The organism is Bradyrhizobium sp. USDA3010, assembly GCF_056429065.1.
In genome coordinates this window covers 1-56,321 of record NZ_JBWJZD010000008.1, presented here as the reverse complement: position 1 = coordinate 56,321, position 56,321 = coordinate 1, and the positions used below count along the sequence as shown (strand labels likewise).

The following is a 56,321-nucleotide window of genomic DNA, read 5'->3' as shown; positions in this document are numbered from 1 at the left end:
GATGCTTCGGCGGCGCGTTCTCCACGAGGTAGATCACCGCGCCGCCATATTCGGCGCCGGCGCCGAGGCCCTGGATGACGCGCATCGCGACCAGAAGAATCGGCGCCCAGACGCCGATCTGCGAATAAGTCGGCAGGAAGCCGATTGCGGTGGTGCCGATGCCGATCATCAACAGGGTTGCGACCAGCACCGGCTTGCGGCCATAGCGATCGCCGAGGATGCCGAACAGGAGGCCGCCGAACGGCCGCACCACGAAGCCGACGCCGAAGGTCAGGAACGACAGCAGCGTGCCGACCACCGGATCGCTCTTCGGAAAGAACAGCTCGCCGAACACCAGCGCGGCCGCGGTGCCGTAGAGGAAGAAGTCGTACCATTCGAGCGCGGAGCCGATGCTTGCGGCCAGGATCACACGCAGGCGCGATGTGCGAGCGCCATCTCTTGCCATCTCGGTCATTCGTTTCCCCGTTGTTTTTTTATGGTCGTTTTGGTCGAGCATGATCTCGTGGTTCCGGATCGTGCGCGCGAAAGCAGCAATGCCCGCGGCTTGCCGCGGGCACTGTCGTCAGTCTCAGGCGGCGCGCGTGAAGTAGGACTTCTTCGCCGCCGACTGGGTCTCGTAGATCGATCCCTGTCGTTTGGCCGGCGGCAACGGCATCCGCACCGGCACGTCGCTCAGCCGCGGTGTGACCACCGGCGGACCCGCCAGCAGGCGGCTGTTGAATTCGTCGAAGTCCTTCACGCCCATCAGCGGCCAGGCGTCGCTGGCGGCCACTTCATAGAGCAGCAGGTTGCGCGGCCGGTTCGACGTGTTGGTCGCCGAGCCGTGCAACGCACGCACGTGATGGAACGACATGCTGCCGGCCTTGCCCATGCAAGGCACCGCACGCCTGATGTCGTTCTGGATCTGGTCCGGATCGATCAGGCCTGCGAAGCAGCCGTCCTCGCCGTGATGATCCCACATCGTGCTGCCGGTGTGCGATCCCGGCGTCACCAGCATCGGGCCGTTCTCGATATCGCAGTCGTCGAGCAGCACGCCGATCGCGAGGATGTCGTCATTGGTGTGCGGATAGAACGCCCAGTCCTGATGCCACTCGACCGGCGAGCCGTATTGCGCCGACTTCATGTTGAGTTTTGAGCCGTGTAGGCGAAGCCCGGGGCCGATCAGCTTGGTCAGGATCGAGATCACGGCGGGGCTGCGGACGATCTCGTCGAAGATCGGGTGCACCTTGTGCGGCGCCTTGATGCGGCGGACGCGCGGGGTCTCCGGCGTATGGCCCGGCTCGAGGTCGTAGACGTCGGTATGCTCGCTGACATTGGCCGCGCCGGCCACCAGCTCGGCGAGCACCGTGCGTACCTTGCCGACCGTCTCCTGGTTCAGCACCTCGGGGACCACGATCACCCCGTCGCGCTTGTAGGCTTGGGCCTGTTCGTCCGAAATCACGCCATTTCTCCCATTTTGTTCCATGTTAGCGCTAACATTAGAGGATGCTAGCGCTAACATCATGGCCTGGCAACCCGGAATCGTGCAGGCTCCCGTCCATGAGCTTCGATCTGACCGACTCCGGGACCGGCCCATCGGGCGCCGCGCCCACCCTCTCAGAGGTAGCCAAGCGCGCCGGCGTCTCCTCGATCACGGTGAGCCGGGTGGTGCGGATGCCTGACCTGGTCGCCCCCGAGACCCGGGCGCGGGTCGAGCGGGCAATGCGCGACCTCGGCTATGTCCCGAACCTCGTGGCAGGCGCGCTGGCGAGCGCGCGGACCAATTCGGTCGGCGTCTTGGTGCCGACCATCGCCAACTCGATCTTCGCCGACACGGTGCAGGGCCTGTCCGACAAGCTCGAGCCGCTCGGCTTCTCCGTGATCCTGGCGCAGTCGCGCTATGACGCGGTGCGCGAGGATCGCGTGCTGGCGGCGCTGCTGTCGCGACGGCCGGAGGCGATCATCATGGTCGGCTCGCCGGCGACCGAGGAGGGCAGCCGCCTGCTGCGCAATGCGCGGATTCCGATCGTCGAGACCTGGGATCTGCCGGCCAACCCGATCGATGCGGTCGCGGGCTTCGACAATTACCAGGCCGGTGTCGCTGTCGCGAAGCATCTGGTTGCGCAAGGGCGCAAGCAGCTCGCCTTCATCGGCGGCGATGATCCGCGCGGCACGCGGCGCTGGTTCGGCTTCAGGGACGAGGCGCTGGCAAGCGGTCTATCCGAGCCGCGCCGGCTGATCCTGGACCGCAAAGACTCCGGCAGCGTGGCGGCGCATGCACGCCTGCCCGATGTCGACGCGGTGTTCGCCGCCAACGATGCGCATGCGATCGGCTTCATGTCGGGGCTGCGCAAGGCCGGCCTGCTGCGCGACGGGCCTGCATCGGCGCAGCCGGTCGCCGTGATCGGCCTCGGCGATCTCGAAATGGGCCAGCTGATCTCGCCGACATTGAGCACGATCAGCGTGCATGGCGATGCGATCGGCCGCACCGCGGCGACGCTGGTGCTGGAGCGCGGCGGCGAGCGCCGCATCGATCTCGGTTTCGAGCTGGTGCTGCGCGACAGCGGCTAAAGCGCGATGAGATCAGGTTGAATCGTCATCGCGCTTTAGCTCCTTGTCTGAGCATGATCTTTTCGGAAAACCGCTTCGCACTTTTCCGGATCATGCTTTAGCAATCGCCGCCACCGGGCAGGCGCAGGTCGCTCACGCGTCTCTCCGAATGCTCTCAGTTTGCCGCGACGTCGGTGTCCGCAGCCTCGAGCAAGCCGATGAGGCCACGCAGAATGGCCATCGGCGAAGGCGGGCAGCCTGGAATATGGAGATCGACAGGCACAACCGCCGAGACCCCGCCAACCACCGCATAGCTGCCGGCAAAACATCCGCCATCCCTGGCGCAATCGCCTACGGCGACGACCCATTTGGGATCCGGGGTCGCATGGTAGGTGCGCTCCAGCGCTTCGCGCATGTTCTTGGTGACGGGGCCTGTAACGAGCAGAACATCGGCATGACGCGGTGAGGCGACGAACCGGATTCCAAACCGCTCGACATCGTAATACGCATTGCTGAGCGCGTGAATTTCCAGCTCGCATCCGTTGCACGAGCCCGCATCGACCTCGCGGATCGAGAGGCTGCGGCCGAGGCGTCGTCTTGCGGTGCGGCCGACCAATGCCGCGAGCTCCGCGAGCGCAGCGTCGTCCGGCCGCGGCGCCTGCTCGGTCAATGGCTGGCGAAACAGGCCCTGGAATAAAAGTTTGCGCATCGCCTGCGGTCCTCAGAGGTCCTGCCCCGAATAGGAGCAGTTGAACGACTTGTTGCAGAGTGGGAAGTCCGCCACGATGTTGCCTTCGATCGCTGCCTCGAGCAGGGGCCACTGAAAGCACGACGGATCGCGCAGATGACATCGCTCGATCCGATCTCCGTTGAGGCGTAGCCAGGCCAGAATGTCGCCCCGGAAGCCTTCAACCACCGCCATGCCTTCGGAGGCTTCGCTCGCACCTTGCAGCGACACTCTGACGGGGCCGGCCTCGAGGCCGATGAGGATCTGGTCGGTCAGCGCAAGGCTCTGCTCGACTTCCCGGATCCGGATCCAGACGCGGGCGTTGACGTCGCCATCACTGAGAACGGGGACTTCGAAACGCAGACCATCATAGGGGAGATAGCCGGGCCTGCGTCGGGCGTCATAGTTGCGGCCGCTTGCGCGCCCGACATAGCCACCGGCTGCGAACTGCCGGGCGAGCGCCGGGGTAACGATGCCGGTCGTGACGGTGCGATCCTGCAACGAGGCGGTGTTGTCGTAGAGTTCGACCAGCGCAGGGAACTGCCGGCGGATCTGGTCGAGCGCGGCCCGGATTGCGTCGGGTCCGTCGCCGGCGATGTCGCGCGCGACGCCGCCGGGAACGACAAGGTCGCGCATCAGGCGGTGGCCGAATGCAGCGTCGGCAGCGCGCAGCACGCCCTCGCGCAGCACGGCGCAATGTGCCTGCATCAGCGCAAATGACGCATCGTTGCAGATTGCTCCGATGTCACCGAGGTGATTGGCCAGTCGCTCGAGCTCGGCCATCAGCGCGCGCAGCAGGAGCGCGCGCGGCGGCACGGCAATCTGCTGCGCGGCCTCGACGGCTTGCGCGAATGCCAGTCCATAGGCGACCGTACTGTCGCCGGAGACCCGGCCGGCGAGCCGCGCGGCCTGCTCGACGGTGCTCCCCGCCATCAGCCCTTCGACGCCCTTATGGGTGTAGCCGAGCCGCTGCTCCAGGCGGACCACGGTCTCGCCGCTCGCCGTAAAGCGGAAATGGCCAGGCTCGATGATGCCGGCATGCACGGGGCCGACCGGAATCTGATGCAGACTGTCCCCTTCGGCCGGAAGGAATTGATAAGGCGCCGCATCCGGTGACGCATCGAGACGTTCGCCGAGCGGGAAACGCACTTGCCATCGACCATGATCGAGCCAGGGACGGGGATCCGGCGTGCCCGCGGCCTGAAGCCCGAACAGGTCGTGGACGGTGCGCTCCAATCGAAGCGCCGGAGGATGACAGGCCGCGACCGACGGGAATTGGCGATCGGGACAATCCAGGCTGATCACGCCGATATCGGAGGTGTGGTCGTCGAGGATCGCCATATGCACGCACGATGCTTCGCCCCATAGCCCGAGCAGGCTCAAGCCGCCATCGGCGAGCGCGCTGGCGGCGGAGCGCCAGACATCGTCGTCCACCACTGCGCGCGGCCATGGATGGTGCCGTTCGACCTTGCGGCCCGCCTGGATCAGATCGATCAATTTCGGCATATCCCGTTCTCCCTCGCCCTAGCCCAGCAGGTTGGCGACGTGCTGGAACCAGACGACCAGCGGTCCCGGAAGGTAGATGCCCGCAGTCAGCACCAGCGCGAAATGCGCGAACATCGGCAAATAGGACGCATCCGCCGGAGCGGCATTGCCGCGCGGCTCGCCGAACGCAAGGCTGGTCAGGCGCAGGATCAGCGCGCCGAAGGCGAGCAGCAGGCCGAAGACCAGCGGAATAGCGAGCAGCGGCTGGCGTGCAAAGGTGGAACTGACGATCAGAAATTCGCTCATGAAGATGCCGAGCGGCGGCAGGCCGGCGATCGCGACCACGCCGATCACGAGACTCCAGCCGAGGGCCGGATGGGTTTCAGTCAGGCCGCGAATGTTGGCGATCCGCTGCGTGCCCTTCACCTGCGCGATGTGGCCGACGGCGTAGAAGATCCCCGACTTGGTGAGGCTGTGCATCACCATGTGCAGCAGGCCGGCAAAGTTGGCGAGGGGGCCACCCATCCCGAACGCAAACACGATGATGCCCATGTGCTCGATCGAGGAATAGGCGAACAGCCGTTTGATGTCGCGGCGGCGGTAAAGCATGAAGGCTGCGAACAGCAGCGAGGTCAGCCCCATCGTCACCATCAGCGGGCCCGGCGATATCGCATCCGGATTGGCGGCGAGCAGGATCTTGAACCGGAGCACAGCGTAGAGCGCAACGTTGAGCAAGAGGCCGGAGAGCACGGCGGAGATCGGGGTCGGGCCCTCGGCATGGGCATCCGGAAGCCAGGCGTGCAGCGGCGCCAGGCCGACCTTGGTGCCGTATCCGAGCAGCAGGAAGATGAAGGCGACATTGAGCAATGCCGGATCGAAGGTTGCGGCACGGCTGATCAACACCGTCCACACCATGGCGTCCTGGCCCTCGCCGATGACCGGCCGCGCCGCCATGTACACCAGGATCGTGCCGAACAGCGCGAGCGCGATACCGACGCTGCCGAGGATGAAATACTTCCAGGCGGCCTCCAGCGCCGCGTGGGTCCGGTAGATGCCGACCATCAGGACGGTGGTCAGCGTGGCGACCTCGACTGCGACCCACATCAGGCCGATATTGTTCGACACGAATGCGAGGTTCATGCCGAACATCATGACCTGAAACATGGCATGGTAGAATCGCAGATAGCCCGGCGTCAGCCGCCCCGTCTCGAGTTCGTGGGCGATATAGCTCGCGCTGAACACGCTGGTCGTGAATCCCACGAAGGTGTTGAGCACGATGAAGACGATGTTGAGATCGTCGATCAGCAGGTAGTGGCCGGGCTGCGGGCGCTCGATCACGAGTAGCGAAACTGCGGCCAGCAAGGTGCCGAGACTGGCCAGGATATTGAGCCCCGCGGTCAGCCGGTAGCCGGGCAGCGCCGCAAGCACGGCCGCGGCACAGATCGGTATCAGCAGAACCCAGGCGACGGCATCCGATGCCGCAGTCATCGCCGCTCTCCCCTGAATTCATCGAGCGCACCGACGTCGACGGTGTCGAACCGCTCCCGAATCCGGAACAGGAACACGCCGATGACGATGAATGCGATCAGGATCGAAAACGCGACGCTGATCTCCACGACGAGCGGCATACCCTTGGCGCCGGTCGCGGCCAGCACCAAGCCGTTCTCCAGCGACATGAAGCCGACGACCTGGCTGACGGCGTTGCGCCGCGTCACCATGACAAGCAATCCCAGCAGCACCACCGACAGCGCGAAGGCGAGGTCTTCCCTCGCCAGCGGATCGGCCGCGCCGGTTACCCGGAGCATCAGCACCATGGAGAGGGCGACGAGCCCCATGCCCGCCAGCATGGTCAGGCCGATACCCACCGCGGTCTCGATATCGCGATGAATCCCGAGTTGCTTGACGATCCGGTGCAGAGCCACCGGGATGATGATCGCCTTGAAGACCAGCGCGATCGCCGCCGTCACATAGAGATGCGGTGCGTTCTGGACGAACGCCTGCCAGGCGACCGAAAGCGCGAGCACCACTGCATGAAGCGCGAAGATGTTCAGCAGCGCATAGAGACGGTCCTGGTACAGCATCATGAAGCTGATCAGCACGAGCCCGCCGGCGAGTAGATGGGCGATGTCGAAGGCGAGGTTGGACATCAGAAACCCCGCGACACGAAACGGAGAAGCGTTCCAAGCAGGCCGAGCATGAGCGCAGCGCCAAGGAAGTCGGGAACACGGAAAACCCGCATCTTCGCCGTCGCGGTCTCGAACACGGCGAGGAGGAAGGCTGCGATCGCAAGCTTGACGATGTAGGCGGCGACGCTCACCAGATAGGACAGCGGACCTGCGCCTTCGGTGGTGATCTGCCACGGGAAGAACACGCAGATGATCAGGGAGATGTACAGCAGCAGCTTGAGAAAGGCGCCGAACTCGATCATGGCGAGGTGACGCCCGGAATACTCGAGGATCATCGCCTCGTGCACCATGGTCAGCTCCAGATGCGTCGCCGGGTTGTCGACCGGGATGCGGGCGTTTTCGGCAAGCGCCACCATGATGAGGGCAATCATCGCCATGCCGAGCGAGACGCGCAGTCCCACTTCGGACGACGCCATGAAGGTCGCGACCGTCGACAGCTGGGTGGAGCCGGCAATCAGCGCGACGCAGAACACCATCAACAACATGGCGGGCTCGGCCAATGCAGCGATCATCACCTCGCGGCTGGAGCCGATGCCGCCGAAGCTGGTGCCGACATCCATGCCGGCAAGTGCGAGGAAGAAGCGCGCGCTGCCGAGCAGGGCGACGATCGCGATCAGGTCGGCGCTCCAGTTGAATTCCAAGCCGGTCGCAAATGTCGGGACCAGCGCCGCGGCGACCCAGATGGCCGCGAACGTTATGTAGGGCGTGACACGGAACAGCCAGGACGCGTTTTCGGCGAGGACGACCTCTTTGCGAAGCAGCCGCAGCAGGTCGCGGTAGGGCTGGAAGATCGACGCACCTTTCCGGCGCAACAGGCGGGCCTTGACCTTGCGCACAACGCCGGTCAGGAGCGGCGCGAGCAGCAGCACCAGCGTCATCTGGCCGAACTGAACGAGGATGTCCGAGATCACGACCATATTGCGAGCGCCAGCAGCAATGTGATGAGGGTTGCGAAGACCAGACTGAGGTAGCGGCGGATGGTCAGGAACTGGAGCTGGTTCAGCCGATCGGCGCAAAACCAAACGACGTCAGTCACCGGCGTGTACAGCCGCTCCCAGACCAGATCGTGCATATCGACCCTGAAGCGGGCCGGCCGCAGTTCGCCCGGCGCAGGCATGTCGACATGCTCGCGGGCCTGGAAAACCAACGTGCCGAACACGCGGCGGATCGGCTGGACGAAGCTCGCCCCGGAATACTGCGCCGCCGGTGTCGGATCGGTGAAGCCACAACCCCAGGCCGGTCCGCGCCGGATCGCGCGCGACGCGAAGCGATGGATGAAATACACCGCAAGCGACGCCGCGGCCGTGATGAAAGCAAAGACGAGCAATCCGTTGTAGGAACTGCGGCTCTCCTCGATCGGCACGATCGAGAGCCAGGGGTCGTTCGCCTGAACCGGCATCCGGTGGCCGATCATGGCCATCGTGACCGGCGAGAGCGCGTCGATCACCAGGCCCGGCAGAATGCCGGCGAGGAAGCAGAGCAGGGCGAGGCTGAACATCGCGGCAAGCGAATAGCGATCGACTTCGCCGGCGGCTTGCGCGGCCGGGCTCCGCGCGCGGCCGAGGAACGTGATTCCGAAGGCCTTGACGAAGCATGCGGCGGCGAGCGCTGCCGCCAGCGCCAACAGGGCGCCGACTGCGGGCACCATGATCTTCAGTAGCCATTGCGGAAGATCGGGACTCTGCAGGACGGCCTGAAACATCAGCCATTCGGAGACGAACCCGTTGAACGGCGGAAGCGCCGAGATCGCAACGCAGCCGACGAGAAAGACGAAGCTGGTGAGCGGCATGCGGTGGATCAGGCCGCCCAGCTTCTCCATGTCGCGTTCGCCGGTCGACGTCAGCACGGCGCCGGCGCCGAAGAACAGCAGGCTCTTGAAGAACGAATGGTTGAGCACGTGGAACAGCGCGGCCGTGAAGGCGAGGGCCGCTGCCAGGCCGAGGCCGTTCGCCTGAAATGCCAGCGCCAGGCCGAGGCTTGCGAAGATGACGCCGATGTTCTCGATCGTGCTGTAGGCGAGCAGGCGCTTGAGATCCTTTTCCATCAGCGCATAGAGGATCCCCATCACAGCGGTCGCGCCACCGAGGACCAGCACCACGACACCCGCCGACCAGCTTGGCGGCCCGAGCAGATCGAACACGACCCGGATGAAGCCGTAGATTGCGACCTTGGTCATCACCCCGCTCATCAGCGCCGAGACATGGCTCGGTGCTGCGGGATGGGCCAGCGGCAGCCACACGTGCAACGGAACCAGGCCGGCTTTCGATCCGGCGCCGAGCAGCATCAGCGCGAGCACCAGGGCGGCTTCGGACGGGGTGTGCTGGGCGCTGCGGATGGCCGCAAAGCTGTAGCTGCCGCCAGCTCCCGACAGCAGGCCGAAAGCGAGCAACAAAGCCAGCGTTCCGAAGCTTGCCATGACGAGATAGACGTAGCCCGCGCGTGCATTGTCCGCATCGCGGTGGTGCGCCATCACGAGCGCCCAGGACGCGAGCGACATGAATTCCCAGCACAAGAGGTAGGTGAACGCGTCGTCGGCCAGCACAACGAGGTTCATTCCGGCCAGGAACGCCGGAAAGAACGGAAGGATGCGCTGTGGTGCGGATTCGTGACTGCCATAGCCGAGGCCATATAGACTTGCAGCCGCACCGCCGAGATTGACCACGCCGAGAAAGAATGCGGCAAGCGCGTCGAGGCGGAAATGCGATCCCAGCCACGGCAAGCCGATCGGCAGTATCAGTTCTGTCGCACTGGCGTGGGAGATGAGCGAGAACAGGGCTCCGGCCAATGCGACCAGCGAAATCGCAAAGGTCGCGCCGTAGATGATGGCTGTCGATCGGCGCGATCGGCTCGTTGCGATCGCGAGAGCGGTCGTTCCCAGCAGTGCGGCAACACACCAGACCTGCTGAGTGACCGCCTGGATCATGTCTGCACCTTCGGCGAGCCGGATCCGGCCTTCAGTCGCACGCCGCGGCCGCCGCCGCTGCTGACGGCTCCCTCGTTGATGACTTCGACGCCGGCGGTGCCGAGCGCATCGATCAGTTTCATGAGCGAGTCGACATTGCCGCGAATGGTGCCCTCGCTCGCCTCCATGCGCTGGATGGTCGGCACCGAAAGTCCGGACAGCTCGGCGAGCTGCCTTTGGTCGATGCCAAGCAAGGCTCTGGCAGCCCGTAGCTGCGCCGCGGTGATCATCGATCGAAGCCGTCGATTGAGGGGCGAGTCTATTTGAATATCATTTATATACATCAAGTAATGATGCGACAAGTCCAATAAATGATGTTCCATACATCAATTCTAGCGTAGCCCATCAATTCGGGCGCGCATCCGCGCCGACGACCATGCGCTGATGCGCTTCAGTTGGCGATCTTCCGGTAGATGTCCGCGGCGCGGCGCAGCAGGCGGCTCTTGCGCTTGCGCTCATGCACGCGCTGATGCTTCGCCTTGCGCTCGTCGGCGCGCCGCGCGAGGGCATCGGCACTCTCGATCAGCGCGCGACGGACCTCGTCATCGTTCAATTCGCCGAGCAGTTGCTGTCCCTTGCGCAGATGCTTGAGGACCGTCCGCCATGACGCGTATTCGTCGGGGGGCAATCCGCCTTCCGAGAACTCGATGGCGTAGCGCAGCCGCTTGCTGGCGAGACGGACGCGGTGGCGCTTGTTCTTGCCCATGCCCTGCAGCCCGCGGCTCTTCTGGCACAGCTTGCCATGCCAGCGAGCCAGCCGGCGCGCATGAAACACCGACACCGGCACCGCTCGCCGTTGCGCGGCACGGCGGTTCTGCCGCGTGGTCCAGGGGCCGCTGCCGACCCAGTCCCACATGCCGTCGAACCATTGCCAGTAACGGTCGCTTTGCAAGGCTTCCTTGAGCGCTTCGAACGCATCGGTTCGCGCTGTCTGGAGCATGCGCTCTTCCGGCAGCCCTTTGCTGTTGTCGATCGCAACGTCGAGGTCGCGCGTTGCGCTGAGATAAGCGCGCAGCCATTTCAACTCGGATTTCAACCGCGTCCATTCGGAGTCCGCCACCATCGGGCCGTAGAAGGCGATCGCCGCCTTCAGCCGCGTCAGTGCAATGCGGGTCTGATGGAGCGCTGTGGGATCGCCGGAGCTCAGCGCCTCGTGGTTGGTTGCGACTTCCTCGAGGCATTCGGACAGGATCAGGCGAAACGCGGTCTCACAGCGCATGGCTTCGCTGAGATGGCGTAACCGCTTTGGGCGGACGACGCGCTCCCGGTCCGAACTTGCCGCTGACGTCATGACACTCTCGTGACCCCGCCCGAGCCGCAATGCAAACCACGGCCCCCGGATCGAAGATTTCCCGTTTGACCGTTGTCGATCAAGGGTTTTCTGCTGGAGCGCAGTGCAGCGATCCGGCGACGCGATCAAAATGTCGCAATCGAAGCGGTTGAGAGGGCTCATCTTCGCATTTTACGGTCCTTGGACGCCGGTGCATTGAGGCGCCGCAAAAAGGCAAACGGATATCGCCAGATATTTCGCACGCGAAATATCTTGATATTTCGCGTGCGAAATATATAACAGCGGCATGAGAGCGGAACACCGGCTGATCTTTCTTCTGACCGTGGCCTATCGGCGGCTGCAGCGCACCATCGAGCAGGAGACGGCCGCGCACGATCTGACGTCCGCGCAGGCGGGCGTGCTGTTCTTTCTCGGGCGTAATGACGGCGCGCTGATCGGCGACGTCTCGCAGGCGCTCGACATCGTGCCGTCGGCGATGACCGGGCTCGCCGACCGGATGGAGCGTGCGGGCCTCGTCAAGCGCCGGCGCGACGGTGAGGACGGGCGCAGCCAGCGGCTCCATCTGACCGCGGCGGGGCAGGAGCTCGGCAAGCGCGCCGCAACGCGGACCAGGGTGATCAACAATCGCCTGATGGACGGCTTTTCGGAAGCCGAGATCGACGTGGTGTCGCGCTGGCTGACCAGCCTGCAAGCGAAATTTCCGAAAGACAAAGATGGCTAGCGCGTTTTCAAGCGAAATGGGGACCGGTTCGCGTCAAGAAAACGCGTCAAACAACAAGCAAGCAACAGGAGTGAGAGATGAGTGAAGTGGTCGTAGCGCTGGACGGTGGCGTTCTTACCGTGACGATGGCGCGTCCGGACAAGAAGAATGCGATCACCAACGCGATGTACGGCGCGATGGCCGACGCGCTCGAACGCGCGGAAAGCGATTCCGCGATCCGCGCCGTGCTGCTCCAGGGCGACGGCGACAGCTTTACCGCAGGCAATGATCTCGCCGATTTCGCGGCGGTGTCGCGCGGCGTGCAGGGCGAGCGTCACGTGACGCGCTTCCTTAGCTGTCTTGCCAAGGCGACGCGGCCGCTGGTTGCCGCCGTGCAGGGCAATGCCGTCGGCATCGGCACCACCATGCTGCTGCATTGCGACCTCGTCTACCTCGCGCCGACCGCGCGGCTGATCACGCCGTTCGTCAATCTCGCGCTGGTGCCCGAGGCGGCGTCGACCTATCTGCTGCCGCAGCGCATCGGCTATGCGCGGGCCTATGCGATGTTCGCGCTCGGCGAGCCGGTCGAGGCGGAGACCGCGGTCTCCATCGGTCTCGCCAACGCCGTGGTGCCGCTTGCGGATCTCCGCGCCAGGGCCCGCGCGGCGGCGGACGCACTGGCGAAGCGGCCGTTCGGCTCGCTCCAGCACACCAAGGCGTTGATGCGTGATCCCGCCAGGATCAGCGCGCAAATGGCGCGCGAGGGCGAAATCTTCCAGCAGCGGCTGATGAGCGCGGAAGCGCGCGAGGCCTTTGCCGCCTTTGCCGAGCGGCGGCAGCCTGACTTCTCCAAGATCGCCGGGTAAGCCAAGTTGGGGCCGCCACGCGCGGGCGGCCCCATCGCTTTGGGGTTGACGGCTTCGCCGGTATCGAACATCTCGTGTCAGGGCATGGCGCAACCGGCGAGGCGAGGCATGAGCGACAGTCATACGCTGCGCGGCGATGGAATTGCCGCGACCATTCTGGCGCATGGCGCCGAATTGTCGTCGCTCAGGAATATCGAGGGCACCGAGTTGCTGTGGCAGGCTGGCCCGCAATGGCCGCGCCATGCACCGATCCTGTTCCCGATCGTCGGCCGGTTGAAGAACGACACGCTGCGTCACCATGGCAAGACCTATCCGATGACGCAGCACGGCCTTGCGCGGGATCGCCGCTTTGTCTGGCTGGAGCAGGGACCGCGATCCTGCAAGCTCGCGCTCACCGACGATGAGGAAACGCCGGCACGCTATCCGTTCGCGTTCAGGCTCGAGGTCACTTACACCGTTGATGGCACCGATCTCGATGTCGCCTTCGATATCATCAACACCGGCGACGAGATGCTGCCGGCCTCGCTCGGTGGTCATCCCGCCTTCAACTGGCCGTTGGTGCCGGGGCTGCCGAAGGAGGCTTACACGCTGACCTTCGGCAAGACTGAACTTGCGCCGATCCGGCGGCTGAAGGATGGATTGATGCGGCCGCAGCCCGAACCCAATCCGGTCAAGGGCAGAACGCTCGCACTGTCGGAGGAGCTGTTCGATGACGACGCGATGGTCTTCGATCAGGTCGCAAGTACATCGATCCTCTTCACGGCGACACTAGGCCCGGCAGCAGCCACACAAGGCCCCGCGATCGAGATGTCGTGGCGCGGCTTCCGCGAGCTCGGCATCTGGTCGAAGGTCGGCGGCGCGCCGTTCCTCTGCATCGAGCCGTGGCACGGCTTTGCCAGCCCCGCGGAATTCGACGGCGAGTTCGCGGACAAGCCCGGCTTGATGCAGATCGCGCCGGGCGCGCGTCGGTCGCTGGGCTATCGCATTCGCGTGAGCTGATCGAAGGTCAGATCAATGCGCGCGGGAGCTGAGCGCGCTGGTGATCGCGCCCACCGATGGCGGGTTTTCATGCGCCCAGGCCTCATGCGCGGCCAGATCGCGGTAGTGCTCGGCCATGCGCAGCAGCCGCTCGCGAATGCCGGCATCTTCCTCGCCCTTGGCCTGATCGGCCAGCTGTGCGGCGCGCTCGAGAAGCGTTTTCGGATCGATCACGACAGGCTCCAAATCCGGTTTCCTAGAGCGTTTTCGAGCGAAGTGGATACCGCCTCGCGTGAAGAAAACGCTAGAGCCCCGCTCCGATTCAATCGGAGCGGAAAAGGCTCTAGCGGACAACTGTCATAGTCAAGCACAGTTCCTGCCACGCTTTGATGACGGCGCGTTCAGAGTTGGAACAAGCCAAGCCCCTCCATGACGTCGCGCCTGGTACGCTCCGTAATCTCCCGCGCTTTCAGGGTTCCGCGCCTGATCACCTCAGTGACGTGGTCGCGATCATTGGCCAGCTCGGCGCGCCGTGCCCGGATCGGTGCGATCAGGGCTTGCAGGATATCCTCCAGCCGCCGCTTGACGGTCGTATCGCCGAGACCGCCGCGCCGATAGCGCGCCTTCAGTTCCGCGACGGCGTCGTGATCGTCGTCGAACGCGTCGAGATAGGTGAAGACGACATTGCCCTCGACCTTGCCGGGGTCGGCGACACGCAGATGATCGGGGTCAGTGAATATCGCGCGCACAGCGGCCGAGATGTCATCGGGCGAGGCCGAGAGTGGAATCGCATTGCCCGCGGACTTGCTCATCTTCGCGCGTCCATCGACGCCGGGCAGCCGTCCCGCGCGCGGGATGATGGCTTCGGCTTCCTGCAGCAGCGTACGGCCCGCCAGTGCGTTGACCCGCCGGACGATCTCGTTGGTCTGCTCGATCAGGGGCGCCTGATCCTCGCCGACCGGCACGATTGTGGCGCGAAACGCGGTGATATCGGCGGCCTGCGCCACCGGGTAGCACAGGAAGCCCGCGGGGATGTCGCGTCCGAAACCGCGCGCGCGGATCTCGTCCTTGATTGTGGGATTGCGTTCCAGCCGCGCGACGGTGACGAGGTTGAGGTAGAGCATCGACAGTTCCGCCAACGCCGGTAGCTGCGATTGCAGGCAGATCGATGTTCGCTCGGGATCGATCCCGACGGCAAGATAGTCCAGCGCGACCTCGATGACGCTGCTGCGGACCTTGCCGACGTTGTGCGCATTGTCGGTCAGCGCCTGCATGTCGGCCAGCAGCAAGAACTGCTCATGGCTGTCCTGAAACGCCAGGCGGCTTCGGAGCGAACCGGCGTAATGGCCGAGATGCAGCGGACCGGTGGTGCGGTCGCCGGTGAGGATGATCGGTTTGGTCATTTGTATCTCCATTCGGTTGAATGGGGACACCGCATGCGGGCTGGATGGAGCCAAACAAAAAGGCCGCCCAATGCGGCGGCCCCGAAAATGCATGAACGCGTTCGGCCCGCCTGTCAGTCGGCGAGCCACCAGAAATTGGCGATGAGGTTCGATCGGTTCATGCCGCAAGCGGTAGGGCAAACCCGCGACGCGGTCAAGGCATCGACGACGCTAGAGCCCTTTCCGTTCCGATTGAAATCGGAACGGGGCTCTTGACGCGTTTTCTTTACGCGAACCGGCACCCACTTCGCTCGAAAACGCTCTAGTTGAACGCCATGCCGCCGCTCATCGCAATCGTCTGTCCGGTCATGTACGGATTGTTGACCAGCAGCATCACCGCCTGCGCGACCTCCTCGGCGGTGCCGAAGCGGCCGATCGGGATCCGGCTGACGAGGCCGCTCTGTCCCTTCATCATGTCGGTCTCGATCAGCGACGGCGCGACGGCATTGACGGTGATGCCTTCCTTGACGAGGCGCGCGGCGTAACCGCGGGTCAGGCCCTCCATCGCCGCCTTCGATGCGTTGTAGTGCGGCCCGATCGCGCCGGCACCGCGTGCAGCGCCGGAGGAGATGTTGACGATGCGGCCCCATTTCCGGGTGCGCATCATCGGCAGCACCGCTTGCGTGCAGAGAAATGCCGATTTGAGGTTGACCGTGATGGTGCGGTCGAAATCCTCTTCGGTGAGGTCGTCGACACCCCTGACGATCGCGATCCCCGCATTGTTGACGAGGATGTCGACCGGACCGAGCTCGGATTTGGCGTGCTCGACCAGGCGGGCGACGGCGGCAGCCTCGGAGACGTCGGCGCCGACAGCGACGGCGCGGCCGCCGGCGGCTGTGATGCCCTTTGCCAGCGTCTCCGCTTCAGCCGAGCGCTCGCGATAATTGACGGCGACGGCGGCGCCGGCTTCCGCCAGCATCTTGACGATGGCCGCGCCGATGCCGCGCGATCCGCCGGTCACCAGCGCCACATGTCCGTGCAGACTGTTTGTCGTCATTGGCCGTCCTCCTTTGCGAGTGCAGAGAGGTTCGCAAAGCGGGAGGCGGGGTGCAACGCAACCTTGCTCAAATCTGCGTTGCCGCGGATGCCATTGCGGCAAAAAACCGGCATCTGGGGCCGGAATCGGCCTTGCGTCCGGCGCGGGCCGGCGGCAATGGTTGGGGCATCATTCCGTCCAGCCCACCCACGAGAGTTCGATGAGCAAACTGATTGTCCGCGCCGGCGAGTTCACCTTTGACGCCCGTTTCGAGGAGCAGCTCGCGCCGAAGACGGTCGCGGCCTTCCGCAAGGCGATGCCGTTCGAGAGCCAGGCGATCCACGTGCGCTGGAGCGGCGAGGGCGTCTGGATGCCGCTCGGCGATCTTGATTTCGGCGTCTCCTACGAGAACCACACCAGCTATCCGGCGCCGGGCCAGATCATCCTCTATCCCGGCGGCATCAGCGAGACCGAGATCCTGCTGGCCTATGGCGGCGTGCACTTCGCCAGCAAGATGGGCCAGCTCGCCGGCAATCATTTCATCACGCTGACCTCGGGGCTGGAGAACCTCACAGCGTTCGGCAAGACCGTGTTGTGGAAGGGCGCGCAGCAGGTCCGTTTCGAGGAAATCTGATGTGACCGAGGCCCGCTATCCGCGCGATCTCCGCGGCTACGGCCGCACGCCGCCCGATCCGAAATGGCCCGACGCTGCGCGTGTCGCCGTGCAGTTCGTGGTCAATTTCGAGGAGGGCGGCGAGAACAACATCCTGCACGGCGATCGTGCCTCGGAAGCGTTTCTGTCCGACGTGCTGGGCGCGCAGCCCTGGGTCGGCCAGCGCCATGCCAATATCGAAACCATGTTCGAATATGGCTCGCGCGCCGGCTTCTGGCGGCTATGGCGGATGTTCACCGAGCGGAAGCTGCCGGCCACGGTGTTCGGCGTCGCGATGGCGCTGAAGCGCAATCCGGATGTCGTCGCGGCGATGCAGGAGGCGGGCTGGGACATTGCGAGCCACAGCCTGCGCTGGGTCGAGCACAAGGACATGTCGGAGGACGAGGAGCGCGCGGAGATCGCGCGCGCCATTGCGGTGCACACCGAGGCGACCGGCGCGCGGCCGCTCGGCTGGTACACCGGCCGCTCCTCGATCAATACGCTGCGGCTTCTGATGGAGGCGGGCGGCCTGCGCTATCTCTGCGATTCCTACGCCGACGATCTGCCGTACTGGATCAAGGCAGCCGGAACCGAGCCGCATCTCGTGATCCCCTACACGCTCGATGCCAACGACATGCGCTTCATCAACGCGCAGGGGTTTGGCGGCGGCGACGAGTTCTACACCTATCTGAAGGACAGTTTTGACGTGCTCTATGCCGAGGGCGCGACTTCACCGAAGATGATGTCGGTCGGGCTGCACTGCCGCGTCGTCGGCCGTCCCGGCCGCGCCGCCGCGCTGATGCGCTTCCTCGATTACATCCAGAAGCACGAACGGGTCTGGGTACCGACCCGGCTCGCGATCGCCGAGCATTGGCACGCCAATCTGAAGCATCTCGCCGCGCAGGCGTTCGAGATCGCCTAGCCCGTTTCCACTTAATAGCTGTTTGACGCAAACATGCCCTCACCCGAAATGCATCGGGTGAATTGCTGCATTGCACCTATATCAGAAGCGATCCCGGCCGCCGCGCGTTAGCGGCCTGCAATGCGGAGCAGGCGGGATCATGCAGGACATCCAGGACATCCTGACCAGGTTGGAACACACATTTCGCTGGGTTCCCGATTGGGTGGTCGGTCTCGGCCTCATCACGGCTGCGATCGCCGTCGCGCTCATCGTTCACTCGATCGCACAGCGCGTCATCCATCGCATGGTCGGGCCGAAGAATTCGGTCGCGCCGCTATTGCTTGACCGGACATCGGGACCGACGCGGCTGGCGCTGTGTCTCGCCGCGGTCGCGTTGGTATTGCCGCTGGCGCCGCTCAACGATTTGCTGCGGCAGACGCTCAGCCATTTCTTCGGCGTCGCCGTCATCGCGCTGGTCGGCTGGATCTCGATCCGCGCCGTCGACATGGCGTCGGCCAGATATCTCGATAGATTTCGCCTCGACGTCGCCGAGAATTTTCTGGCGCGCAAGCACGTGACCCAGGTTCGCGTCTTCAAGCGGGTCACCGACACGCTGATCGTCATCATCGCGGTCTCCACCGCGTTGATGACGTTCGACTCGGTCAGGCAATATGGCGTCAGCTTGTTCGCCTCGGCCGGCGCCGCCGGCCTGATCGTCGGTCTCGCGGCAAGACCGTTGCTGAGCAACCTGATCGCCGGCGTACAGATCGCCGTCACCCAGCCGATCCGGATCGAGGACGCCGTCATCATTGAGAACGAATGGGGTTGGGTCGAGGACATCGCCTCGACCTATGTCGTGATCCGGCTGTGGGACTGGCGGCGCATGGTGGTGCCGTTGTCCTACTTTATCGAGCGTCCGTTCCAGAACTGGACCCGCGACGCGCAATCTCTGATCGGCGCGATCGCGCTGCATGTTGATTACAGCGCCGATGTGCCGGCCATCCGCACGAGGCTGGAGCAGGTGGCCAAGGAGTCGCGGCTTTGGGATGGCGCGGTGGTCAATCTGCAGGTGATCGACACCCACCCGCGCACCATCGAGCTCCGCGCGCTGGTCAGCGCGCGGAATGCGCCGCAGTCCTGGGACCTGCGCTGCGAGATACGGGAGAAGCTGCTGGCGTTCATTCGCGACGAGATGCCGGACGCGCTGCCGCGGGATCGGGCGATCCTGGCGCCCGCCGTCGACGACTTCGGCAGGGCGTTCCTGCGCGCAGCGCCGGCACGGCAGCGCGCGGGCGGGGGCGCCGGCACGTAGCTGATCAGTGTCCGGCCATGTGGCGGCCGATCTCGGTGAGGTCAGCCTCGCTGGCGCGGGCCTCGTGCACGAACGCGCCGTGGAACATCACCACCAGCCGATCCGACAGCTCCAGCAGCTCGTCGAGGTCTTCGCTGACCAGCAGCACCGCGGCGCCGCGGTTGCGGGCGGCCATGATCTCGGCGTGGATCTGCGCCACCGCGGCGAAGTCGAGCCCGAAGCACGGATTGGCGGCGATCAGCACCTCGACGTCGCCCGAGAGTTCGCGCGCCAGCACCGCGCGCTGCACATTGCCGCCCGACAGCGCCGCGATCGGCGTCTCCGGCGTGCGGGTCTTGATCTTGTAACGGTTGATCTTGCGTTCCGCGTCGTCGCGGAACGCCGAGCGGTTCAGCCACCAGCCGCCGCGCGCGAACGGGGCGCGATCGAATTCGCGGAATGCGATGTTGTCGGCGACGCTCATGCCGCCGACGCAGGCGTTCTTCAGCGGCTCTTCCGGCAACAGTGACATCTTGTGGCGGCGCATCTCCTCGCGGCTTGCCGCATAGGCCTCGCCCTGAACGCGGATTACGCCGCCCTCGGCGTCGCGCTGGCCGGCCAGCACCTCGACCAGCTGGCGCTGGCCGTTGCCGGAGACGCCGGCGATGCCGACGATCTCGCCGCTCTTCACCGTCAGCGACACGCCGTGCACCGCGATGGCGCCGGCATCGTCGAGCGCGGTGAGCCTGTCGAGCTCGAGCCGGGGCGCGCCGGTCTCGCCGGTGCGCGGCGGCTGCACGGTCAGCTGTTCGGCGCCGATCATGGTGCGAGCCATCTCGTCCGGGGTAAGATCGGCGACCCGGCCGGTGCCGGCGAGCTTGCCGCGGCGCAGGATCGTGACGTCATCGGCAAACGCCATCACCTCGCGGAACTTGTGCGTGATCATCAGGATGGTCAGTTCGCCCGCGACCACCATCTCGCGCAGCATGCCGAGCACCTCGTCGGCCTCGCCCGGCGTCAGCACCGAGGTCGGCTCGTCCAGGATCAGGAAGCGGCGCTTCAGATAGAGCTGCTTGAGGATCTCGCATTTCTGCCGCTCGCCGGCGGAGATGTCCGAGACTTTTGCGTCGAGTGGCACCTTGAACGGCATCCGCGCCAGGAAAGCCTCGAGCTCCTTCTTTTCCTTGCGCCAGTCAACCACGGCCGGCACGTCGTCGCGTGCCAATACCAGGTTCTCGGCAACCGTCATCGCCGGCACGAGGGTAAAGTGCTGGTAGACCATGCCGAGCCCGAGCGCATGCGCGTTCTTGGGGTTGGCGATGGTTTGCTGGCGGCCGCCGACCAGGATGTCGCCCTCGGTGGCGTGGTAATAGCCCATGATGCATTTCACGAGCGTGCTCTTGCCCGCGCCGTTCTCGCCGAGAAGGGCATGGAACGAGCCGGGCCGCACCTTGAGCTCGACATTGTCGAGCGCTGCGAAGTCGCCGAACCGCATCGTCATGGCGATGGCGTCGACGCCGAACGCGCCTGACGGGGCGGGCGGTTCGCCGATGATCACGACAGCGCCCCGATCAGGTCGGCGGATTTGGCTACTGCGCCGAACACGCCGCCCTGCATCTTGATCATCTTCAGCGCGTGATCGTGATTGCTCCGGTCGGTCGCGCCGCAGCAATCCTCGACCAACACGCATTCGAAGCCGCGGTCATTGGCCTCGCGCATCGTGGTGTGGACGCAGACGTCGGTGGTGATGCCGGTCAGCACGATGTTCTCGATGCCGCGCAGCCGCAGCATCAGCTCGAGGTCGGTGGCGCAGAACGAGCCCTTGCCGGGCTTGTCGATGATTGGCTCGCCTGGCAGCGGTGCGAGGTCGGGGATAATGTCCCAGCCGGGTTCGCCGCGCACCAGGATGCGGCCGCACGGGCCGGGGTCGCCGATGCCGGCGCCGATCTGGCGCGAGCGCCAGCGCTTGTTGTCGGGCAGGTCGGCAAGGTCAGGGCGGTGGCCTTCGCGGGTGTGGATGATGTGAAAACCCTGCGCGCGCATCACCGCGAGCAGTTTCTTGATCGGCTCGATCGGCGCCCGCGTCAGCGAGAGATCGTAGCCCATCTTGTCGACATAGCCGCCGACGCCGCAAAAATCGGTCTGCATGTCGATGATGATGAGCGCGGTGTTTTGCGGCCGCAGGTCGCCATTGTAGGGCCAGGCGTAGGGCTCGGATTTGATGAAGCGCTCGGGCATGGAATGATCTCGCGAGATGCTATCGGGTGATGGACAATTCGGCCGGCGCGCCGGTCAGCGTGCGCTTCGGCGAGCAGGTGATGATCATGATCGCAAGCGTCAGGATGTAGGGCGCGGCATTGAACAAATGGTAGCCGGAGGTGATGCCGACCGATTGCAGCGCAGGCCCGAGCGCGGCGGCGCCGCCGAACGCGAGCGAGGCCCACAGGCACAGCATCGGGTCCCAGCGCGCGAAGATCACCAGTGCCACGGCCGTGATGCCCTGTCCGGAGGAGAGGCCCTCGTTCCAGCTGCCGGGATAGAACAGCGACAGGAACGAGCCGCCGATGCCGGCGAGGAAGCCGCCGACCATGGTGGCGCGCAGCCTGATCAGCAGCACCGAATGGCCCATCGCGCGCGCCGCGTCAGCGCTTTCGCCGGCGGTGCGGATCAACAGGCCCCAGCGCGTGGTCCTGAAGGCCCAATAGAGTAGCGGTGCGATCGCGACGCCGATCAGGAACAGCGCGTTGATGCGCAGCGCCGCGCGCACCTGCGGCACGTCGCTCCACCAGCCGAAATCGATCGCCGGCAGCCGTGCCGCCGTCGGCTCGATCAGCGGCTTGCCGAGGAAGAAGGCAAGGCCGGTGCCGAGCAGCATCAGCGCGATGCCGACTGCGATGTCGTTGACCCGCGGCAGCGAGCAGATGCCGGCATGCAGCGCGCCGAACAAGGCGCCGGTGATCCCCGCCGCGAGCACGCCAAGCCATGGTGAGCCGGAGAGATAGGAGATGCCGTAGGCGCTCATCGCGCCCATCACCAGCGTGCCTTCGAGGCCGAGATTGATGCGGCCACTTCGTTCGGTGATGCATTCGCCGAGGCTGACGAACAGGAATGGCGTCGAGACGCGGATGGCGCCGCCGAACACGGCGAGCGGGACGGTCCAGAGCCCGAGCGAAGCATCCGTCATGTCAGGACTTTCCCTTCAGGAAGCCGATCCGCCCGTAGAGCGCGTCGCTTGCCAGCACGAACACGAAGATGATGCCTTGCAGCACCAGCACTGACGCATCGGGCAGGCCGAGCCGCCGCTGCAACAGGCCGCCGGAGGCCGAGATGCCGCCGAGCAGGATCGCGACCGGAATGATCGCGAGTGGATTCTGTCGCGCCAGGAACGCGACGAGGATGCCGGTGAAGCCGTAGCCAGCGGCGAGGTTGGCGTTGGTGCGGCCCTGCACGGCCGCGACCTCGATCATGCCGGCTAGTCCCGCGCTGCTGCCGGCGAGGAAGCAGACGGTCAGGATCAGCTTGCCGACGGAAAGCCCCACGATCTTGGCGGCGCGGATGTTGCCGCCGGCGACGCGCGCGGCGAAGCCGAAAGTGGTGTGATAGATCAGGATGTAGGCGGCAACTGCGGCGACGAGGCCGAACACCAGGCCCCAATGCACGTCGGTGCCGGGAATGCTGCCGATCATGTTGGCGGCGCCGATCTCGCGCGTCGACGGCTTGTTGAGGCTGGCCGGATCGCGCATCGGCCCCTCGACCAGATGGTTGAGGATGGCAAGCGCGATATAGACCAGCAGCAGGCTCGAGATCGTCTCGTTGACCCCGCGATATTGCCGCAAGCCGCCCGACAGAGTGATCCAGAGGCCGCCACCGATCATGCCCGCGATCACCATGGCGGTCTGCACGACGATCGGTGCTGCGCCCTGCAACGCCAGCGCCGCTGATGTTGCCGACAGCGCGCCGATCAGAAGCGCGCCTTCGCCGCCGATGATCACCATGCCAAGCTGCGCCGGCAGCGCCGTGCACAGCGCGGTCAGGATCAACGGCGCTGCGCGGGTCAGCGTGTTCTGCCAGGAGAACCAGGTGCCGAACGCGCCGTAATACATGTAGAAATAGAGATCGAGCGGGTTCTTGCCGTAGAGCGCGATGAAGCCGCCGAACACCGCGAGCGCGCCGACCAGCGCCGCGCCCGGGATCAGGATGTACTCGATGCTCGCGCCGTAGCGCTGGAGGAAGCCGGGATCGGCGGCCGGCGCAACGCCTGCCGCCTCCACCGATTCCGCCGCCTCGGTCGTCACGCGGTGGCTCCGATCACACCCTCGACGAGATAGTCCATCTTTTCGAGCTCGGGATCCTGCTGGCCGCGGTCGGTGCCGGAAGCGATCACCGTCTTGCCCTTGTTGTCGACGAGCGGGCCCTTGAAGATCGCGTACTCGCCGGACATGAACTTGGCCTTGACGTCGTCGGCATGCTTGCGGGCTTCCGCCGAGACCATCTCGCCATAGGGCGAGACCTTGACGATCTCTTCCTTCAGGCCGCCGCGATAGAAGTTCGGGATTGCCTCACCCGCGGTGATCATCTTGACGAATTTCGGATAGAGCGCTTCCCAGTTCCACTCGGCGCCGGTGAGATAGGCCTTCGGCGCCAGCGGCGACTGGTTGACGTGATAGCCGCACACCATCGCGCCACGGCGCGCGGCGTTCTCGACCATCGTCTTCGGTCCGTCGACATGGCAGGTCAGCACATCGACGCCCTGGTCGATCAGGCTGTTGGTCGCCTCGGCTTCCTTGACCGGCATCGACCAGTCCCCGGTGAAGATCACCTGCGTGGTCGCCTTCGGATTGGCGAGCCGGGCGCCGAGCGTGAACGCGTTGATGTTGCGCAGCACCTGCGGGATCGGCTTGGCCGCGACGAAGCCGAGCTTGCCGCTCTTGGTCGAATAGCCGGCGACGATGCCGGAGATGTATTGCGCCTCGTCGATATAGCCGAAATAGCTGCCGGCGTTCTTCGGGTCCTTGTCGGACCACAGGCCGCCGCAATGCTCGAAATGCATCTTCGGAAACTTGCCCGCCATCTTGACGACGTGCGGGTTGTAATAGCCGAACGAGGTCGGAAACAGCAGCGTGGCGCCATCGAGATTGATCATGGACTCGATGGTCTTCTCGACTGCGTCGGTCTCCGGCACCTTCTCTTCCTCGACCACCTTGATGCCGGGAAGCTTCTTCAGCGCCGCCGCGCCCTGCGCGTGGGCCTGGTTGTAGCCGTAGTCGTCGCGCGACCCGACATAGATGAAGCCGACCGTGGTTTCCGCTGCCGCCGCGCCGCGAACGCCGAGCGTGCTGCCGAGCGCCAATGCCGCGCTTCCCTGCAATAAATGCCTTCTTGAAATCCTGCCAAAATCCATCGCCTGCTCCCTCCGGCGGGGCCGACCCGCCTGTCCTTGTCGCAGCCGCCGTAACGGCGGCGCGTGACGGAGTGTCGCAAGCTTCGTGCCAGAGCACATTTGGCGGTCATGGTTCTGTAAGTGACTGAATATGAATGTGAATAATAATCAATATGGGCGGCCTCCGGAATCGGCAGATTCCAAATTGCCCATTTGGTGAGCGATCAATCGTCGTTGTATGCAATGCCGTTAAGCAGTCGCTAACCCCCGGACGGCCGATGCGAGCCGCGCCCGGGCGGCGTCAGGGCGCCATTTGCCGGCTGGTCAATCGGATCGGGCCTGCTACGAGTGAACCGGGCCCAGGTGCATGGCTGGACTGATGGGAAACAGCATGAGCGAGAAGAAACCGTCCGCGAAATCGTCCTTGAATCCATCCTCCCTTGGCGACGAGATCGTGGCGCGGATCGATCAGCTCGCGGCGATCTCCGAGACGCCGGAGCATCTGGCGCGCGTCTTCCTCACCGACGAGCATCGCAAGGCGGCCGATCTCATCCTGTCCTGGATGCGCGAGGCCGGCATGAGCGCGCATCTCGATGCGATCGGCAATGTCTGCGGCCGCTACGAGGGCGAGCGGCCGGGCCTGCCGGCCCTGATGCTCGGCTCGCATTACGACACCGTGCGCGACGCCGGCAGATGGGACGGCCCGCTCGGCGTCGTCACCGCGATCGCCTGCGTCGCCGATCTGAACCGGCGCGGCAAGCGGCTGCCGTTCGCGATCGAGATCGTGGGCTTTGCCGACGAGGAGGGCGTGCGCTTTGCGTCGACCCTGCTCGGCAGCCGCGCGGTGGCCGGCACGTTCGACGAGAGCGTGCTCAACACCCGCGATCGCGCCGGCACGTCGATGCGCGATGCGCTGATCGCCTTCGGGCTCGACCCCGATCATATCGGCAAGGCGGCACGCGCCCGCCGCGAGCTGCTCGGTTATGTCGAGCTGCACATCGAGCAGGGCCCCGTGCTGGAAGAGAAGGCGCTGCCGGTCGGCGTCGTCACCGCGATTTCAGGTGCGACCCGGCTCGCCGCCAATCTCACCGGCGTCGCCGGTCATGCCGGCACCGTGCCGATGAAGCTGCGGCGCGATGCGCTGACCGGTGCCGCCGAATGCATCGTTGCGATCGAGCAGTTCTGCAAGAGCGATGAAGCCGGCCTGGTCGGCACCGTCGGCTATATCAGCGCCATGCCCGGCGCCACCAACGTGATCCCAGGCAAGGTGTCCTTCACAATGGACGTCCGCTCGCAGAGCGACATGCATCGCAAGCGCGCCGTCGCCGACATCGTGCGTCAGATCGAGGCGATCGCAAAGCGCCGCGAACTCGCCTTGCAGATCGACGTCACCCACGAGAACCGCAGCGTGCCCTGCGCGCCGTGGCTGAAAGCGCAGATCGCCGCGGCGGTCGCCGCCGAGGGCCATGCCGTATTCGAGCTGCCGAGCGGGGCCGGGCACGACGGGATGGCGATGGTCGACGTCGCCGATATCGGCATGATCTTCGTGCGCTGCCGCGGCGGGATCAGCCACAATCCGGCCGAGCATGTCGAACTCGCCGACGCCGACACCGGCGCACGGGTGCTGCTGCGTTTCATCGAGAATTTTTCATCCGCACGGTGCAGTGAATAGCTGAGGCCGCCACGCCTGGTGGCCCGTATGGCGCCAGTCCGCTGTCGCCCGATCCGTGCCGAATCCGGACAGATCAGACCGCCGTTTCCGGCTCGGCCGAGCCTATTTGCGCCCCGGGTCCGAAGCGCTAGACTTGTCCGAACGGGGGGAAGGACATGCGCTCGTCCGTCGTCCAGGACGTTCAGTTCCCGAAACAACCGGCGTTGCAGCTGATCTATGACACTGCACCGATCGGCCTTGCCTATCTCTCTCCCGATTGCCGTTACCTCCAGATCAACCAGCGGCTCACCGAAATCTGCGGCATTTCCGTCGAAGGTCATCTCGGACGCACCGTGCATGATTGCGTGCCCGCATTGGCGACCGCGGTCGAAGGCATCGTTCGCTCGATCATGGAGACCGGAGAGCCCGTGACCGGCGTTGAGGTGTACGGCCAGCGCCCGGGCCACAATGACGAGCGATGCTGGATCACGCATTGGCATCCGCAGCGCGAGCCGAACGGCAGCATCGTCGGAGTCAACGTGGCGGCGGAAGAGATCACCGACCGCAAACGCAGCGAACGCGAGATCCGCGCCGCCCGCGACGCGGCCGAGAAGGCCCTGCATCATCTGCAGGAGACCCAGGCGTCGCTGATCGAGGCGGAAAAGCTCGCGGCGCTTGGCCGGCTGGTGGCCGGTGTCGCGCATGAGATCAACAGTCCGGTCGGCACCAGCCTCACGGTCGCCTCGGTGCTGGAGCAGAAATGCGCCGACTTCGCTGCCGAGGCCGCGCGCGGCAAGCTGAAGCGCTCCAGCCTGAGCGATTTCATCGAGGTCGTCGAAAGCGCATCGGCGCTGCTGGTCGGCAACCTCAAGCGCGCCGCGGATCTGGTGCAATCGTTCAAGCAGGTGGCCGTCGATCGCAGCTATTTCGACCGCAGCCAGTTCGATCTCGGCGAGGTCACCGAGCAGGTGCTCTCGAACCTGCGTCCGGCGTTGCCGAAGAACAATCTGGCGCTCGAGGTCGACTGCCCGTCCGGTCTCGCGATGAACAGCTATCCCGGCCCCTACGGTCAGGCGCTGACCAATTTGTTCGTCAACTCGGTCGCGCATGCCTTTCCGGACGGCAAGGGCGGCACCATCACGATCCGGCTGCGCGCGTCAGGTCAGGACCAGGTGGAAATCCTGTTCGCCGACGACGGCTGCGGGATGAGCCGTGATGTGCTGCGGCAGGCCTTCGATCCATTCTTCACCACGCGCCGCGACATCGGCCGTATCGGGCTCGGCCTCCACATCGTTCACAACATCGTCACGAACCGGTTGGGCGGAGAGCTCCATCTGGATAGTGCTCCGGGCATGGGGACGAGCGTGCGGATCGCGTTGCCGCGCCTGGCGCCGCAGCGCGGGACCGATAGCTGATGCCTCGGGCGCTCAGAAGGAAATACTCCCCGGCATTCGGGCTGGAAAACGTCCTTCCAAGGAACCGGCGCAAAAGGCATTCAACGACCCTTGCTTCCGCCCCCGCCGTTGCGACATTGTGCGGGCAGTCCTGATGGTCAAGACGATGAGCCAATCCGCATTCGATCCCTTCGGCGAGCCGGTTCCCGCGGTCGATTCTTCGGCCGCGAGCGAAGGCGTGTCGAAATGGCTGAAGACCGCGGGCACCAGCGTGTTCTGGGTGCTGGTGGTCGGCATCGTGCTGGCGCGCGCGGTCTATTTCGAGCCCGGCGTGTTCAGCTTCGAGCATGCCGTTGCGTGGGCGCAGGGTCTGTTCGCCGCGCTTTAGCCGCCGGCGTTCGCGGCGCGGTCTTCGCGCCCTTTGTCTCCCGAATGATCCCCTCGAACGCGACCGCCGCCGGCACGTCCAGCCGGCCGGGCGATTTCAATTGCCACAGCGTGCGCTCGATATGGACACCCTTGATCGGGATGATCTTGAGCTTCCCCAGCTTCACCTGATCGTCGATCGTCGCGACCGACACGATGGCGACGCCGACGCCTGATGCCACCGCCTGCTTGATCGCCTCGGTGCTGCCGATCTCCAGCGTGCGCTGCGGTTCGACGCGGTGGGCGGCCAGCGCCTGCGCGACCACCTCGCGCGTGCCCGAGCCGGGCTCGCGCACGATCAGGATCTCGTCGTTGAGCAGGCGGACGTCGATCGCTCCCGCGGCGGCTGCGAAGCGATGATCCGGAGCCGCGATCAGGACCATCACGTCGGTCCGCCAGGCTTCGCTGATCAGGTTCTCGTCCTCGACAGGCCCCTCGACCAGGGCGATTTCGATCTCATGTCCCAGCATCAGCGCGGCGATATCAGAGGTGTTGGCGTTCACCACATGCAGGTCGATGCCGGGAAAGGCGCGGTGGAAGACGCCGAGATATTCCGGGATCATGTAGGTCGCGATCGTCGTGCTGGCGCCGATGCGCAGCGAACCGCTGTCGAGGTTGCGCAGGGCCTGCAACTCGTCCTCGGCGGCGCGCTCGGCCGCGAACAGCGTCTCGGCATGGCGAGCCAGCGCCGCGCCCTCCCGGGTCGGCCGCACCCCCTTCGGCGTGCGGTCGAGCAGCCGGCAGCCGACCTGCAGCTCGAAATCCCGCACGCCCTTGGAGATCGCCGGCTGGCTGATGTGCAGGAGGTCGGCGGCGCGGGAGAAGCTTCCGGTTCTCGCCACGGCCGCGAACAGGCGGAGCAGATGCAGGTTGAGGGACATAACTTCTCTCTATCGGGGCAGTCCGAAAAGATATTAGCCAGACGCGACGCCCTGGCGCATAAAATCTTCTCCGAAAAGAGGATGTCGTGCCGCAACAAGAACAAGATCAGGGGCAGAAGCAGGGCGTGCTGAAGCGCATTTTCCTGCTGATTCCGGGCATTCTGCTCTGCGGGGTGGTCACCGTCATCTCGCTCGGCATCCAGGCCGCCGAAGAGCGGGTTTTCGACCACCCCTATATCGAGGCGCTGGTCGTCGCGATCCTGCTCGGGATGGCGGTCCGTACCGCCTGGGAGCCGTCGGAGCGCTGGCGCTCGGGCATCGCCTTCAGCGCCAAGCAGCTGCTCGAGGTTGCGGTGATGCTGCTCGGCGCGTCCATCAGCTTCGCCGCGATCGTGGCGTCGGGCGGGCTCCTGATCGGCGCGATCGCCGTCACCGTCATGATCATGCTGGCGGTGACCTATGGTCTCAGCCGGATCCTCGGGCTCAAGGCCAAGCTCGCGATCCTGATCGCCTGCGGCAATTCGATCTGCGGCAATTCCGCGATCGCGGCGGTGGCACCCGTGATCGAGGCCGACGGCGACGACATCGCCTCGTCGATCTCGTTCACCGCCATTCTCGGCGTGCTGATGGTGCTCGGCCTGCCGCTGCTGATTCCGCTTCTGAAGCTGACGGCGACGCAATACGGCATCCTCGCCGGGCTCACCGTCTACGCCGTGCCACAGGTGCTGGCGGCGACCGTGCCGGCCGGCATCGTCTCCACCCAGATCGGCACGCTGGTGAAGCTGGTGCGCGTCCTGATGCTGGGCCCGATCGTGGTCGGCCTCTCGCTGTTCGTGGCGCGGCGGCGCAAGGCCGCCGGCACCGCCAAGGAAAGTGGTGCAAAGGCCGCCTCGATCAGCCCGTTCAAGCTGGTGCCCTGGTTCATCATCGGCTTCCTGGTGCTGGCCGCGCTGCGCTCGTTCCAGCTCGTGCCTGACATCGCGATCGCGCCGGTGACCAAGACGGCGGCGATCCTCACCGTCGTGTCAATGGCAGCGCTCGGGCTCGGCGTCGACGTCCGCGTGCTCTCGACCGTCGGCGGCCGGGTGACGGCGGCGGTCACGCTGTCGCTGCTGCTGCTGCTGGGCCTCAGCATCGGCCTCGTGCATTTCTTCAAGTAGAGCGTGATGAGATCGGGTTGAGCTCGAACGGCGTCGGAAGTTCACCTCTCCCTTTGGGAGAGGTCGATTTGCGCAGCAAATCGGGTGAGGGGTTACGGTCTATCGGGAGAGCAAGAGCCCTCACCCGGATTGCACCGGACGATGCTTCGCATCGCCGAGAGCAATCCGACCTCTCCCAAAGGGAGAGGTGAACCGAAAGCGCGGCAAAGCGAGTCAACCAAAACTCACACCGCTCCAGCGGCTACTCGGCGGCCTTCGCGGTCTTGCCGAACATCCGTGTCGGTGCGGGAAAGCCGCAGGACGTGCCGTCGGTGATCTTGACCTGATCTTCCCAGGGCAGGCGGAAGCGGCCGGACACCATGTCCTGCATGAAGGTGTAGGGGCAATCCATCGCGCCGCCCTTCACCGCGACATAGCCGCGGTGCCAGAGCTGATAGATGTTGTTCTCGACGCCCCAGTTGATCCGCGCCTCGCGCACGAGATCGGGCCGCACCTCGGCGGTGATGATCTCGTCGGCCCGTCCCGTGGTCCCGTGCGCGATGATGCTGCCGTCGAAATTGACGATCATGCCTTCGCCCATCGAGTCGAACGACCCGTCCGAGCCGCACATGCAGACATTGGCGGTCACCATCAGGTTCTGGAACGCGTTGGCCTGGTTGGTGAAGCGCCAGCTGTTGCGGATCGGCGCGGTGTAGCCTGCGGTGCGGATCATGATCTCCGCGCCCTTGTAGGCGCATTCACGGGCCATTTCGGGGAACATGCCGTCATGGCAGATGATCAGCGCGATCTTCGCGCCTTTCGGTCCGTCGATCACGGGAATGCCGACATCGCCCGGCTCCCACGGCTCGACCGGAATCCAGGGATGGAATTTGCGGTAATAGAGCTTGATCTCGCCATGATCGTCGATGATCAGCCCGGAATTGTAGGGATTGCCGTGCGGGTTGAACTCCATGATGGAGAAGCAGCCCCAGATCCTGTTGTCGATGCAGGCCTGCCTGAAGGCCGCGACCTCGGGTCCGTCGAGCCGGCACATGATCTCCGGATTGGTGTCCATCGAGAGACCGTGCAGCGAATATTCGGGGAACACGACAAGGTCCATGGTGGCGAGATTGCGCCGCGCCTTGCCGACCATCCAGACGATGCGCTCGGTCTGCCGTGCCAGATCGGCCCTGGTCGCCACCACGGGCAGCTGCAGCTGCACCAGTCCGATCACCACGCCGTTGGGCGACTTGTTGAGACCGCCAAGTCCATTCATGCCTGTCCTCCCGCCTGTTTGAAATGGGCTGTCATTTCGCGAACGATTGTTGTCGTTCGGTAGGGCTCCCGTCCGGCCCTTGGCTAGCAACGATCATGCCAGCAAGATCGAACGGCCAGCAAATCAGGTGCCGGTGAGAACATGGGAAGATGGCGCGGAGAACGGCCGAGCGTGTGTCCCAACAGATTGAGATGCCAGACGTTTCCGGCGTTTGAGGGCAGGAGGCGCATCATTGCGCAATGGCATGCGGTTTGCTTAATCAAATGCGGGTCTTCTCGCATTCGGGGCGTGCGTCATGGCGAATTCAAGCGGGACAATCGCGGCGGAGCCGGCGCCGATCACGCTCGACTGGAGCAAGACCGCGCTCGTCATCATCGACATGCAGCGCGATTTCATGGAGCGAGGGGGCTTCGGCGAGACGCTCGGCAATGACGTCAGCCAGCTTGCCCGCGCGGTGCAGCCGATCGCCGCCGTCCTCGCCGCGGTGCGCGACGCCGGGCTGCTTGTGGTCCATACCCGCGAGGGCCATCTGCCTGATCTCTCCGACGCGCCGCCGGCAAAGCTCGAGCGTGGTGCGCCTCGCTTGCGGATCGGCGATCCCGGTCCGATGGGACGGATCCTGATCCGCGGCGAGGCCGGGCACGACATCATCCCCGAGCTTTATCCGCTCCAGAGCGAGATCGTGATCGACAAGCCCGGCAAGGGCGCGTTCTACGCCACCGAATTCGGCGACATCCTGCAGAAATACGGCATCGAGAATCTCTTGGTCTGCGGTGTCACCACCGAAGTCTGCGTCAACACCACGGTGCGCGAGGCCAATGACCGCGGCTATCGCTGCGTCGTGATCTCCGACGGCTGCGCGTCCTACTTCCCGGAATTCCACGAGATGGGCCTGAAGATGATCAAGGCCCAGGGCGGCATTTTCGGTTGGGTCACCGATTCAACCGCGGTGCTGGAAGCGCTCGGGCACTAGAGCAAGATTAAATCAGGTTGCGGCCGCGAATGAGGCGCGTTACCTCTTGCGTCGTACTCATAACTTTGGGGCGCCCGCTTTCAGGGACGAAGCAGACACACGACCCGACGTCGGGGATATCGCCTTGTGACCCAAACCGGACTATTCCGGCTGATGTTGCAGCTGCTGTGGATGTGAAATGTCGCTACTTTTGTGCGCGCTTGCCATCGTACTCCTCAGCATTGCCGGATGGGGTTTCATGTCCGTGATGGCAGAGCTGGCTAAGTCGTATCCTCAGGAGCCGTTGGACACCTTGTCTCGCAGATTTGAGGTCAATGAATTCATCTGGAGTCCCCGTGTGCCGCTGCGATTGCGGAAACAATATATCGCTACACAAGCTTGTGCGGTCCCGGCGTTCCTCTGCCTGGCGGCGCTGGTATGGATTAATGAGCCACGTCCCGATGTCCGCACATTGGGGGCTATTGCCTTTTGCGCCGTTTCAGTTCTCGCAGCCGCTCTGCTGGCTTGGAAGGCCCTTCGACGAGCGGGATGACATGTTCAGGAAAGCGGCAAGGCTTTTGGCCCAAAGCCGACATGACCAATCGCGCCTCTTTTGTCCGCTTCTGACGGCAGTAGAGATGTCATTCGGCACCGGATCTACGGGTAATCGACCTAGCCGCCCTTCACCGCCCCCGCCGTCAGCCCCGCCACGATCTGCCGCTGTGCCATCACGGTGAGCAGCAGCACCGGCGCGGTCACGATCAGCGCGGCGGCGGCAAGCGGGCCCCAGCTCAGCTGGTCGAACGAGATCATGTTGTAGACCGCGACCGGCAGTGTGCGCGTCTCGCGCCCGGCCAGCACGATGCCGAACACAAAATTGTTCCAGGAGAAGATCACCGCGAGGATGAAGGCGACCGCGAGCCCGGGCCTGGCGATCGGCAGCGCGACATGGCGGAACACCTGCCAGCGCGTGGCGCCGTCGATCAGCGCGGCTTCTTCCAGCTCCAGCGGCGTGGTCTCGAAATAGCCGATCATGATCCAGATCACGATCGGCACCGTGACCACGAGGTGGATGATGATCTGCGGCACCAGCGTGCCGAGCAGGCCGAGCCACTGGAACAGCAGGAACAGCGGGATCAGATACGACAGCCCCGGCGTGATGCGCGCGATCAGGATCACGATCGCCGATTTGTGTGCGGCCATCCGCGCAATGCCGTAGCCGGCGGGCACGCCGACCAGCATCGCAAGCCCAGTGGCACAGCCCGTGACGACAAGGCTGTTGCTGAAATAGGTCAGGAAGCGGTTGGAGGCAAACACATCGGCATAGTTCTTCCAGGCGAAATGCTCCGGGATGAACACCGGCGGATAGGAGGCGTTGTCGATCTCGAATTTCAGCGACAGCGAGGCCATCCAGAGGAAGAACAGGATCGCCGGCGAGACGATGACGAACACCGACAGCCACAGCCCGATCCGGCCAAGAATCTGACGCGGGTTCATGCCTCGCCCCCGAGTTCTGAGGTCCACAGCAGGCGCTTGCGCAAGTAGAGCAACAGCGCCGCCAGCGCCACGATCAGGAGGAAGAACACCACCGCAATCGCCGAGCCGTAGCCGAGGTCGTAATAGACGAAGGCAACGCTGTAGAGATAGACGTTGATGGTTTCCGACGCCGAGCCCGGCCCTCCTTGCGTGATCGCGAAGATGATGTCGAAGCTTTTCACCGCGTCGATCATGCGGATCATGCCGGCGATGAACAGGAACGGCATGATCAAAGGCAGCGTGATGAAGCGGAACACCTGCCAGAAATTGGCGCCGTCGATCTGCGCGCTCTCATAGGGTTCGGTCGGGATCGCGGCGAGGCCGCCGAGCACGATCAGCATCACCAGCGGCGTCCATTGCCAGGTCTCGACCAGCACCAGCGATGGGATCACCGTCGTCGGGTTGAACACCCAGAGCTGCGGCGGCAGGCCGACCAGTGACAGCAGATAGTTCAGGACGCCAAGCTGCGGGTGGAACATCATGGTCCACACCAGCGCGATCGCCACCGGGGTCGCCATCATCGGCATGATGAAGATGCCGCGCAGGAAGCCGCGCGCGGCGAATTTCTGGTGAAACACCACCGCCGCCAGCGTGCCGAACACCAGCGGCAGCACCACCGACAGCGCGGTGTAGGACAGCGTGTGCCCTACCGCCTCGACGAAGCGCGGATCGGTCGGCAGCCGCAGATAGTTGGCGAGCCCGACGAAGACGGTCGGCGAGCCGACCTTCCATTCCTGCATGCTCATCCAGATCGTGAACACCCACGGAAAGACGATCACGGCCAGCACCACGACAAGCGCCGGGATCACGAACGGCCAGTAGGACGGCGGACGCCATTCACGCGCCGGCGCGGCGTCCCCAGAGCCTCCGGCTCTGGAGTCTTGCTTTGACGCGTTTTCTTCACGCGAACCGGTACCCACTTCGCTTGAAAACGCTTTGCCGGCTGCCGCCGGCTCAGCCTGTGTCACCACGCTCACGCTTTTTCACTACGCTCCAGGATGGGGCGGAATTGCTCGTGCGCCTTCTTCAGCTCGGTGGCGGGATCGGCGCCCGACAGCGTCGCGGTCAGTGCCGCACCGACGATGTCGCGGAATTCGGCGACCGGGATGATGACTGGCAGGCCGAGCTTCGAGATCTTGGCTGAATCGACCACCGATTGCAGCCATTCCTTGGTCTTGACGCCCTTGGCGACTTCGGGGTCGTCGACGATGGAGTTGCGGAACGGCACGCCGCCGCCGGCCTGCAGCAGGCGGGCGCCCTGTCCCCGCGAGACCACCCATTGGCAGAGCAGGTAGGCGGCTTCCTTGTTCTTGCTCGCCGCGGGAATGCCGACGCCGTCGCCATAGGTCGACGAGAATTTGCCCTTGGGTCCGGCGGGCACCAGCGTGTAGCCGACCTTGCCGACGACGCGCGAGGCGGTGGGGTCCTCCAGCGGCGGCGCCCAGCCGTCGGCGTCGATCCACATCGCCGCGCGGCCTTGCGTGAACGAGGCCATCGATTCCATCCAGTTGAAGCCGGCGACGCCGGGAGGCGCGCATTTCGTCAGCAGCCGCTGATAGAGCTTGGTGGCCTCGATCGCCTCGGGGCCGTCGGTCAGGATGTTGCCCTTGGCATCGAGGAATTCGCCGCCATAGTTCAGATAGAAGTTGGTCCACATCGCCATGTTGGCGTTGCGCAGGCCACGGCCGACAAAGCCGTAGATGCCTTCCTTGGGATCGGTCAGCTTCTCGGCGGTGACCGCCATCTCCTCCAGCGTCTTCGGGACCTCGACGCCCTTCTTCTGGAACAACTCCTTGTTGTAGTAGAGGATGAAATAGTCGACCGACCACGGCAGCGACAGCATCTGGCCCTTGTCGTTGCGCGCATATTGCAGGCCGGCGGCCGAGAAATCGCTCTCGACGAGGTCGGGCGGCGTCAGGCTCGGGTCCTTGAGAAAGCCCGACATGTCGGCGAGCCAGCCCGCCTTCTCGAATTGCCGCTTCTGCACGTGATAGCTGAGGTGCACGACATCGAAGCTCGGCTTGCCCGAGGACAGCTCGATCACGCATTTCTGGCGCTGCTGCTGCTCGGGAATCTGCTCCGATTCGACCTTGATGCCGGAGAGCTCGGTGAATTCCTTGATGTATTTTTGCAGATTGTCGCCGCGCGGCCCCTTGGCGAGGATCACCTCCAGCGTCGTCCCGGAATATTTCTTCCAGTTGAGCTCGGCGCGGGCCGGAAATCCGGTCAATCCAACCGCGCCGGCGGCTGCGGCGCCGGCCAGCATCTGCCGGCGCGAGATCAGGTGATGCGACATGTTTCTCTCCCTGGACGGTTCTTGTTTGGGAGGGATACTAGCGTCTCAACTTTCCGTGCCTAGCCCCCAGATGCGCGGCGCCGCTGCATAACGCTGCGCCGCGCATGGTATGGCAGTTATGCCTTGACGAAGGCGAGCAGGGTGCCGTTGGCAGCGGCCGGCGGCACGGTGATGCCGCTGCCGCTCTTCACGCCGGTTGTGCCGAGCGCCTTCTCGGTTGCGGCGAGGTCGGCCGCGATCACGAGACCGGCGCCGCCGCGATCGGACAGCCCATCCAGCGATACGCCGGGATAACGCTTGCCGAGCTGATCCCTGGTCAGGAACACGAAGTCGGCGCGGTCCCCGCCGGACGGCACCGCAACCGCACCGTCGGGATCGTGCCTCGCGGCGATATCGATCATTCTGGAGAGATGCGCGGCATCGGTTGCGGGATCGGGCGAGACGATCAGCGCCTGCTTGAGGCGTTTTGCCCCATTGGCGTGCGTCATCAGTTCGGGGATCCACACCGTCTCGCGGGTCTTGTGCTGGCAGGCGAAGATGCGGACGCCGCCGGGCGCCTCAGCGGTCGGCCATTGGAAGGTGCGGAATTTCGCGGCCGAGACCGTGCCATCAGGCAGCGTCACCGGGCGTTCGAAGTCGGTCGGCCCGATCGGCGCATAGCCGCGCGCGCGGATCTCCTCGGCACCGGCTGTCGAATCCAGCGCGGTGAACGCGATGCGTTCGATGCCCTCGCCGCGCTTCTCGAGGAAGGCGCGCGCCGGAGCATTGTGTTCCGTCGGCGTCAGCACGCCGAGCAATTCCATGTAGTCGGGGTCGAACATGATGGTGTAGTTGCCCGATCCCATATGCGCGCTGTGGGTGCCGCGCGGCGACACGGTGAAGCCGAGCCGCCTGTAATTCTCGGCGGCCTTGTCGAGGTCCTTCACCATGACCACGGCGTGATCGATTCCGATGACGTTCTTGAGTGTCACTTCTTGTCTTCCCGGCTGGAATAAGAGAGTAGAGTAAAGCTAACCAGAACGCGCAGGCGCCCGCAAGAAAGGATCATGATGAGCAGCAATGCCGTGCGCTGGCCCAATTCGCTCTGGGCCGCAGTGACGCCACCCGGCCCCGATTGCCCCGAATTGACCGGCGCGCAGCAGGCCGATGTCGTCATCATCGGCGGCGGCTTCACCGGCCTGTCGACCGCGCTGCATCTGCGCGAGGCCAATGTCGACGTCGCGATCGTCGAGGCCGCCGAGCCGGGCTGGGGCGCCTCGGGCCGCAACAACGGCCAGGTGATCCCGACGCTGTCGCGCCCTGATCCGGATGACATCATCAAGAGACATGGCGCGGCCGGCGAGCGCTTCGTTGCGATGCTGCGCGACAGCGCGGCAATGCTGTTCGACGTCGTCAAGCGCTACAACATCGAGGCCGAGCAGGAGCAGGCCGGCTGGGTGCAGCCGGTGCATTCGCCGAGCCGGATCAGGATCGCGGAGCGGCGGGTGCAGCAATGGTCGAAATTCGGCGCGCCGGTCGAATTGCTGTCGCGCGAGCAGACGAGGGACATGCTCGGCTCGGATGCCTGGTACGGCGGCTTCTGGAACAGGACCGGCGGCCATGTCAATCCGCTGGCGCTGGCGCGGGGCCTGGCGCGCACCGTGCTCGGCCTCGGTGCGCGCATCTACGCTCGTTCGCCTGCGCTAAGTTTCGAGCGCCGCGGCGATCGCTGGGTGGTGAAGACCGAGAAGGGCGAAATCTCCGGCCGTGCGCTGGTGGTCGCGACCAATGCCTATAGCGGCGAGTTCGCGAGATCGCTGGTGCCTGAGATCGCGACCGAGGTGATGCCGGTGCTGTCGTGGCAGATGGCGACGCAGCCGCTGTCGGACAATGTCCGCAAGACCATCATTCCCGGCCGGCAGGCGATGTCGGATACCCATGGCGAGCTGTATTTTGCGCGTTACGACGCGCGCAATCGTCTCGTCACCGGCGGTGCCGTGCTCGGCCCGGGCGACAAGACCGCGCGGCTCAAGGCGCGGGTGACCGAGCGGTTGCAACGCCTGTGGCCGCAGATCGGCGACATCTCCTTCGACTATGTCTGGAACGGTTATGTCGGGATGACCGCGGATTTCCTGCCGCGCATGCATCGCCTCGGACCGAACGCCTATGGCTGGACCGGCTGCAACGGCCGCGCCGTCGCACTGACGATCCCGCTCGGCCGCGAATTGGCGCGGGCCGTGCAGGGCGTGCCGGAAAGCGAGTTGGCGCTGCCATTCACCGAGCCGGTGCAGTACATGGCGCACGGATTGCTGCGCAAGCTCGCGCCCTGGATGCTGGTGCTCTATCGGCGCCGCGATGCGCAGGAGCTGGTCAAGGGCGATCGCTTCGAGTTGTTGCGCTGGGCGGAGCATTTGCTCGCGTCGCGCCGGTCACGGTAAGCGCGGAGCAACCTTGCGCCACGCGCGGGAGATATAGAGCGTGGAGGCGCCAGGCGCCCGAGGCGGGGACTGGTCGGGCGATGTCACGCTGCGAAGAATGGGGGCCAATCAGGTCCGGCGGAGCGCCGCGTTCACGGGGATTCCGCCGCTGGCGGATAGCGTCGTGGAAACTCCGCCGCGACGCAGGCGTTATTGCGACATACCAATCCCGGGAGGTGGGCATGACGAGGAAGCGCATCGGTATTCTCACGGGAGGCGGTGACGTCCCCGGCCTTAACGCGGTGATCAAGAGCGTCACCTATCGCGGCAGTGAGGACGATATCGAGGTCATCGGTCTCCGCCGTGGCTGGGAAGCGCTCACGCACCTGAACCTCGCCGACCCCGTCAGCAGGTCCCATTACACCATCCCGCTGAACCGCGAAAACACGCGCGTCATCGACCGGCGCGGCGGCACCGTGCTGCACTCGAGCCGCACCAATCCCTCCAAAATGAAGAAGTTGCCCGATCATCTCGCGGGCCACGACTTTCCGGTTTCCCGGAGCACCAAGGGTGGCATCGCAGCCACGACGTGGGACCTCACCAGCGAGGTGCTGGCGAACCTCGCGGGGCTCGGTATCGAACATCTGATCGCCATCGGCGGCGACGATACGCTCAGCTATGCGGACAAGCTCAGTGGACTCGGCGTCAACATCATTGCCATTCCCAAGACGATGGACAACGATGTCCGCAACACCGAATACTGCATCGGTTTCTCGACCGCGATCACGCGCGCCAGCGATGCCATCCAGCGTCAACGCACCACCGTCGGCTCGCATGAGCGAATCGGAATTTTCCGCGTCTTTGGTCGCGATGCCGGATTTACGGCGCTCTACACCGCCTACGCAACCTCAATCCGATGTGCCATACCCGAGTACAAGGTCAACCTCGACAAGCTGACCCAGCTGCTTCTCGAGGACAAGCACGGCAACCCAAGCAACTACGCGCTGATCGTGCTTAGCGAGGGCGCCGAGTGGGAGGGCTACAAGGTGCAGGAATACGGTGAGCCCGATGCCTACGGTCACCGCAGGAAGGCGAGCGTAGCCGAAGCATTCGCCGACGAGATCAAGCGGCGCGCCGGCGAGGAGACTATCGTCTCTGACCTCACCTACGACCTGCGCTCGGGCGATCCGGACTTCATCGACAAGCTTGTCGCGCTGACGTTCGGTAACATGGCGTACGATGCCATCCTGGAAGGCAAGACCGGCCTGATGTCGGCGCTGGTCGAGGGCCGCTACGACCTCGTGCCCATCCCTGACGCCAAGCTCGGGCCGCGCAAAGTGGACGTTGCGAGCGCGTACAACACCGAGCGCTACCGTCCTCTCTATTCCAACAAGCGGGGCCTGCCGATCTTTCTCAACCACGCTTCATAGGGCGGGTGGTAACCCCATCGAGCATGACGGGCTATCCCAGATGCGTCGATAGCGCGTATCGACACGCGCTGACGGAGGGGGCCATAATTCCGTGAGGAACTTGCGCAGGGAACCTGTCGCAACCCACAACGTTGTTTTTGAGCAGCGCCGTCGCCCCGGCGCAGCGAGCGCCGAGGCGATGGTGCCGAGCTGCGGTCGGAGGGATGGTCATGAAACTCACCATTTCGGTCATCAAGGCTGACGTTGGCTCTGTCGGGGGGCATACGAAACCATCTGCACGCATGATGGCGACTGTCGAGGCGGAGGTCGCGAAAGCGATCGACGATGGCCTCTTGATCGACGGTTTCGTCCGCCATACCGGCGACGACGTTGCCATCATCATGAGCCACTCGCGGGGCGAAGGAAGCTCCGAGGTCCATCAATTCGCCTGGAAGACGTTTCTCGCGGCCACTGCGGTTGCGAAGACCTCCGGGCTCTACGGCGCCGGCCAGGATCTTCTCGTCGACGCCCCTTCCGGAAACGTTCGCGGCGCGGGTCCGGCCGTCGCCGAACTCAGCTTCGACCACAGCCTCTCGGGCGCGAGACCCGCGGAGTCCTTCATGGTGTTCGCCGCCGACAAATGCGGCCCCGGTGCCTACAACCTGCCGCTCTATCTCGCCTTTGCCGATCCGATGTATTGCGCTGGGCTGATGCTGCCCCCGATGATCAAGGGCTTCCGTTTCCATATCATCGATATGGACAACACGGTCGGCGACAGCGTGATCGAACTCGATGCGCCCGCGGACGGCTACCACATTGCGGCGCTGCTTCGCGACAACGAGCGCTTCGGCATTGATCGCATCATCTCGAAAACCTATGGCGAGGTCGCCGTCGCCGTTTCGGCGCAGCGCCTTCACTCCATCGCAGGCAAGTACACCGGCAAGGATGATCCGGTCGCGATCGTCAGGAACCAGGGCATTTTCGCGGCGCCCGAAGAAATCATCTCGCCATTCACCAAGGCGCACTTCGTGGGCGGCGATGCGCGCGGCTCGCATGTGATGCCGCTCATGCCCGTGCCGCTCAATACCCCGGTGACGGGGATGTACTGCCTGCCGATCGTTTCCTGCGTCGGCTTCTCGATCGACCGGGGCGGGAAGTTTTCGGAGTCCTATACCGATTTCTTTGACAACCTTGCATGGGACGAGGTCCGCCAGCGCGCCCAGCGCAAGGCGATCGAGATGCGCGACCAGGGCTGGTCCGGTGCTGCGATGCTGCCCTATTCCGAACTGGAATATGGCGGCTTCCGCGACACGGTGTCCGGATTGCTGAAGCGGTTCCGGCTGCGCGAGGAGCGTAGGCCGGAAGCGGCCGAGTAGAGCGTGCTGCGTGGCGCGCTTGACTACACAGTTGCCGTGGCGTGCTCGCGCGCGAACCTGCCGCCGGGGATCGCTGACAGCAGCGCCTGCGTATAGGGATGCTGCGGCTTGCCGAACACCTCGGCGGTCAGTCCTTGCTCGACCACCGCGCCATCCTTCATGACAGCAACCAGATCGCAGATCTGGGCGGCGACCCGCAAATCGTGTGTGATGAAGATAATGGAGAGGCCGAGCTGCTGGCGCAGCCCGGCGAGCAGTTTCAGCACCTGCGCCTGCACCGAGACGTCGAGCGCAGAGACCGGCTCGTCGGCGACCAGCACGCCCGGCTTCAACGCCAGCGCCCGCGCCAGCCCGATGCGCTGCCGCTGGCCGCCGGAGAATTCGTGCGGGTAGCGATCGCCGGCGGACGGGTCGAGCCCGACCAGTTCGAACAGCGTCCGCGCTTCCGCGATCGCGGTCGTGCGGTCGGTGCCGTGCACGATCGGTCCCTGCGCCACCAGCTCGGCCGCCTTGCGGCGCGGGTTGAGTGAGGCGAACGGATCCTGGAACACCATCTGGATGTGGCGGGTCTCGCGCCTGATGGCGTCGCGGCCGAGCTTCGCCCAGTCCTTGCCGTCGAGCACGATCGATCCGCTGTCGGGATCGATCAACCGGACGATGCAGCGCGCCAGCGTCGATTTGCCCGAACCGGATTCGCCGACGATGCCGAGCGTCGCGCCGCGCGGCAGGCGCAGCGAGACGTTCTTGACTGCCTCCGTGATCCGCGCGCCGCGGCCGAGGAAGCCGCCGGTGCGGTAGGTCTTGGAGACGCCGTCGATGGTCAGGATGTCCTTGCCGGAGAGAATCCGCGGCGGCGGCGCCGTCAGCGGCGGGACCGCCGCGATCAGCTGCCTGGTGTAGGCATGCTGCGGGTCGTTCAGCACCTTGTCGGCCGTGCCTTGCTCGACGATCGCGCCGTGCTGCATCACCACGACGCGGTCGGCGATCTCGGCGACCACGCCGAAATCATGGGTGATGAACAGCACCGCGGTCTTCTTGCGCTGCTGCAGATCGCGGATCAGCTTCAGGATCTGCGCCTGCGTCGTGACGTCGAGCGCGGTGGTCGGCTCGTCGGCGATCAACAGCTTCGGGTCCAGCGCCAGCGCCATCGCGATCATGGCGCGCTGGCGCTGGCCGCCGGAGAGCTCGTGCGGATAGGCCTTCGCGGCCGCCCTGGGGTCGGGGATGCGGACGTCCTCAAGCAGTGCCTCTACCCGCGCATTGATCTCGGCCTTCGACAGGCCGGTGTGGATCGCGAACATCTCGCCGATCTGGTCGCCGATGGTGCGCAGCGGATTGAGCGCCGTCATCGGCTCCTGAAAGATCATCGCGATCCCGGCGCCGCGCACCTCGCGCATTTCGGCCGGATCGGCGGCGCAGAGGTCGCGGCCGTCGAACATCATCCGGCCCCGTTCGATGGTGACCTCGTTCGGCAGCAGCCGCATGATGGCGTTCGCCATCATCGACTTGCCGGAGCCGGATTCTCCGACCACGCAGAGGAGCTCGTTGGACGCAATCGACAATGAGACGTCGGACAGCGCGTGCGGCCGGTCGGCGCCCTTGGGCAGGCGCACGGTCAACCCTTCGAGCGAAAGAACGGTGTCGCTCATCGGCTCTTCAGCCTCGGATTGAGCGCATCGTTGAGGCCCTGGCCGACCAGCGACACCGCGAGCACGGTGACGAGGATCGCAATGCCGGGGATCGCCGAGACGTACCATTGCACCCGCAGCACATCGCGGCCGAGCCCGATCAGATTGCCCCAGGAGGCGACGTTGGGGTCGGACAGCCTCAGGAACGCCAGCGCGCTTTCCAAGAGGATCGCGACCGCCATCACCACGCTGGCATAGACGATGACAGGCGGCAGCGCATTGGGCAGGATCTCGCCGAGGATCAGCTGGAGGTCCCTCATGCCGAGCGTCTTGCCGGCCTGGACGAATTCGCGGTTGCGCAGCGACAGGAACTCGGCGCGGGTCAGCCGCGCCGGCGCCGGCCACGACACCACGCCGACCGCAATCGTCACCGTGGTCAAGGTCGACCCGAACACTGCGACCAGCACCAGCAGCAGCACGAAGTTCGGCAGGGTCTGGAACGCCTCGGTGATCCGCATCAGGACATTGTCGACCCAGCCGCCGTAATAGCCGGCAAAGGCGCCGACCAGGATGCCGATCAGGATCGCGATCACGGTGGCGACGCCGCCGATCAGGAGCGAGATCCGCGCGCCGTAGAAGATCTGGGCGGCGATGTCGCGGCCGGAATTGTCGGTGCCGAGCAGGAAGCGCGGATTGGTGAACGGCCAGACCAGCGGCCGGCCCGCCAGCGCGAGCGGATCGCGCGGGTAAAGGAAACTCGCGCTGATTGCCATCGCGATCACCAGCAGCAGCAGGATCAGGCCGATCACCGCGGCCGGGCTGCGGAAGTAGCGTTTCACCGTGTCCATCGTCAGCCCTCCGCCGCGATGCGCGGATCGAGCCGCGCGTAGAGCAGGTCGACGACGAAGTTGACGACAATCACAAGGAGCGCGGACACGAACACGATGCCGAGCAGGGTGTTGAGGTCGCGCTGCACCACGGATTCATAGGCGAGGCGGCCGAGGCCGGGCAGCGAGAACACGCTCTCGACAACGACCGAGCCGCCGAGCATGGTGCCGGCCTGCAAGCCGATCAGCGTCACCATCGGCAGCAGCGCGTTGCGCAGCACGTGGCGGGTGATGACATGGGTCTCGTCCAGCCCCTTGGCGCGGGCGGTGCGGACGAAATCGAGGTTCAAGACCTCCAGCATCGAGGCGCGCATGATGCGCAAATAGATCGCAAGGAAGATCAGCCCGAGCGTCGTCGTCGGCAGCACGAGGTGGGCTGCGATGTCGAGCACGCCCCGGATGCCGGTCTGCACCGTTCCGATGTCCTGGAAGCCGCCGGATGGCAGCCATTGCAGATAGACCGAGAACACCACGATCGCCATCAGCCCGAACCAGAACGAAGGGGTGGCGTAGAAGATCAGGCCGAGCGTCGAGATCAAGGTGTCCGGCCAGCGGTTGACGCCGCGCGCGGCGATCACGCCGAATACGAGGCCAAAGAAGAACGCGAACGACAGCGACGCGGTCATCAGCAGGATGGTCGGCGGCAGCCGTTCCAGGATCACGGTCGCCACCGGCTTGCCGTAGATCGAGGAGAAGCCCAGATCGAGCCGCACCAGGTGCCACAGATAGTTGCCGAGTTGCGCCGGAACCGAGAGGTCGAGCCCGTAGAACTTGCGCAGCTGCTGCGCGGTCGCGGCGTCGCCGCCGCCCATCTGCGCCATCAGCGCATCGACGGTGTCGCCCGGCGCGAGCTGCAGCAGCAGGAACACGCCGATCAGGATCAGGAACAGGGTCGGGATCGAGGCGGCGAGCCGCCGCCCCGCAAGGCTCAGGATACGCATCGGTTATCTATAGCGTTTTCGAACGAAGTGGACACTGGCCTCTCGGTCTCCTCGCCCCGCTTGCGGGGAGAGGTCGGATCGCATGCAGCAAAGCGAAATACGATCCGGGTGAGGGGGTACAGGTCTATCGATGGAGCGATCTCGCGGAGACGGCCCCTCACCCCGACCCTCTCCCCGCGAGAGCGGGGCGAGGGGGAAGTGGACCGCGCCGGGTGGCCTCAAGCCGAAAGCCACAGATCGTGCCAGCTCGCCGAGCCCCAGCGCGGCGTGTTGGAGTGGTTGCGCGCCTTTGCCGTGATCACGGTGACGAAGATCTGCTCGATCGGCATCCAGACCGGCAGCTCGGTGTTCACCTCCTTGACGAAGTCGGCATAGAGCGCCTTGCGCTTGACCGGATCGACTTCGGTCGCGGCATCGTCGATGGTCTTGTCGACCGTCTTGTCCTCCCAGCCCCACTGGTTGGTCCACGGCGCGCCCTTGGGCTGGCCGGAGCGGTACCACACCGTGGTCGAGACCGCGGGGTCGTTGCGATACTGATGCCAGCCGGTGGCGAGATCGAAGGCGTGGTCGTCATAGACCTGCTTGAGGAAGCCGCCGCCGTCGTTGCGCACGATATCGACCTGGATGCCGACTTCTCCCAGCGACTGCTGGATGAAGGTCGACCACAGCGAGATGTCCTCGCCCCACGGGGCCGGCAGCAATTTCAGCGAGAAGCGGTTGCCGCCGGTGGCCTTGAAGCCGGCCTCGTCGAGCAGCGCGATCGCCTTCGCCTTGTCATAGGGATATTGCGGCGTGTTCGGCCCGGGATAGAAGTCGGTCGAGGTCGAGGGGATCGGCCCGGTGCCGAGCTTGGCGAAATCGCCCAAGAAATTCTCGATGAAGAACGGCACGTTGATCGCATGCGCAATGGCGCGGCGGACTCGGATGTCGGACAATTCCTTGCGGCGGAAGTTGAACTCGATGGTGTTGGTACGGGCGTTGCCCTCATTGCCCTTGGTCTGGACCATGAAGCGCTTGTCCTTGCCGAGCCGCGCCATGTCCGAGATCGTCAGCCCCGAGAACGGGCTGTAGTGCAATTCGCCCGCCTCCATCTGGGCGGCGGCCGCGGCGCGATCGGTGATCACTTTCCAGACGATGCGGTCGAGATAGGGCGCATTCGGCCGCCAGTAATCCGGATTGCGGTCGGCGATGATGTATTGCCCGCGCTCGTATTTGACGAATTTGAACGGGCCGGTGCCGACCGGCGCCAGATTGGTCGGGTTCTGCCTGATGTCGCCGCTCTCATAGAGATGCTTGGCGGAGACGTAGCCGAGGTCGGGCAGGGCCCGGAGCAGCAGGTTCAGCGGCATCGGCCGCTCGTAGTGGAAGATCGCGGTCTGCGGATCGGGCGTATCGACCGATGTGAGGAACAGCTGCAGCGTCGATCCGTAGTTGAGGATCTTCTTCCACATGTTCATCGCGGTGAAGGCGACGTCCTCCGAGGTGAACGGCTTGCCGTCGTGCCAGGTGATGCCCTTGCGCAGCTTGAAGGTGACGGTCTTGCCGTCCGGCGTCGCCTCCCAGCTCTCGGCGAGCACGCCGACCGGCTGGCCGTTGGCGTCGAGGTCGACCAGATTCTCCTGGATCTTGCCGCCGATGATGTAGACGCCGGTCGAGGCCTGGATGCTGGGGTTGAGCTGGCGCTGCTCGGCGCCGTAATGGACGTTGAACACGCCGCCCTTGCGCGGGGTTTCCTGCGCGAATGCCCGCATCGGATTGATGACGTTGGCCGCAATCGCGGCCGAGGTCAGAAGGGCCGTGCGGCGGTTGATCTCAAGGCGGGACAAATCCATACGCGGGGTCTCCGGAACATACATAAAGGCTTGCATCGGGCGGCCAGCCGATCGGCCGTGGCGCCCCTTTGCGATGTTACGATGGAATGGGAACTTGAGTCATTTTCTAATGCCTCGGCCTTTTGGAGGATCGTTTCCGAAACCTGAAGTGGCGCACTGCCGTGGTTCGCAACCCGACTTGTGCGCAGCATTGTCGCACGCCTGCGGCGCGAGATGCGCCGGGTGATTCGCGCGAGGGGTTGTTTCGGGAGCCCCGAAGCCGCGCAAACCCTGCAATTTTAGGGGTCGGAAGCGACTTGACTGGAAAAAACACTGGAAAAGCCCCTGATTCGGGGGCTGTCCACAGCGATATTGCTGTGGTGAGTGCAGAAAACACTGTTTTTCTCGGCGTTTTCCGCCATATCGTGCCCACTCCAGAATCAATGGAGCAACCATGGCTACCCAACTGTCGAAGTCGCAAGTGATCGAGAAGATCGCGACCACCACCGAACTCTCCAAGCGCGACGTCAAGAACGTTTTGGACTCGCTCGTCGATGTCGGCCACAAGGAGCTGAAGAAGGCCGGGGTGTTCCTCGTCCCCGGCTTCGCCAAGTTCGTTGTGGTCAAGAAGCCGGCGACCAAGGCGCGCAAGGGCACCAACCCCTTCACCGGTGAAGAGATGATGTTCAAGGCCAAGCCGGCCCGGAAGATCGTCCGCGCACGGCCGGTCAAGGCCGCCAAGGACGCGGTTTAAGATGAAAGGCCTCCGGTGACGGAGGCCTTTTGCTTTTGAGCCGTCGCATCCTGCCGTTGGTTGCCCGCTTGAGCGTTTTCGAGCGAAGTGGACACCGGTTCGCGTGAAGAAAACGCGCCAAAGCAAAGTCTCGAGCTCCGGTTTCTGGTTGAACCAGGACCGGGGCTCTAGACCACCGGCGACCGGCCCCCATCGACATTGATGGCGGTGCCGGTGATGTAGGAGCCTTGCTCCGAAGCCAGGAAGCAGGCGAGGTTGGCGAACTCCTCCGCCGTGCCGATGCGGCCGAGCGGCGTGCCCCGGGCCAAGCCCTTGGCGAATTCCCCGAAATCCGTGTTCGGCGCCTGGGCCGCGTGCCGCTTGACCCATTGATCGCTCATGATCAGGCCGACCAGCAGCGCATTCACCAGGATGTTGTGCTCGCCGCCTTCATTGGCCATGACCTTGGTCAGCGCCATGCCGGCGGCGCGCGACACCGAGGTCGGTGCCGAATTGCCGGCCGGCGCCTTCGCAAAGGTGTTGAGCACGTTGATGATGCGGCCCCATTTGCGCTGCTTCATGCCCGGCCACACCAGCCGGCTGAAGCGGATCGCGGCGAACAGCTTCAGGTCGAGGTCCTCCTGCCAGGCCTCGTCGCTGATGCTCTCGAAGGCCAGCGTGCGCGCCGTGCCGGCGTTGTTGACCAACACGTCGATCTTGCCGAGATCCGCGACGATCAGCTCGTGAGCCTTGGCGATGTCGGCGGCCTTGGCGACGTCGCAGACGTAATCGCGGACCACGAGGCCGTCCCTGGCGAGTGCCTCGCGCGCCGCAGTGAGGTCGGCCGCGCCACGGGCGAGGATCGCGACCCTGGCGCCGGACTCCGCAAACCGCCGTGCCACCGCGATCCCGATGCCCTTGCTGCCGCCGGTGACCACGGCGACACGGTCTTTCATTGTGAGGTTCATTGTTGTTCTCCCTGGGGCTGGCCCGGAGAGAACGCTATCAAACCGACAGCGCGACCAACAAGGTCATGCAGAGCAGGTGTGCTGTGACAATCAGTGCGAGATGGAGCGGGCCGGACATCCGAGGTCTCCGTTGTGGTGCGCCGTGAGGCATTCCGTAAGGTGAGCACTGTCGCCCGTCCCCCTCTCCCGCTTGCGGGGGAGGGCTGGGGTGGGGGCTCTCTCCGCGAGTCATACTGTGGAGAGAGCCCTGTGGAGAGAGCCCCCACCCGCCGCGCGCTAGGCGCGCGTCGGCCTCCCCCGCAAGCGGGAGAGGCGAAGCGAGTTCGCGGATCGACCAGCAACGCCATATGCGATTGCCCTGCCTTTGAAGGCGAGGTGGAAGCGCGTCCTAATTCAAGCTCGCGCCAGCGGTAAAACTGCGGTCGACGGCTTTACCGACATCCAGCGTCTTGCCGAGGATGCCGTAGCGCGTGGCGCGGTCGGAGGCGGCCTGCACTTCCTTCACCACGGCCTCGTCGATCGCGATCGGGCTGGTCTTCTGCGCGGTGTAGGCGGCGAGCAGCACGTCTTCCGGCAGCCTGGTCAGTTCGGCCGTATTCCTGGCATACTCCGCGACATGGTCGAGCGACCACAGCCGCGCCTTGTTGAGCCGCTGCACCAGATCCTGCACCGCGGCGCGCTTGGTCGCGATCGCGTTGTCGGAGGCGACGATGAAGGTGATGGTCGGCGTCAGACCCTCGCCATCGGCGACGATCCGCGCCTTGTCCTTCAGCGTTGCAAAGGAGACGTAGGGCTCCCACACCGCCCAGCCGTCGATCGAGCCGGCCACGAGCGCGATCTTGGCGTCGACCGGGCCGAGCGGCGCGAAGGTCGCGTCCTCGATCCTGCTGCCGGCCTTTTCCAGCGTCGCATCGATCAGGAACTGGCCCCAGCCGCCGCGGGTACCGGCAAGACGCTTGCCCTTCAGATCGGCCGCCGTCTTGATCGGCGAATCCGCGCGCACCAGGATCGCCTGGGTCTTCGGGTCGGCGCGCGTGCCGCCGATCGCCTTGATCGGCGCGCCCGCGGCATAGACCGAGAGGAAGGCGAGATCGCCGGTGTAACCGACGTCGAGCGCGCCGGCGTTGAGCGCCTCCAGAATCGGGGCTGCGGCCGGGAATTCCGACCATTCGATCTTGTACGGCAGATCCTTGGCGAGGCCGGAAATCTCCAGCAGCGAGCGGTTGCCGCCCTTCTGGTCGCCGACGCGCAGCACGATCGCGTCAGTCGCGAAAGCTGCGGCCGATGTCGACAGCGTGATCACGGCCGTGATCAGCGCGGCCGCGGTGCGGCGCGTGAAAGTATAGGGAGAACCCGAGCGGGTCAGTTTGCGCATATGCATTTTCTTTCTGATTCATTCGCTGCTCGTCGGGAAGCGCGGCAGCGTTCGACCGAGTCTATGAGCAAGCCGTTCGCCGTCAACGAAACGGAAAACTGAAATCAGCCCGTGCGCAGCAAGGATGATCTCGCCGAGCCCTTGTGCGTAGAAGACATCGCGCAAGCGGCGATGTTTCGCTCAAATTTGGTGCAATCGATGCCGTTCTGTCGCACGTCTGCGCCGCGGCGAGCGCGAAAATCCTTTCATCGTCGCGCGCTGCGATCGTGGAGAGTTCAGCTGCGGCGCAGACTACATTCGAAATTCCATTTCATTGACGATGAACTTGTCGCGCCGCATCATTTGCGCGTTGCTTTGAGGGCAATAGCGCCGGAGAAATCCGCTTTTTCTAAACCATGAGCTTCGAACGACGGGGCGTGCAGACGGAGACGTTTTGCGCGCGGGGCGGAGCCTTGCCGAAATGCAGGAGTGATGATGTCGACGGATAACAAGAAGACGGTGATGGATCGCCGCACCTTGCTGCGCGCGGGCGCCGCCGCAGCCTTTGCCGCGCCGATCGGCGCCTATGGCGCGCAGGCCTTCGCACCGCGCCCGGTGGCATCGGCGATCGACTTCTCCGAGTTCCCGATCTGCAAGACCGCATCCGACGCGCCGCCACTGACGGGCGCGCCGCGCAAGCTGAAATTGTCCTGGAACGCCGGCGCGGTCTGCCTCGCGCCGCTCCCGGTCGCCATCGACCATGGCTTCTTCCAGAAGCAGAATCTCGATGTCGAGCTCGTCAACTATTCCGGCTCGACCGACCAGCTGCTGGAGGCGATCGCCACCGGCAAGAGCGACGCCGGGCTCGGCATGGCGCTGCGCTGGTTGAAGCCGCTCGAGCAGGGTTTTGACGTCAAGATCGCCGCCGGCACCCATGGCGGCTGCATGCGCGTCTTGACCCGCGCCAATTCCGGCGTCGACAAGCTCGCCGATCTCAAGGGCAAGATCGTCGCGGTCGGCGATCTCGCCGGTCCCGACAAGAATTTCTTCTCGATCCAGCTCTCCAAGCTCGGCATCGACCCGGTGAGGGATGTCGACTGGCGCGCCTATCCCGGCAACCTTTTGAACGTAGCGGTCGAGAAGGGCGAGGTGCAGGCCTTCCTGTCGTCGGACCCGCTGGCCTATCTCTGGCTGAAGGACACGCAGTACAAGGAGGTCGCCTCCAATCTCGACGGCGAATACCGCGACAAGAGCTGCTGCATCGTCGGCCTGCGCGGCAGTTTGGTGCGGGAAGAGCCCCACGTCGCGCGTGCCATCACCCAGGCGCTGCTCGATGCCGCGATGTTCACCTCACAGAATCCGGACAAGGCGGCGAAGTCGTTCCAGCCCTATGCGCCGAAGGCGGCGAGCCTCGCCGATCTCGAGGCGATGGCGCGTTACCACACCCATCACCATCATCCGACCGGCGAAGTGCTCAAGCGCGAGCTCAAGGGCTACGCCGACGACCTGAAATCGGTGCAGGTGTTCAAGCAGAGCACCGACACGGCCAAATTCGCGGAGCGGATCTATGTCGACGTATTCAGTGTCTGACACGACGGCCGCCGCGCCGCGCGCCGCGGTCACGTTCGCGAACCTCTCCGGCAGCTATGGCGTTGGCCTCGCGGCAAGCCTCGCCTGGCTCGCGTTCGGGCTTTCCTGCCTCTATTGGCCCGATGTCGGCGACTGGTCGCGGACGGAATCGCTCGGCATCGGCGCGATCGTCATCGCGGCCTTCATCCTGTTCGGTACATTCAGCGCGGATTATCTCGGCAGTGCCGGGCAGGCGCTGCGCAAGCGCGCGCCATGGCTGGTGGCCTTCGGCGCCTTCGTCACGCTGTGGGAGGTCGCCACCGCGAAGTTCGCCTGGCTGCCGCTGCCGTTCTTCCCGCCGCCGCAGTCGATCCTCGAGGTCTATACCGACGATCTGCCAAAACTGCTCGACAGCGTGTTCGCCTCGATCAAGCTGCAGCTCGGCGGCTACATCATCGGCGCGACGATCGGCTTTGTGACCGGCGTCTCGATCGGCTGGTCGCAGAAGATCGGGTACTGGGTGCATCCGGTGCTGCGCTTCATCGGTCCGCTGCCCGCCACCGCCTGGCTGCCGATCGCGTTCTTCACTTTCCCATCGAGCTGGAGCGCCTCGACCTTCCTGATCGCGCTTGCCACCGGCTTCCCGGTGACGGTCTTGACCTGGTCGGGCGTGGCGAGCGTCAGCAGCGCCTACTACGACGTCGCGCGCACGCTCGGCGCCAAGCCGTCGTTCCTGGTGCTCAAGGTCGCGATTCCTGCCGCGTTGCCGCACGTGTTCGTCGGCCTCTTCATGGGGCTCGGCTCGTCCTTTGCCGTGCTCGTGGTCGCCGAGATGATCGGCGTCAAGGCCGGGCTTGGCTGGTACCTGCAATGGGCGCAGGGCTGGGCGGCCTATGCCAACATGTATGCGGCGCTGATCGTGATGTCGCTGCTCTGCTCCGGCGCGATCACGCTATTGTTCCGGTCCCGCGACCGCCTGCTGGTCTGGCAGAAGGGTGTCGTCAAATGGTAGTGCAGTCCGCCGCCGACGCGATCACCTATCCCGCCGTCGGCGCCGAGCTCGACATCGAAGGCGTCAGCCACGCCTTCGATATCGACGGCGTTGTCCTACCGGTGCTCGACAATGTGAACCTATCGATCGCGCCGGGCGAGTTCGTGGCGCTGCTCGGCCCGTCCGGCTGCGGCAAGTCGACCTTGCTGCGGCTGGTGGCCGGGCTCGAGAAGCCACGCAGCGGCGCGCTGCGTGAGGATGAAGTCCGCATTGCTGGCCCGCATCCCTCGCGTGTCGTCGTGTTCCAGGATCCGACGCTGTTTCCATGGCGCTCGGTCTGGGACAATGTCGCGCTCGGGCTGGAAGCGCAGGGCATCCTGAAGGCACAGCGGCACCGGGTCGATGCCGTGATCGAGCTGGTCGGCCTGTCGTCGTTCCGCAACGCCTATCCGCACCAGCTCTCCGGCGGCATGGCGCAGCGCGTGGCGCTGGCGCGTGCGCTGGTCAACGATCCGAAGATCCTGGTGCTCGACGAGCCGCTCGGCAAGCTCGACTCGCTGACGCGGATTGCGATGCAGGCCGAACTGGTGGCGCTGTGGCAGCGCAAGGGCTTTACCACGCTGCTCGTCACCCATGACGTCGAGGAAGCGCTGGTGCTCGCCAACCGCGTCATCGTGCTCTCCGATCGTCCGGCGCGGATCAAGGCCGATATCGCCGTCGCGCGGCCATACCCGCGGCATCGCGGCGATCCTTATTTGGCCGAGCTGCGCAAGCAGATCCTCGGGCTGCTCGGACTGGAGGCGACATGGTGACGACAGCGGCGAAGGAGCTGCCGCCGGCGAACGAGCCGGAGCACATCGCGCGCGCGTTGCGGCTCGCCGAGGTGTTTGCCGCGCGCGCGCCCGCGCATGATCGCGATGCCAGCTTTCCTTTCGAGAATTTCGTTGACCTGTCGCGCGAAGGCCTGCTGGCGCTGACGGTGCCCGTGGCGCTCGGCGGAGGCGGGGCGGGCGCGCGGGATGCCACGCGTGTGCTCGGCATCATCGGCAAGGCCGATCCGTCGACCGCGCTGGTGCTGTCGATGCATTACATCCAGCATCTGGTGATGGCGCGCAGCACGCGTTGGCCGGCACGTCTTTCGCGCAAGCTCGCCAGGGAGACGGTCGAGGGCGTGGCGCTGATCAACGCGTTGCGCGTCGAGCCCGAGCTCGGCTCGCCCGCGCGCGGCGGCCTGCCGGCGACCACGGCGCGCCGCACCGAGACCGGCTGGCGGCTGACCGGCCGCAAGATCTATTCGACCGGCGCGCCGATCCTGAAATGGTATTCGGTCTGGGCGAAAACCGACGAGCCGGAGACCCGTGTCGGTTTGCTTCTGGTTCCCGCCGGGTTGCCGGGAACGTGGATCGAGGAGACCTGGGATCATCTCGGCCTGCGCGCCAGCGGCAGCCACACCGTGATCTTCGACGATGTGGTGTTTCCGCTGGACTCTGAGATCGACGTTCGCAGGCCCGACGACTGGAAGGTTCCCGACGTCACCCAGGCGACTGTGCACGCGATCTTCGTCGCCGCGATCTATGACGGCATCGCCCGCGCGGCGCGCGACTGGCTGGTCAAATTCCTCAAGGAGCGGGTGCCCGCCAATCTCGGCGCGCCGCTGGCGACGCTGCCGCGCATGCAGGAGGTCGTCGGCGGCATCGAGGCCCGGCTTGCCGTCAATGCCCGCCTGATCGACAGCTTCGCCGCCGATTTCGATAACGGCTTCCCGCTGTCCGCGATCGAGTCTAACATCATCAAGCTGACGGTGACCAACAACGCCGCAGCAGTGGTGGAGGATGCCTTGTCGCTGACCAGCAATCACGGCCTGTCGCGAACCAATCCGCTGGAGCGGCATTACCGCGACGTGCTGTGCGGGCGCGTCCATACCCCGCAAGACGATGCCACCCGTGTCTCCGCCGGACGCTCCGCGCTGGGCGTCTGAAAACAACAGCCAACAACAACGGAGTTGTCAGTCATGCCGGTCGAGTTCATCGGCTTCATCACCAACAACAATGCCTCCGAGACCATTGTCCGGTCAGGCCCGGTGCTCGATCCGCCCTATATCGAGACCGTCGCCAAGGCCCATGAGCTGGCCGGCTTTGATCGCGCGCTGCTCGCGTTCCACTCGACCACGCCGGACGCGTTGCAGGTCGCGCAGCATGTCCTGACCATCACCAAGCAGCTCAAGGTGATGATCGCGCAGCGGCCGGGCTTCACCGCGCCGACGCTGTTGGCGCGCCAGCTCGCGACGCTGGATCAGTTCTATGGCGGCCGCGTCTCGCTGCACGTCATCACCGGCGGCAACGCCATCGAGCTGCGCCAGGACGGCAACACGCTCGACGACAAGGACGAGCGCTACGCCCGAACCAGCGAATTCCTCGACGTGGTGCGGCTGGAATGGACCAGCGAGAAGCCGTTCAACTACAGCGGCAAGTACTACAACGTCGAGAACGGCTTCTCGCAGGTGAAGCCGTTGCAGAAGGGCGGCATCTACACCTTCGTCGGCGGCGGCTCCGATGCCGCGGTCGAGGTCGCGGGCAAGCATGCCGACACCTTCGCGCTGTGGGGTGAATCCTACGCGCAGGTGCGCGACGTCACCGCGCGGGTGCGCGCGGCCGCGGCGAAGCACGGCCGCCCGACGCCGCGCTTCAGCCTGTCTGTGCGGCCGATCCTGGCCGACACAGAGGAGAAGGCCTGGGCGAAGGCGGAGCATATCCTCGCGCGCGCCACCGCGTTGCAGGACCAGACCGGCTACCGCCGGCCCAATCACGCGACCGACGGCGCCAAGCGGCTGCTGGCGCTCGCCGATCAGGGCACGCGGATCGACAAGCGGCTGTGGACCGAGATCGCAAAGCTCACCGGCGCCAACAGCAACACGACCGCGCTGGTCGGTACGCCCGAGCAGGTCGCCGAGGTGTTCGCCGATTACTACGATCTCGGCGTCAGCCATTTCCTGATCCGCGGCTTCGATCCGCTGGTCGATGCCATCGACTATGGCCGCGAGCTGATCCCGCTGACCCGGAAGCTGATCGAAGCACGCGACCAGCAGCGGGGGATTGCCGCCGAATGATCCGTCTCATTGTCGCGGCGGCGTTTGCGCTTGCCGCCATCGACGCGGCCTGCGCGCAGACCACGCTGCGCGTCGGCGACCAGAAGGGCAATTCGCAGGCCGTGATGGAAGCGGCCGGCGTGCTCAAGGACGTTCCCTACAAGATCGAATGGAAGGAATTCGCCGCCGCAGCGCCGCTACTCGAGGCCTTGGGGGCGGGTGCGATCGACACCGGCCTGGTCGGCGACGCGCCGTTCACGTTCGCGGCCGCCGCCAAAATTCCGGTCAAGGCGATCGCGGCCGTGCGGCAGTCGCGCGACGGGCTCGCGGTCGTGGTGCCTGAGAATTCCCCGATCAAGAGTTTTGACGGTCTGCGCGGCAAGAAGATCGCAACCGGCCGCGGCTCGATCGGCCATCAGCTGATCCTGGCCGCGCTGGAATCGAAGGGCTGGCAGGCGAGCGACGTGCAGATCGTGTTCCTAGCGCCGTCGGATGCCAAGGTCGCGTACACGCAAGGCGCTGTCGACGCCTGGTCGACCTGGGAGCCCTATGTCAGCCAGGAAGAGGTGCTGTTCAAGTCGCGCCGCGTCATCACGGCCGACGGCATCACGCCCGGCCTCGGCTTCCAGGTCGCAACGCCTGATGCGATCACGGGCAAGCGCGCCGAGCTCGAGGATTTCGTGCGCAGGCTCGCGGCCGCGCGCGCATGGTCGCAGAACAATGTCGAAGGCTACGCTGCGACCTGGGGCAGGTTGATGAACATCCCGCCCGCGGTGCCGCTGAACTGGCTGGCGCGGGCCAAGATCCGCATCGCGCCGATCGACGACAGCGTAGTGGCCGACGAGCAGAAGACCATCGATCTCTACGACCGCTGGGGCCTGATCCGGCAGAAGATCAACGCCGCCGACATCGTCGACCGCTCGTTTGGCGCGGCCGTGGAGAAGGGTGCGGGGCTGTAGACTTCTGTACAAGATGGCTGCCGCATAGGCACTCGTCTCCCTTTCCCGCTTGCGGGGGAGGGCCGGGGTGGGGGCTCTCTCCACGAGTCGTATCGTGGTGAGAGCCCCCACCCGCCGCACTCCGGACGACGCTTCGCGTCGCCCGTCGCGCGTCGACCTCCCCCGCAAGCGCAGGGGAATCGCACGTGCGCGGCTGCAAGTAGTTGCCAAATCGGGAGAAAGAGATTCTGAAGGTCGCTCCTGATCTAGAGGGAGCGGCCGATGCAACGATTTGCCGAGTGCTTCGAAGATTTGCCC

General features: G+C 65.0%; 52 protein-coding genes (1 of these 52 running past the window's edge). 22 read left to right on the top strand and 30 right to left on the bottom strand.

Annotated elements, in window-relative coordinates; genetic code table 11:
* Positions 1-454 carry the start of an MFS transporter gene (locus AC066Y_RS14900; RefSeq protein ID WP_478274516.1) on the bottom strand. The gene continues 893 nt to the left of window position 1, outside the view, so 454 of the gene's 1,347 nt are visible here — the first part of the coding sequence; the start codon lies at positions 452-454; its stop codon lies off the left edge, out of view.
* Positions 455-568: 114 nt separating this feature from the next.
* A complete protein-coding gene (locus tag AC066Y_RS14895) occupies positions 569-1,441 on the bottom strand; it encodes a phytanoyl-CoA dioxygenase family protein (RefSeq protein ID WP_478274515.1) in 873 nt (290 codons plus the stop codon).
* Positions 1,442-1,539: 98 nt separating this feature from the next.
* Between AC066Y_RS14895 and AC066Y_RS14890 the strand changes: the two genes are divergently transcribed.
* Complete coding sequence (locus AC066Y_RS14890; protein WP_478274514.1) at positions 1,540-2,550, top strand: LacI family DNA-binding transcriptional regulator; 1,011 nt, start codon at positions 1,540-1,542, stop codon at positions 2,548-2,550.
* Between the two features lie 154 nt (positions 2,551-2,704).
* Here the strand turns inward: AC066Y_RS14890 and AC066Y_RS14885 are convergent, their stop codons facing one another.
* From AC066Y_RS14885 to AC066Y_RS14850, 8 genes are all read right to left on the bottom strand, one after another.
* Complete coding sequence (locus AC066Y_RS14885; protein ID WP_478274513.1) at positions 2,705-3,238, bottom strand: NADH-quinone oxidoreductase subunit B family protein; 534 nt, start codon at positions 3,236-3,238, stop codon at positions 2,705-2,707.
* A gap of 12 nt (positions 3,239-3,250) precedes the next feature.
* Positions 3,251-4,762, bottom strand: coding sequence for a hydrogenase large subunit (locus AC066Y_RS14880; protein ID WP_478274512.1), 1,512 nt, complete (start codon positions 4,760-4,762; stop codon positions 3,251-3,253).
* Positions 4,763-4,780: 18 nt separating this feature from the next.
* Positions 4,781-6,229, bottom strand: coding sequence for a hydrogenase 4 subunit F (locus AC066Y_RS14875; RefSeq protein WP_478274511.1), 1,449 nt, complete (start codon positions 6,227-6,229; stop codon positions 4,781-4,783).
* Positions 6,226-6,888: a hydrogenase-4 component E gene (locus tag AC066Y_RS14870; protein WP_478274510.1), complete on the bottom strand. Its 663-nt coding sequence runs from the start codon at positions 6,886-6,888 to the stop codon at positions 6,226-6,228. The genes AC066Y_RS14875 and AC066Y_RS14870 overlap by 4 nt, the downstream gene beginning before the upstream one ends.
* Positions 6,888-7,844, bottom strand: a complete 957-nt coding sequence (locus tag AC066Y_RS14865; RefSeq protein ID WP_478274509.1) for a respiratory chain complex I subunit 1 family protein — start codon at positions 7,842-7,844, stop codon at positions 6,888-6,890. The genes AC066Y_RS14870 and AC066Y_RS14865 overlap by 1 nt, the downstream gene beginning before the upstream one ends.
* Complete coding sequence (hyfB, locus tag AC066Y_RS14860; protein ID WP_478274508.1) at positions 7,835-9,850, bottom strand: hydrogenase 4 subunit B; 2,016 nt, start codon at positions 9,848-9,850, stop codon at positions 7,835-7,837. The genes AC066Y_RS14865 and hyfB overlap by 10 nt, the downstream gene beginning before the upstream one ends.
* A complete protein-coding gene (locus AC066Y_RS14855) occupies positions 9,847-10,119 on the bottom strand; it encodes a helix-turn-helix domain-containing protein (RefSeq protein WP_478274704.1) in 273 nt (90 codons plus the stop codon). The genes hyfB and AC066Y_RS14855 overlap by 4 nt, the downstream gene beginning before the upstream one ends.
* Positions 10,120-10,280: 161 nt before the next feature.
* A complete protein-coding gene (locus AC066Y_RS14850) occupies positions 10,281-11,180 on the bottom strand; it encodes a CHAD domain-containing protein (RefSeq protein WP_478274507.1) in 900 nt (299 codons plus the stop codon).
* Positions 11,181-11,466: 286 nt separating this feature from the next.
* Here AC066Y_RS14850 and AC066Y_RS14845 point away from each other — a divergent pair, with 286 nt between their 5' ends.
* The 3 genes from AC066Y_RS14845 (at position 11,467) to AC066Y_RS14835 (ending at position 13,745) form a co-directional block, all read left to right on the top strand.
* Positions 11,467-11,901, top strand: a complete 435-nt coding sequence (locus AC066Y_RS14845) for a MarR family winged helix-turn-helix transcriptional regulator (RefSeq protein WP_478274506.1) — start codon at positions 11,467-11,469, stop codon at positions 11,899-11,901.
* A 77-nt stretch (positions 11,902-11,978) separates the two neighbouring features.
* The gene (locus tag AC066Y_RS14840; protein ID WP_478274505.1) at positions 11,979-12,746 is read left to right on the top strand and encodes an enoyl-CoA hydratase-related protein; all 768 of its coding nucleotides are present in this window, start codon (positions 11,979-11,981) and stop codon (positions 12,744-12,746) included.
* Positions 12,747-12,854: 108 nt separating this feature from the next.
* Positions 12,855-13,745 (top strand): aldose 1-epimerase family protein, encoded by an 891-nt coding sequence (locus AC066Y_RS14835; RefSeq protein WP_478274504.1) that lies wholly within the window; start codon positions 12,855-12,857, stop codon positions 13,743-13,745.
* A 12-nt stretch (positions 13,746-13,757) separates the two neighbouring features.
* Here AC066Y_RS14835 and AC066Y_RS14830 read toward each other — a convergent pair whose 3' ends face one another.
* The 3 genes from AC066Y_RS14830 to AC066Y_RS14820 form a co-directional block, all read right to left on the bottom strand.
* Positions 13,758-13,958, bottom strand: coding sequence for a hypothetical protein (locus AC066Y_RS14830; RefSeq protein ID WP_478274503.1), 201 nt, complete (start codon positions 13,956-13,958; stop codon positions 13,758-13,760).
* 167 nt (positions 13,959-14,125) lie between these two features.
* Positions 14,126-15,127 carry a tryptophan--tRNA ligase gene (trpS, locus tag AC066Y_RS14825; protein ID WP_478274502.1) on the bottom strand — a complete coding sequence of 334 codons (1,002 nt, stop codon included), beginning with the start codon at positions 15,125-15,127 and terminating at the stop codon, positions 14,126-14,128.
* 301 nt (positions 15,128-15,428) lie between these two features.
* On the bottom strand, positions 15,429-16,163 hold the full coding sequence (locus AC066Y_RS14820; protein WP_478274501.1) for an SDR family NAD(P)-dependent oxidoreductase: 735 nt from the start codon (positions 16,161-16,163) through the stop codon (positions 15,429-15,431).
* Between the two features lie 199 nt (positions 16,164-16,362).
* Between AC066Y_RS14820 and AC066Y_RS14815 the strand changes: the two genes are divergently transcribed.
* The 3 genes from AC066Y_RS14815 to AC066Y_RS14805 all read left to right on the top strand — a co-directional run bounded on the left by AC066Y_RS14815 (position 16,363) and on the right by AC066Y_RS14805 (position 19,007).
* On the top strand, positions 16,363-16,776 hold the full coding sequence (locus AC066Y_RS14815; protein WP_478274500.1) for a DUF3830 family protein: 414 nt from the start codon (positions 16,363-16,365) through the stop codon (positions 16,774-16,776).
* Between the two features lies 1 nt (position 16,777).
* On the top strand, positions 16,778-17,716 hold the full coding sequence (puuE, locus tag AC066Y_RS14810; protein ID WP_478274499.1) for an allantoinase PuuE: 939 nt from the start codon (positions 16,778-16,780) through the stop codon (positions 17,714-17,716).
* Between the two features lie 139 nt (positions 17,717-17,855).
* Positions 17,856-19,007 carry a mechanosensitive ion channel family protein gene (locus AC066Y_RS14805; protein ID WP_478274498.1) on the top strand — a complete coding sequence of 384 codons (1,152 nt, stop codon included), beginning with the start codon at positions 17,856-17,858 and terminating at the stop codon, positions 19,005-19,007.
* Between the two features lie 4 nt (positions 19,008-19,011).
* On the opposite strand, the gene AC066Y_RS14800 is transcribed toward AC066Y_RS14805, so the two are convergent.
* The 5 genes from AC066Y_RS14800 to AC066Y_RS14780 are packed head-to-tail and all read right to left on the bottom strand — an operon-like array spanning position 19,012 to position 24,387.
* On the bottom strand, positions 19,012-20,544 hold the full coding sequence (locus tag AC066Y_RS14800; protein ID WP_478274497.1) for an ABC transporter ATP-binding protein: 1,533 nt from the start codon (positions 20,542-20,544) through the stop codon (positions 19,012-19,014).
* Entirely contained in the window at positions 20,541-21,224 is a 684-nt protein-coding gene (gene biuH / locus AC066Y_RS14795) for a biuret amidohydrolase (RefSeq protein ID WP_456724407.1), read from the bottom strand. Before biuH ends, AC066Y_RS14800 begins: the two co-directional genes overlap by 4 nt.
* A 19-nt stretch (positions 21,225-21,243) precedes the next feature.
* Positions 21,244-22,170, bottom strand: a complete 927-nt coding sequence (locus tag AC066Y_RS14790) for an ABC transporter permease (protein ID WP_478274496.1) — start codon at positions 22,168-22,170, stop codon at positions 21,244-21,246.
* A 1-nt stretch (position 22,171) separates the two neighbouring features.
* Positions 22,172-23,281, bottom strand: a complete 1,110-nt coding sequence (locus tag AC066Y_RS14785; RefSeq protein ID WP_092124844.1) for an ABC transporter permease — start codon at positions 23,279-23,281, stop codon at positions 22,172-22,174.
* Complete coding sequence (locus AC066Y_RS14780; RefSeq protein ID WP_092124845.1) at positions 23,278-24,387, bottom strand: BMP family ABC transporter substrate-binding protein; 1,110 nt, start codon at positions 24,385-24,387, stop codon at positions 23,278-23,280. The genes AC066Y_RS14785 and AC066Y_RS14780 overlap by 4 nt, the downstream gene beginning before the upstream one ends.
* A gap of 370 nt (positions 24,388-24,757) precedes the next feature.
* On the opposite strand from AC066Y_RS14780, the gene AC066Y_RS14775 reads away from it, so the two are divergent.
* The 3 genes from AC066Y_RS14775 (at position 24,758) to AC066Y_RS14765 (ending at position 27,799) form a co-directional block, all read left to right on the top strand.
* A complete protein-coding gene (locus AC066Y_RS14775; RefSeq protein ID WP_478274495.1) occupies positions 24,758-26,038 on the top strand; it encodes an allantoate amidohydrolase in 1,281 nt (426 codons plus the stop codon).
* 155 nt (positions 26,039-26,193) lie between these two features.
* Positions 26,194-27,432 (top strand): ATP-binding protein, encoded by a 1,239-nt coding sequence (locus tag AC066Y_RS14770; RefSeq protein WP_478274494.1) that lies wholly within the window; start codon positions 26,194-26,196, stop codon positions 27,430-27,432.
* 145 nt (positions 27,433-27,577) lie between these two features.
* Positions 27,578-27,799 (top strand): hypothetical protein, encoded by a 222-nt coding sequence (locus tag AC066Y_RS14765; RefSeq protein WP_224942950.1) that lies wholly within the window; start codon positions 27,578-27,580, stop codon positions 27,797-27,799.
* On the opposite strand, the gene AC066Y_RS14760 is transcribed toward AC066Y_RS14765, so the two are convergent.
* On the bottom strand, positions 27,747-28,718 hold the full coding sequence (locus AC066Y_RS14760; RefSeq protein WP_478274493.1) for a LysR substrate-binding domain-containing protein: 972 nt from the start codon (positions 28,716-28,718) through the stop codon (positions 27,747-27,749). The two genes, AC066Y_RS14765 and AC066Y_RS14760, sit on opposite strands and share 53 nt — an antisense overlap.
* Before the next feature lie 86 nt (positions 28,719-28,804).
* Here AC066Y_RS14760 and AC066Y_RS14755 point away from each other — a divergent pair, with 86 nt between their 5' ends.
* Positions 28,805-29,878, top strand: coding sequence for a YeiH family protein (locus AC066Y_RS14755; protein ID WP_478274492.1), 1,074 nt, complete (start codon positions 28,805-28,807; stop codon positions 29,876-29,878).
* Between the two features lie 241 nt (positions 29,879-30,119).
* Here the strand turns inward: AC066Y_RS14755 and AC066Y_RS14750 are convergent, their stop codons facing one another.
* On the bottom strand, positions 30,120-31,133 hold the full coding sequence (locus AC066Y_RS14750; protein ID WP_478274491.1) for a formamidase: 1,014 nt from the start codon (positions 31,131-31,133) through the stop codon (positions 30,120-30,122).
* Between the two features lie 295 nt (positions 31,134-31,428).
* On the opposite strand from AC066Y_RS14750, the gene AC066Y_RS14745 reads away from it, so the two are divergent.
* Positions 31,429-32,106, top strand: a complete 678-nt coding sequence (locus tag AC066Y_RS14745; RefSeq protein WP_478274490.1) for a cysteine hydrolase family protein — start codon at positions 31,429-31,431, stop codon at positions 32,104-32,106.
* A 651-nt stretch (positions 32,107-32,757) separates the two neighbouring features.
* On the opposite strand, the gene AC066Y_RS14740 is transcribed toward AC066Y_RS14745, so the two are convergent.
* The 4 genes from AC066Y_RS14740 to AC066Y_RS14725 all read right to left on the bottom strand — a co-directional run bounded on the left by AC066Y_RS14740 (position 32,758) and on the right by AC066Y_RS14725 (position 36,888).
* Positions 32,758-33,582, bottom strand: coding sequence for a carbohydrate ABC transporter permease (locus tag AC066Y_RS14740; protein WP_176532858.1), 825 nt, complete (start codon positions 33,580-33,582; stop codon positions 32,758-32,760).
* Positions 33,579-34,430: a carbohydrate ABC transporter permease gene (locus AC066Y_RS14735; RefSeq protein ID WP_478274703.1), complete on the bottom strand. Its 852-nt coding sequence runs from the start codon at positions 34,428-34,430 to the stop codon at positions 33,579-33,581. Before AC066Y_RS14735 ends, AC066Y_RS14740 begins: the two co-directional genes overlap by 4 nt.
* Before the next feature lie 164 nt (positions 34,431-34,594).
* Entirely contained in the window at positions 34,595-35,917 is a 1,323-nt protein-coding gene (locus AC066Y_RS14730) for an ABC transporter substrate-binding protein (RefSeq protein ID WP_478274489.1), read from the bottom strand.
* A 116-nt stretch (positions 35,918-36,033) separates the two neighbouring features.
* Positions 36,034-36,888: a VOC family protein gene (locus AC066Y_RS14725; RefSeq protein WP_478274488.1), complete on the bottom strand. Its 855-nt coding sequence runs from the start codon at positions 36,886-36,888 to the stop codon at positions 36,034-36,036.
* Positions 36,889-36,966: 78 nt separating this feature from the next.
* Between AC066Y_RS14725 and AC066Y_RS14720 the strand changes: the two genes are divergently transcribed.
* From AC066Y_RS14720 to AC066Y_RS14710, 3 genes are all read left to right on the top strand, one after another.
* Positions 36,967-38,334 carry an NAD(P)/FAD-dependent oxidoreductase gene (locus AC066Y_RS14720; RefSeq protein WP_478274702.1) on the top strand — a complete coding sequence of 456 codons (1,368 nt, stop codon included), beginning with the start codon at positions 36,967-36,969 and terminating at the stop codon, positions 38,332-38,334.
* A 221-nt stretch (positions 38,335-38,555) separates the two neighbouring features.
* A complete protein-coding gene (locus AC066Y_RS14715) occupies positions 38,556-39,743 on the top strand; it encodes a 6-phosphofructokinase (protein ID WP_478274487.1) in 1,188 nt (395 codons plus the stop codon).
* Between the two features lie 209 nt (positions 39,744-39,952).
* Complete coding sequence (locus AC066Y_RS14710; protein WP_478274486.1) at positions 39,953-41,098, top strand: fructose 1,6-bisphosphatase; 1,146 nt, start codon at positions 39,953-39,955, stop codon at positions 41,096-41,098.
* A 23-nt stretch (positions 41,099-41,121) separates the two neighbouring features.
* Here AC066Y_RS14710 and AC066Y_RS14705 read toward each other — a convergent pair whose 3' ends face one another.
* The 4 genes from AC066Y_RS14705 to AC066Y_RS14690 form a co-directional block, all read right to left on the bottom strand.
* Positions 41,122-42,747, bottom strand: coding sequence for an ABC transporter ATP-binding protein (locus AC066Y_RS14705; protein ID WP_478274485.1), 1,626 nt, complete (start codon positions 42,745-42,747; stop codon positions 41,122-41,124).
* Positions 42,744-43,574: an ABC transporter permease gene (locus AC066Y_RS14700; RefSeq protein ID WP_478274484.1), complete on the bottom strand. Its 831-nt coding sequence runs from the start codon at positions 43,572-43,574 to the stop codon at positions 42,744-42,746. Before AC066Y_RS14700 ends, AC066Y_RS14705 begins: the two co-directional genes overlap by 4 nt.
* Positions 43,575-43,576: 2 nt before the next feature.
* On the bottom strand, positions 43,577-44,554 hold the full coding sequence (locus AC066Y_RS14695) for an ABC transporter permease (protein WP_478274483.1): 978 nt from the start codon (positions 44,552-44,554) through the stop codon (positions 43,577-43,579).
* Between the two features lie 218 nt (positions 44,555-44,772).
* The gene (locus tag AC066Y_RS14690) at positions 44,773-46,386 is read right to left on the bottom strand and encodes an ABC transporter substrate-binding protein (protein WP_478274482.1); all 1,614 of its coding nucleotides are present in this window, start codon (positions 46,384-46,386) and stop codon (positions 44,773-44,775) included.
* Positions 46,387-46,819: 433 nt separating this feature from the next.
* Here AC066Y_RS14690 and AC066Y_RS14685 point away from each other — a divergent pair, with 433 nt between their 5' ends.
* The gene (locus AC066Y_RS14685; protein ID WP_021077434.1) at positions 46,820-47,119 is read left to right on the top strand and encodes an HU family DNA-binding protein; all 300 of its coding nucleotides are present in this window, start codon (positions 46,820-46,822) and stop codon (positions 47,117-47,119) included.
* A gap of 167 nt (positions 47,120-47,286) precedes the next feature.
* On the opposite strand, the gene AC066Y_RS14680 is transcribed toward AC066Y_RS14685, so the two are convergent.
* Both AC066Y_RS14680 and AC066Y_RS14675 read right to left on the bottom strand, forming a co-directional pair.
* Complete coding sequence (locus tag AC066Y_RS14680; protein ID WP_478274481.1) at positions 47,287-48,066, bottom strand: SDR family oxidoreductase; 780 nt, start codon at positions 48,064-48,066, stop codon at positions 47,287-47,289.
* A 388-nt stretch (positions 48,067-48,454) separates the two neighbouring features.
* A complete protein-coding gene (locus AC066Y_RS14675) occupies positions 48,455-49,441 on the bottom strand; it encodes an ABC transporter substrate-binding protein (protein WP_478274480.1) in 987 nt (328 codons plus the stop codon).
* A gap of 471 nt (positions 49,442-49,912) precedes the next feature.
* Between AC066Y_RS14675 and AC066Y_RS14670 the strand changes: the two genes are divergently transcribed.
* From AC066Y_RS14670 to AC066Y_RS14645, 6 genes are read left to right on the top strand one after another with little or no spacing between them, the layout of a single operon-like run.
* A complete protein-coding gene (locus AC066Y_RS14670) occupies positions 49,913-51,010 on the top strand; it encodes an ABC transporter substrate-binding protein (protein ID WP_478274479.1) in 1,098 nt (365 codons plus the stop codon).
* Positions 50,988-52,001 (top strand): ABC transporter permease, encoded by a 1,014-nt coding sequence (locus AC066Y_RS14665; RefSeq protein ID WP_478274478.1) that lies wholly within the window; start codon positions 50,988-50,990, stop codon positions 51,999-52,001. Before AC066Y_RS14670 ends, AC066Y_RS14665 begins: the two co-directional genes overlap by 23 nt.
* Complete coding sequence (locus AC066Y_RS14660; RefSeq protein WP_478274477.1) at positions 51,995-52,792, top strand: ABC transporter ATP-binding protein; 798 nt, start codon at positions 51,995-51,997, stop codon at positions 52,790-52,792. Before AC066Y_RS14665 ends, AC066Y_RS14660 begins: the two co-directional genes overlap by 7 nt.
* Entirely contained in the window at positions 52,786-53,958 is a 1,173-nt protein-coding gene (locus AC066Y_RS14655) for an acyl-CoA dehydrogenase family protein (protein ID WP_478274476.1), read from the top strand. Before AC066Y_RS14660 ends, AC066Y_RS14655 begins: the two co-directional genes overlap by 7 nt.
* Before the next feature lie 33 nt (positions 53,959-53,991).
* A complete protein-coding gene (locus AC066Y_RS14650) occupies positions 53,992-55,086 on the top strand; it encodes an LLM class flavin-dependent oxidoreductase (protein ID WP_097670316.1) in 1,095 nt (364 codons plus the stop codon).
* On the top strand, positions 55,083-56,024 hold the full coding sequence (locus AC066Y_RS14645; RefSeq protein WP_478274475.1) for an ABC transporter substrate-binding protein: 942 nt from the start codon (positions 55,083-55,085) through the stop codon (positions 56,022-56,024). The genes AC066Y_RS14650 and AC066Y_RS14645 overlap by 4 nt, the downstream gene beginning before the upstream one ends.
* The last annotated feature ends 297 nt before the right edge of the window (positions 56,025-56,321 follow it).

What these genes read in the sequence shown, in the direction of transcription:
- biuH (WP_456724407.1), bottom strand. Translation starts at nt 21,224, where the DNA reads ATGCCCGAGCGCTTCATCAAATCCGAGCCCTACGCCTGGCCCTACAAT.
- AC066Y_RS14705 (WP_478274485.1), bottom strand. Translation starts at nt 42,747, where the DNA reads ATGAGCGACACCGTTCTTTCGCTCGAAGGGTTGACCGTGCGCCTGCCC.
- AC066Y_RS14740 (WP_176532858.1), bottom strand. Translation starts at nt 33,582, where the DNA reads ATGAACCCGCGTCAGATTCTTGGCCGGATCGGGCTGTGGCTGTCGGTG.
- AC066Y_RS14780 (WP_092124845.1), bottom strand. Translation starts at nt 24,387, where the DNA reads ATGGATTTTGGCAGGATTTCAAGAAGGCATTTATTGCAGGGAAGCGCG.
- AC066Y_RS14775 (WP_478274495.1), top strand. Translation starts at nt 24,758, where the DNA reads ATGAGCGAGAAGAAACCGTCCGCGAAATCGTCCTTGAATCCATCCTCC.
- AC066Y_RS14835 (WP_478274504.1), top strand. Translation starts at nt 12,855, where the DNA reads ATGAGCGACAGTCATACGCTGCGCGGCGATGGAATTGCCGCGACCATT.
- AC066Y_RS14850 (WP_478274507.1), bottom strand. Translation starts at nt 11,180, where the DNA reads ATGACGTCAGCGGCAAGTTCGGACCGGGAGCGCGTCGTCCGCCCAAAG.
- AC066Y_RS14865 (WP_478274509.1), bottom strand. Translation starts at nt 7,844, where the DNA reads ATGGTCGTGATCTCGGACATCCTCGTTCAGTTCGGCCAGATGACGCTG.
- AC066Y_RS14815 (WP_478274500.1), top strand. Translation starts at nt 16,363, where the DNA reads ATGAGCAAACTGATTGTCCGCGCCGGCGAGTTCACCTTTGACGCCCGT.
- AC066Y_RS14870 (WP_478274510.1), bottom strand. Translation starts at nt 6,888, where the DNA reads ATGTCCAACCTCGCCTTCGACATCGCCCATCTACTCGCCGGCGGGCTC.
- AC066Y_RS14820 (WP_478274501.1), bottom strand. Translation starts at nt 16,163, where the DNA reads ATGACGACAAACAGTCTGCACGGACATGTGGCGCTGGTGACCGGCGGA.
- trpS (WP_478274502.1), bottom strand. Translation starts at nt 15,127, where the DNA reads ATGACCAAACCGATCATCCTCACCGGCGACCGCACCACCGGTCCGCTG.
- AC066Y_RS14675 (WP_478274480.1), bottom strand. Translation starts at nt 49,441, where the DNA reads ATGCGCAAACTGACCCGCTCGGGTTCTCCCTATACTTTCACGCGCCGC.
- AC066Y_RS14875 (WP_478274511.1), bottom strand. Translation starts at nt 6,229, where the DNA reads ATGACTGCGGCATCGGATGCCGTCGCCTGGGTTCTGCTGATACCGATC.
- AC066Y_RS14765 (WP_224942950.1), top strand. Translation starts at nt 27,578, where the DNA reads ATGAGCCAATCCGCATTCGATCCCTTCGGCGAGCCGGTTCCCGCGGTC.
- AC066Y_RS14690 (WP_478274482.1), bottom strand. Translation starts at nt 46,386, where the DNA reads ATGGATTTGTCCCGCCTTGAGATCAACCGCCGCACGGCCCTTCTGACC.
- AC066Y_RS14685 (WP_021077434.1), top strand. Translation starts at nt 46,820, where the DNA reads ATGGCTACCCAACTGTCGAAGTCGCAAGTGATCGAGAAGATCGCGACC.
- AC066Y_RS14790 (WP_478274496.1), bottom strand. Translation starts at nt 22,170, where the DNA reads ATGACGGATGCTTCGCTCGGGCTCTGGACCGTCCCGCTCGCCGTGTTC.
- AC066Y_RS14770 (WP_478274494.1), top strand. Translation starts at nt 26,194, where the DNA reads ATGCGCTCGTCCGTCGTCCAGGACGTTCAGTTCCCGAAACAACCGGCG.
- AC066Y_RS14855 (WP_478274704.1), bottom strand. Translation starts at nt 10,119, where the DNA reads ATGATCACCGCGGCGCAGCTACGGGCTGCCAGAGCCTTGCTTGGCATC.
- AC066Y_RS14840 (WP_478274505.1), top strand. Translation starts at nt 11,979, where the DNA reads ATGAGTGAAGTGGTCGTAGCGCTGGACGGTGGCGTTCTTACCGTGACG.
- AC066Y_RS14660 (WP_478274477.1), top strand. Translation starts at nt 51,995, where the DNA reads ATGGTAGTGCAGTCCGCCGCCGACGCGATCACCTATCCCGCCGTCGGC.
- AC066Y_RS14745 (WP_478274490.1), top strand. Translation starts at nt 31,429, where the DNA reads ATGGCGAATTCAAGCGGGACAATCGCGGCGGAGCCGGCGCCGATCACG.
- AC066Y_RS14720 (WP_478274702.1), top strand. Translation starts at nt 36,967, where the DNA reads ATGAGCAGCAATGCCGTGCGCTGGCCCAATTCGCTCTGGGCCGCAGTG.
- AC066Y_RS14805 (WP_478274498.1), top strand. Translation starts at nt 17,856, where the DNA reads ATGCAGGACATCCAGGACATCCTGACCAGGTTGGAACACACATTTCGC.
- AC066Y_RS14760 (WP_478274493.1), bottom strand. Translation starts at nt 28,718, where the DNA reads ATGTCCCTCAACCTGCATCTGCTCCGCCTGTTCGCGGCCGTGGCGAGA.
- AC066Y_RS14880 (WP_478274512.1), bottom strand. Translation starts at nt 4,762, where the DNA reads ATGCCGAAATTGATCGATCTGATCCAGGCGGGCCGCAAGGTCGAACGG.
- AC066Y_RS14700 (WP_478274484.1), bottom strand. Translation starts at nt 43,574, where the DNA reads ATGGACACGGTGAAACGCTACTTCCGCAGCCCGGCCGCGGTGATCGGC.
- AC066Y_RS14715 (WP_478274487.1), top strand. Translation starts at nt 38,556, where the DNA reads ATGACGAGGAAGCGCATCGGTATTCTCACGGGAGGCGGTGACGTCCCC.
- AC066Y_RS14710 (WP_478274486.1), top strand. Translation starts at nt 39,953, where the DNA reads ATGAAACTCACCATTTCGGTCATCAAGGCTGACGTTGGCTCTGTCGGG.
- AC066Y_RS14845 (WP_478274506.1), top strand. Translation starts at nt 11,467, where the DNA reads ATGAGAGCGGAACACCGGCTGATCTTTCTTCTGACCGTGGCCTATCGG.
- AC066Y_RS14645 (WP_478274475.1), top strand. Translation starts at nt 55,083, where the DNA reads ATGATCCGTCTCATTGTCGCGGCGGCGTTTGCGCTTGCCGCCATCGAC.
- AC066Y_RS14665 (WP_478274478.1), top strand. Translation starts at nt 50,988, where the DNA reads ATGTCGACGTATTCAGTGTCTGACACGACGGCCGCCGCGCCGCGCGCC.
- AC066Y_RS14650 (WP_097670316.1), top strand. Translation starts at nt 53,992, where the DNA reads ATGCCGGTCGAGTTCATCGGCTTCATCACCAACAACAATGCCTCCGAG.
- AC066Y_RS14890 (WP_478274514.1), top strand. Translation starts at nt 1,540, where the DNA reads ATGAGCTTCGATCTGACCGACTCCGGGACCGGCCCATCGGGCGCCGCG.
- AC066Y_RS14750 (WP_478274491.1), bottom strand. Translation starts at nt 31,133, where the DNA reads ATGAATGGACTTGGCGGTCTCAACAAGTCGCCCAACGGCGTGGTGATC.
- AC066Y_RS14670 (WP_478274479.1), top strand. Translation starts at nt 49,913, where the DNA reads ATGATGTCGACGGATAACAAGAAGACGGTGATGGATCGCCGCACCTTG.
- AC066Y_RS14695 (WP_478274483.1), bottom strand. Translation starts at nt 44,554, where the DNA reads ATGCGTATCCTGAGCCTTGCGGGGCGGCGGCTCGCCGCCTCGATCCCG.
- AC066Y_RS14680 (WP_478274481.1), bottom strand. Translation starts at nt 48,066, where the DNA reads ATGAACCTCACAATGAAAGACCGTGTCGCCGTGGTCACCGGCGGCAGC.
- AC066Y_RS14655 (WP_478274476.1), top strand. Translation starts at nt 52,786, where the DNA reads ATGGTGACGACAGCGGCGAAGGAGCTGCCGCCGGCGAACGAGCCGGAG.
- AC066Y_RS14730 (WP_478274489.1), bottom strand. Translation starts at nt 35,917, where the DNA reads ATGTCGCATCACCTGATCTCGCGCCGGCAGATGCTGGCCGGCGCCGCA.
- hyfB (WP_478274508.1), bottom strand. Translation starts at nt 9,850, where the DNA reads ATGATCCAGGCGGTCACTCAGCAGGTCTGGTGTGTTGCCGCACTGCTG.
- AC066Y_RS14885 (WP_478274513.1), bottom strand. Translation starts at nt 3,238, where the DNA reads ATGCGCAAACTTTTATTCCAGGGCCTGTTTCGCCAGCCATTGACCGAG.